This window comes from Calothrix sp. UHCC 0171, assembly GCF_034931845.1.
GTDB lineage: Bacteria > Cyanobacteriota > Cyanobacteriia > Cyanobacteriales > Nostocaceae > Brunnivagina.
Map to the genome: position 1 here is coordinate 58,996 of NZ_JAYGHN010000017.1, position 57,671 is coordinate 116,666.

Here is a 57,671-nt window from a genome sequence, read left to right on the forward strand (position 1 = left end):
CAAATTAATAATAACTGATTAACTGGACTTGATATCAGACTCTATCAATTGCCATTAGTTTAATGATTTTTACAAGAGATACAGTGAATAAAAGTTTTACGAATCCCACTGTTGTGACTACAGGGAACTTCACCACCTTCACAAGATTCTCAACTTCTTGTTATATAAATTTAGTATTAGAACACTGCTATTAATCAAGATATTCATGCTCCAGATATTTATCTTTTGGAGGCGCAATTCATGAAGTGGAATTTACTAAAACCAAAGCGAATTTTTTGGATGAGTTTATTTTTCTCTGTTATATTTCTTTCCCCCCTATCTAGCCTCGCTGTGACTGTCCAAGAAGTCCCTAATCCCCGACAGGTAAATGGTGCTTGGGTGACTGATATGGCTGATATTCTCACGGATGAGACAGAAATTCAACTCAATCGGATGATTTCGCGTTTGGAAGCAAAAAATGGCGCGGAAATAGCAGTGGTAACTGTTCCAGAAACAGCACCGGCAGCTTCACCGAAAGAATTTAAGACAAAACTTTTTAATTACTGGGGTATTGGTAAGAAAGGTAAAGATAACGGTGTACTATTTTTAGTATCAGTAAAAGACCGTCGGGTAGAAATTGAGACTGGTTACGGAGTGGAAGGAATTTTACCGGATGCTCAAGTAGGTAATATTATTAACACCGAAATTACCCCACGCTTTAAACAGAAAGACTTTGATGGTGGCATTCTTGCTGGAACAAAAGCCTTAATTATCGTCTTAGAACCATCCCTAAAAGCAGAAATAAATCAAAATACACAGATTCCTATCATAAAACCAATTTCTGCTACTGATTCCATTCAACCGACTCAAGATCACAATATTTTCTGGGGATTATTACTGGGAACTGGTGTATTTGTGTTTACTCTAGGAGGGATTACAGTCTACTTTAATAGTCAAGTTTTTCTCCCGCCAGAAGGGCGATCGCGACTGACTGATCGAAAATATTATCGCGTCTATTGTTCTACATGTAAACAGCAAATGCAAAAAGTAGATGATTCCCTAGTGGAATCAAATTTGAGTGAAGTGGAAAAAGTCGCTCAACGTATCGGTAGCATCAAATTTGAAGGCTGGAAATGTCCAAAATGCAGCCAGGAAAAGATAGATGAAGGATTTCACCTGATTGGTTGGGTATCCAAATCAGATGAATTTCAGGAATGTCCTCACTGCAAAGAGTGGACAGTGAAGCGCAGCCAAAAGACACTACTCCCACCGACAGAATACAAACATGGAACATTATTGATTACTGATATATGTGACTTTTGTTCTTATTTTCAGCAACAGGAACGGATAATTCCTCGTTTACCTCCTCCAATTATCATCAGTTCTGGGGGTAGTGGCGGTAGTGGTGGTGGTAGCAGCTTTGGCGGTGGTAATAGCGGTGGTGGTGGTGGTGGGGGTGATTGGTAATTACCTGGAAATTATGAAAATGACTAAAAATCAAAAAATCAAAAAATTAAAATCAAATTAATACTAAGTTTGTTTTCGCCATGAAAAATCAAGAAATTAGAATTCCCGAAGAAATCGCCCCAGAGGTGCTAGAGTTAGCCTCTCGCTACTATGCCAATCAAATGAGGAGCTACTCACAATCTGACTTAGTAGCCGCAGGTGAAGAAGTAGACATCCCCCCCGAAATTATTCAACAGGCAATTCGGGATATACAGAAACAACATCAGGAAAAAATACAGCGCCAACAACAAACACAAAAACAACGCCAAATTCTGCTGAAAATTACCGCAAGTATGTTTGTAGCTCTGAGTCTCTGGAGCATTTGGACTTACAATTCCCTAGCCAGTTCCAATTCCAAAGTTGAAGCAGCCTGGGCGCAAGTCGAAAATCAACTCCAGCGACGTGCAGATTTAATACCCAACCTTGTAAATGTGACACAAAATTATGCTAAACATGAGAAAGAGTTAGTATCGTTGTTGAAGCGATCGCATTCTTCTTATTTACATGCAGACACTCCAGATAAAAAAGCTGGTGCGATTGTGCAAATTAATCAAGCAATTGACAGTTTTCGTACTTATGCAGTCGCCAATCCCCTGTTGCAGTCAAACCAATTATTTATTAATCTTCAGTATGAGCTAGCTGGGACTGAAAATCGTCTATCTGTAGAGCGAAGGCGTTATAACCAAGCAGTACAAGTTTATAACCAAGAAATTCAAGTTTTTCCCAACTCGTTAGTAGCTAATACTTTTGGTTTCCAGAAAAAAGAATTCTTTCAACCTACAAATACTCGCATTCCCCAAATTCCCGGAGAATAATTCTGAATTTTCCTGTACATATTACTGTCTTCCCATCGTCGCATTGGCTTTGTTGTAGGTATTGAGGCGAATCTAAATATCTGAAAATCGACGCAGAGAAATTATCAGCCAAAATATAAATGTCTCAACTAATTTATGGGTTAAACCACAGTGACACGAACTTAAAATCTTTACCACTAAACAAACCGCGATCGCTTAATTTTAAATCAGGTATTACCAACAATGCCATAAAGGCAAGCGTCATAAATGGTGCTGACAGTGTAGTACCCAATCGTTTTGCCCAAGCATCCAAATGAGCATACTGTTTTGCAACCTCGTAGCCATCTGCTGCACTCATCAATCCTGCCACGGGTAAAGGAAGCACTTGCACAGAATTACCTTCAACGACAGCAATACCCCCTTGAACTCGAATCACCGCATTCACTGCTGCACAAATTTCTCTATCACTTGCCCCCACTGCTACAATATTGTGTGAATCGTGTGCCACACTAGATGCGATCGCACCTCGTTTGAAGCCAAAATTGTGAATTAGTGCTACGGCTGGTGGAGTATTTTGGTAACGGTTGACAACGGTAATTTTTAGCACATCATTTTCTATATCTGCGATAACCTCGCCATTTTGAATCTGGGCAGGTAAAATTTTCTCTTCTGTCATCAACTGTCCGTCAAATGCTGAAATCACTCGAACTGTTGTACCCTGTGCGGGGATGCGAAATTCTGTTGTTTGTTTTTCAGTAGCGGTAAAGTTATTTATTGGTGTGACTGGCACAGATGATATTAAGGCTTTACCTGCTTTAGCAACTAAAATTCCCTTGCAATAGGTAGATAACACCTCAAATTCTCGCAAATTGTTGACCACAATCAAATCAGCAGCATCACCAACTTGTAACAATCCCACATTCAAGTTGTAGTGCAACACCGGATTAACACAGGCGATTTGTAACACCTTCATTACATCATAACCAAGTGCGACAAGCGATCGCACCAACTCGTTAATGTGCCCCTTTACCAAATCATCAGGATGCTTGTCATCACTACCAAACATACATTGGCTGGGATGGGAATTAATCAAACTGTGCAATGCCTCAAAATTTTTTGCGGCTGAACCTTCACGAATAATAATCTTCATCCCCACAGCCAGTTTATCCAAAGCTTCCGCCAAGGTACTGCATTCATGGTCGGTAGTAATTTTAGCAGCAGCATAACTCCGTACATCCTCACCCCGGAGTCCTGGCGCGTGTCCATCAACAGGAAGCCCGAATTCTTGGGCAATACGGATTTTTGCCATCACCTCGGTTGTCCCAGCTAAAACACCAGGAACATTCATCACTTCGCTGAGGTAAGAAATCCCATCCTGCTGAAAAAGTTCCCGAATTTCTCTAGCTGTCAATTTTGCCCCTGCTGTTTCAAACTCAGTCGCAGGCACACAGGAAGGCGCACCAAAGGCTATTTTCAAGGGTGTTTGGGCAGCATTGGCAAGCATAAACCGCACACCAGCCAGTCCTAAGACATTAGCAATTTCGTGTGGGTCAGAAACTACTGCAACTGTACCATGCACCGTTGCCAGACGGGCGAATTCGGTGGGTACAAGCATGGAACTTTCGATATGAACGTGGGCATCAATGAAACCAGGAAGTAGGTACTGATGATATTGTTTACCCTCTTCTCGCACTATAGCTTGAATCTTGCCGTCTACAATGACAACTGTTCCCGGAAATATGGTTTTGTGGAGAACGTCTACAATGTTTCCAGAAACGCTAAAGTTTGCCATAACCCAACCTCCGGCATCATCAGCAGTGATGAAAAGGTTTTTACTTACCTTAAGTATAAAATAATTTACTTAAAGTCTTCTCACATATTCACTAGCCATAATTCATATAAATACAAAGAGAAAATAAGCCTAAATACTTATATATATCTACCCCATTTGTAAAGGATAGTTTATTTCTGTTGTCAAGATTACTTTTTGAGGTGGAAACTAAAGATATAAATACAGGCAATTATTCTTATGAGTACGATCTCTAGCATTGAATCTAACGTTGTATATAAACGCCCCCTTTGGCAAAATATCACAACACTGACTTTGGGTTTCTGGCTCAGTGCGAGTCTGTTTTTAGATTGGGTGATTATGCCTAGTCTCTATATATCGGGAATGATGAGCCAAGATAGTTTTGCGTCCGCAGGTTATTCGATTTTCTGGAGTTTTAACCGGATTGAGTTGTTATGCGCGGGTTTAGTATTAACTGGCGTTTTAGTTTTATCAAATAGCCGATTCAGAAATTCACCTGTGATTACTTTTCTGGCTGTTTTATTGCTTGCCATATCATTCGCCGATACATATTTCTTAACACCGCAAATGTCTGCAATTGGTGTTAATCTCAGTCTGTTTAATTCTCTATCGCCAATTCCAGTAACCATGAATGTTTTACATGGTCTTTATTGGGTTTTAGATGTTGTGAAGTTAGTTATTGGTGGTGTGATTTTAGGATGGAGTTGGCAGCAGAAGGTATAACAAATGTGGGAAAAAAGAAACAGATGAAAGGATTTTTTCAATTTTGAATCTTGATTCCGTAAATCAGTAATCTTGGAAGTCTCGTGATTAGGAGTTTAATTGGGTTTTTGAAAAACCACAAAAAGTCTGGTTGCACAAACAAACCAGGCTTTTGCTTTTGATTAAATTTTAGATACATTTCAATATTTATTTGTAACTTTAAATTACTTCTTTTTGCGAATCTAGTATCTCTTCTTCTCCATTAAAAAATAATAAACGGATCGCGAGAATTGCAAATCCCACTGCGGCAATTGTTTTTAAGATTCGTGTTGGTAGTAACTCGGAAACCATACCTCCAGCTAATGCACCCAATAAGCTGGTTAATAACAATGCCCCTGCTGTACCAAAAAAAACTGCACGAGGTGACTTTCCCTGTCCAGAAAGTGCGATCGCAGCTAGTTGACTTTTATCACCCAATTCAGATAAAAAAACTGTAATAAAGCTGAGTCCTAAAAGATGCCAGTTCATAATTTTGTGAGGATGAAAATTGGGAATTGGGTATTATAAATTACCCATTAACTATATAAATTAACCATTAATCAGCAACTATTAGCCAACAACCACATCCCAAAATAGCATTACCGAGATAAACAAAAGCATTACACCTGCTGCTTTTTCGACTGTTTTTGGAGAAAGCTTGGTTGATATCCAACTGCCTAAAAGCACACCTAATAGACTGGTTGTCACTAAAGCAGCCGCCGAACCGAAAAATACTACCCAAGGGGCGTGTGACTCTGCACTCATCAGCAGTGTTGATAGCTGGGTTTTATCACCGATTTCAGCCAAAAATATAGTTACAAATGTAGTTGCGAACGTCACCCAGATCGATTCCTTCTTCCCAAAACTGTGGGGGTGTGCAGATTGGGCGGTTTCAATTACCGACATCCTTGGTTCAGCTTCAGCCAGGGCGATTTCAGCTACTGTATTTGGTGCAGAGTCTAGTTTCACAGATAGTATTCTTTTTGAGCTAGAGGTTTTTCATATTTCTCTCATTTTCTCAATATTCTTTACAAATTGCAACCCCATTTAACAAAGCTCAATGAGGCGATCGCCATTATCCAGTAAAATTTAAATCCCTACAGCTTGATCGAACCGCAACATTTCTAAACTGCGATCGCCATATACCCCTTCGATTTGCTGACGGCAGCAGTCGATCGCAAAATCGTTGAGTTCTTCGGGTTCGATATCGTACATATCCACGAATATATCGGCTTGGACTCGGCAAAAGCGGGGACGTTTTTCATAAATACGGCATTCACGGCTTTCATGGTCAAAGTTGATACACCATCCACCTTCACCAACCATACTGAGATATTCTTCTAGTTCTTCTGGATTCAGGTATAAGTCTAAATCTGGTCGTTCTTCGGGATTGAGATTGCAGCAAGCGCCGCAGTTTTTTATACATTGCCAAGTAGCCATGATTTTTGGGGATTAGGGAGTAAAGGCAGTCGCGATGAAATTTTTTCATCGCCAAGCATGAAAGGTGGACACGGAGAGACGGAGACGCGGGGAATAACAAATGAGTAATGACTCTTTCAAATCAGAAGTAGAGGGGAGAAGAATTTGAGCTTGAAAATTAAAATGTCTTCTTGTCGTTGTATTCGTCTCTCTTCGTCATATTTCCACCAATTATGTCTTTTTTTATAGTTTTGTTAAGTAAATTAAAATCCGTTGCCTGTAGCCGGATATTATTAGATTCTAGGATTTGTAAGTGTGTTATTTAACTTTTTAAAACAAGTTCGGAGGAAATAAATGTTTGAAGCTTTAGGAAACATCAATTGGGAAGTCATTTTTCAGCTAACTTCGATCGCTCTCATCGTCTTAGCTGGTCCAATCGTGATTTTCCTGCTTGCTTTCCGCAATGGCGATTTGTAAGAGAAGAAAGTGATGAGTGCTGCGTGCTGAGTAAATACAAATATTTCATCGTGAAGTCAAAAGTAATGAGATTTTGGTAAGAACTCATTATTGCAGCTTGCGCCCTCAGTTATTAAAAGTTAAGACACAAAACTTAATTTATGTCTATAGCTTTCTACTCATCTTTCAGCATCTACAGCACTATTTAAAGCTTGGAATGCAGTTTTAATAATACTGTCGTAGGGAGGTTGAGAAATATCAACCTCTTTTGCATTTTGGCGGTTTGTCCCTAGTAATCCCACAGTCGCATTGGCGGATATTGCTAAAACTTTACCATCGGCATTTTTAATTCTCAGTTCCTGTGTGGAACCGTTGTTGTAGATACCGCAGGTGTATTGGCGATTTTGATGGGTGAAAGTGACACCTCGTTTATTGGCTGTTGATGTCAATAATAATGGTGCTGCTGGGGTTTGGCTAGGTTGTCTTGCACCAATGATTTCCAACTCGATGCTGCTTTCCCCATTAAAGGTATTTTCGCGAAGTTTGTAGGCGATATCAATGTGTGTGGGTAGGGGACAATATTCGCGCCATCGCCAGGCGATCGCTTTAATTGTATAACGGACATTATCAATGGTTTGGGCTAAAGTCATTTTAATATGACCTTTGCCAATGGTGGCTTGTTCGACGACGCGGACATTGGCAGTCCAGAATGTTGGGTCTGGGTTTTCGATGCCGCAGGGTTCTAATGTATTAAGCTGTTGGTAAAGGGTGCGATCGATTTGATTTAGGTTTGCTAAAGCATCGATTTTAATTAGGGGTTTGAGATGTTGGAGTTGCAGACATTGGTTCGCAAATTCTGATAAGCGCGTTCGCAGCAGCGACTCCCTGGAGTCTCGCACTTCTGCCAAGTTATTCGCAGGTATCGAAAAACCTCCTGCTGCTTTGTGTCCACCGTATTTACCGAGTAAATCGTGGCAATATTCTAGAGCCTCAAATACATTAAATTCGGGAATTCCCCGTGCAGAACCGCGAATATCTCCATTTTCTTCATATGTACCAATAAATACAGGCACACCGTAGCGTTCAACTAAACGCGAGGCAACAATCCCAATTACACCGTGATGCCAGTTGTTTTGAACAACTACTAATACCCTGTCATCTTTGAGGGAGGCGAGAAAATCTGCTTCGACAATTTCGATCGCTTCTTGTTCAATTTGCTGACACATCTCTTGACGCTGACGATTCACACCTTCGCATTGCATCGCGCGTTCGAGGGCAATTCCCACATCATCGGTCGTCAACAATTCTATAACAATTTGCGGGTCAGAAATTCGCCCGATCGCATTAATCCGGGGACCAAGACGAAAACCAATATCTTCAGGTTTTAATGATGCGGGATTTGGAGATTTGGTAGTAGGCAGGAGGGAGTTAACATTTTTCGTGTCCCCCTCTTTTCTTTCCTCTTTTTTTTCCTCTCCTCCTACCTTCCCCACCACACCAGACATTTGAATCAATGCCTGAATTCCAGCTAATTTTGATTTTGGCAACTGTTGTAAACCCCGCTTTACCCAACGACGGTTAACTCCCGTGAGGGGAGCTAAATCTGCGATCGTTCCTAAGGTAAATAGTTCCAGCATCGGTTTGAGGATACCAGAATTAGCTTTTCCGAGTTGCTGTGCCAGGGAAACCGCCAAAATATAGGCAACACCCACACCTGCAACACCGCGATAGGGCGAATCTTCGCGGATGAGTTTGGGGTTTAAGATGGCATTTGCTGGGGGTAATTTTTGGGGAATGTCGTGGTGGTCTGTAATAATGACATTGATACCAAGTTCACGGGCGCGAACAACAGGCTCGTATGCAGAAATCCCGTTATCTACAGTGAGAATTAGCTCAACACCTTCTTTGTGAAACTCTTCGACAATGCGTTTATTGATACCATAACCATCGTGCATGCGACTAGGAATCGCATAATCAACCTGTGCCCCCAACCACCGCAAACTACGTAATAATAAAGCGGTGCTAGTCATACCATCAGCATCATAGTCACCACAAATGGCGATTTTGGATTGAGATGCGATCGCAGTTTCTAAAAGTTCTAAGCTTGCTGTTAAGTCGGGAAAATCAACTAGTGGTGAAGGTAAATTTAAGGATTCTGGTTCTAAAAATATTTTTGCAGTTTCCGCCGACTCAATGCCACGATTGATTAATAATTGGCTAATAATCGGTGATAAATTGAAAGTTTCTGCTATTTGTTGGGCTAAAGCTGGTTTTTGCGGATATATATGCCAACGTTGCTCTGGTAAACGTCGGTTATTTATCGGTAATGGGGAGATAGATTGAGAGATAGATTTATCGAACATCAAAAATAAAATTCGGAATTAGTCGAAATTATCAGTCATAAATAAGGAGTTAGGAGTTAGAAATTGGGAATTATGAGCTATTGCCCATAACCCCTAAATATTAACAATTAACCCTTAATTATTAACTCACAACTTCAAACAATAAACCCCTAACATTGGCGATATCTTATAAAACATTAACCATGCCATCATCACGCAAATAAATCGAGCGATCGCCTGGTTGATACCAATTAGGACGCAGTTCAACCCGCAATGTCGCAAAATTCGGCTTTGAGAGATTTGCTGTTAAGGCTCGTCCTGTGTCATCCCAAAACACCAAAGACATATTTGGTTCTGTCACCTGCGTTTGCTGAAACTTCAAGGTTTGTCCCGGTTGAATTTGGATAAACCCCGAAGATTCTATTTTCTGTAATTTCAACAGTCTGGGAGTTTTATTTGTAACCTCAATACTAACTAGTTGACCAGGTACAAACTGAAGTGGGCGCTTTCCACACTTCGATGCACAGGTTTGGGCAACAACCACATTCTGATTGCTAAATGCCCCAAATATAATACTTGTGGCGATTAAAGTGGCAGATACTAACTTCAACATAAATATAGAATTAGAAAGAACAGAGTTGATCAAAAGTCTCTCAAATTTATGTGAGATTTAATACCTTAGACTAACATTCAAATTATTGATTTGGGAACCGAAAAAGCTGAAGTTCAGGACATACACACCTATCCGCATAAATACTGAAAATTAAGCAATTTATAGTAAGTTCTACAACTATCCTGTTACAGTAATTTTAATTGTGTATCGATCGCAATTGCTGGTAAGGAATTCGCTACTTGAGGAGAATTATCGCTTTCTGTAACTTCTAGCCAATTTTCTGCATCTACCGACAGTAAGTTATGTGCCGCTTCTAGCATTTTTGCAGAGATTTCTTGCAAATCTTGACGATTGTTTAAATAAGTTTTTAATGCTTCCATGGGGTCAATACTGCTACTTGCACTCAGTTCGGGGACGCGAGGACGTGCTAGCTGGCTAATTAATTCCGGATGAATAGTGTAGGTATGCGCTGTGCTTAATGCTTGGTGTAGTGTCGTACTTTCAATTAAATCTAGCTGCTCAGAACGCAACTTGTATATTAAACGAATGACAGCATCTTCAATATTATGTTTGGAAATAGCTTTGATTATCGCCGCTTGTGGGTCTTCAGCTTTGGAAACATCCAGTTCAATTGTGCGAAAAGTTCTTACTGGTAGTGGGCAAAATTCCCAATCGACATGACCCCGTTCCAACTCTACCATTACATAACCTTTATCTTCCTTTTCCTCACTAAAATCAACCCGTTCGATGCTACCAGGATAAATCACAGGTGGATTATTTTGTTTGTTGAGATTTTGATGTTTGTGGACATGCCCTAAAGCCACATAATCAAAACAATCGCGGGCAATTAAAGAAAGCGGCAGCGTAAACCCTTTGCCCACAGCTAAGTATTTTTCAGCACCAAGAGTTGCATTATCCGCCATCAGATGAGCTAATAATATAGTTGGTACATCAGGGTTAAGGCGGCGAACTTCACCTTCAATCACCACACGTAATTTCTCGGTCAACAATTGATTCACTTCTGACATGGACATCCCCTCAGTATCCTGTCGCGTCATTAGTGTTGAACGAGTTAACCAAGGCAATGTCACTATTTGCACAGAACCATTACGAGTTTGGATGAAGTGCGTAGTCAAACTATCACCAACGATAAAACCGGGCACTCCCAGAGTACGGTAAATACAGAGACTCGCCCCCCCTTGCCCTTGTGAATGTTGATCGTGGTTTCCCACTAATAAAACCGTCGGGATATCGGCATCAACCAGACGACGAAATTGCGATGCAAATGCTTCTTGAACGTATGGCGGAGGAGTGGCATCGGGAAAAGCGTCACCACCAAATATGACTAAGTCTACAGGTTCTGCGATCGCGCGATCGATACATCGCGATAGGGTGCGGACAAAATCCTCTAAACGGGTATTTAATCCTGTTTCCGGGTTGATGCGTCCATGGGTGAACCCACTGCCCATGTGGATATCGGAGAGATGGAGGATTTTAATCATAGTGTGTCGAAGTGTTGAGTAAATAGTTAAGTGGCAAACTTGTGTAAACTCTGATTTCAGTATTTAAGGTTATTCTAATTATCCTAGTCACAGTGATAAATTAAAAAATGCAGAGCGATCGCACAGTTAATGAATTTTGCTTGTTTAAGGAGATTTCCAGGAAATAATGTACCGAAAATTGTTGTAGTGCATCTATACGCTATTGATTCTAAAAGCTAAAAGCTAAAAGCCATTTTTGCTCAACCGAACCGTATTGGAAGATGGGAGAAAGAGGCTGAGTTTGTATTGATTACATCTTTTCCCTCTTTCCCCTTCCCCTTCCCCTAAGCTTGTGCTAGCATTTCCGACAATTCAACATGCATTAAGGCAATTTCTGGATCGCGTTGGATAGCGTGGAAGTAACGCTGTCCTAAGGTTGTACCTTCGTTGTCGGGTTGAAGTAAGTTTTTTGTTTGTTCTAACAGTTGATTGGGTTGTTCCATTGCTACAGGTTTTTTGGCAAACAACACTTCATCAATGCGAACAATTAGCTGTGAAATTTGATGTAGCCAGTTGAACCATTCATGTCCAATGACTAAGCTTAAAAACTCACCGTTAGATTTGATTTGTCCGTATACTTGTTCGTATACTATTTTTTCGGAGTCAAGCAACGCTTTATGGAGTCGTAGCAGTAAACGCCTTACTTCCCGCAAGCGTTGGAGTGGAGAATCTGGTGATTGATTACTTAAAGACATCGAGCCTGGATGAAGTTAAACACTTTTCTGATTGTGTCACATCCTCACTATAGTATAAATGTATCTTCAATACTGAATATTTAAAATTACTCAAACTTACTGAAACTTAAATTCCTAGCTTAGTGTGGATTTCTCCCTCTTTAAATCCAACCATTACTGCGATTCCATTTTTGACGAACAACGGACGTTTCAGCAACATTGCATCTTTCACAAATGCCTCTACCCACTGTTGATTATTCCATGCCTTTTTTTCTGCACCTAATGCTCGGTAAGATTGACCAGAGGTATTTCGCATGGGTTGGGAGCCTAATGTTGTCACCCAATTTTGAATCATTTCCAGCGATGGTGGCTTTTCTTTAGTATTGATAAATACATGTTCAATATTATTTGTTTGCAACCATTGCAAAGCTTTTTTGCAGGTTCCACAGTTGGGAATTCCGTAAACTTCGAGAGACATTTTGGGTATTGGAGTTAGAGATTGGTGACAAGTTAAAGTAAATTCAAAGTAACATAGCAGCCCGTTCAGCTAAATGCGATCGCTCACCTTTACTGAGGGTAATATGGGCAGCTAAGGATTCGTTTTTAAATTGTTCCACTACATATGTTAAGCCGTTACTGGCAGCATCAACATAAGGATTATCGATTTGATCGGGGTCGCCCGTCAATACTACCTTTGTCCCTTCTCCTGCTCTCGTCAAAATCGTTTTGACTTCATGGGGTGTTAAGTTTTGAGCTTCATCTACAATTAAAAATTGTTTGGGAATTGTACGACCGCGAATATATGTTAAAGGTTCAATTTGTAACATTCCTCGTTCGATTAATTCTTCATGTCCCCTTCGCCAATGTGCAGGTTTTCCAGATACATCTTGTGTACCAAAAATCAAGTCAAAATTATCATATAATGGCTGCATCCAAGGAGTTAGTTTTTCTTTAATATCTCCTGGTAAAAAACCAATATCTTTTCCCATGGGAATCACAGGGCGAGATATCAACAGTCGAGTATAAGTTCGTTCGTCAGCAACTTTTTGTAATCCGGCGGCGATCGCTAATAATGTTTTTCCAGTTCCAGCTTTCCCAACCAGAGTAACTAACGATATTGAGTCATTTAATAATAAACTTAGGGCAAATTTTTGTTCGAGATTGCGAGGTTGAATTCGAGAAACACCAGTGGTAGGAATATTTTCTAGAGGTACAATTCTTCCGTAATTGACTACTCCTAATGCTGTATGGGAATTATTTAATTCATCAATAAGGTTAATCCCTTCATTGGGGAAAAATTCACCATTTAGCAGTAAAACACCATCTTTAGATAATTGCTGAATTTCATCGCCGGAAACAATTATTTCTTTGATACCTGTATAAAGTTCATCGATATCAACCTTATCTGTTTCGTAATCTTCGGCTTCGAGTCCAACCGCATCAGCTTTGATGCGTAAATTCGTGTCTTTACTAACTAAAACTACGTGACATTGACAAACTTGTTTCATTTCCAAAGCAACTGCTAAAATCGCATTATCACCATTACCATGTTCAAGTTCAACGGGTAAAGAATGTAAGGTTTTACGACTGCATAATGCGACTTTAAGCATACCGCCATTATTTAGTGATACACCTTCGATTAAGTGCCCTTGTTTACGTAATAAATCTAACGTGCGCGAGACTTGGCGGGCATTTCTTCCGGTCATTTCCGGCTGTTTTTTGAAGCGGTCTAATTCTTCTATTACAGTAATTGGTAAGACTACGTCATTGTCCTTGAACCGTAAAATTGCAGAGGGATCATGCAGCAAAACATTGGTATCGAGGACAAAGGTTCTTTTCATCGTAATCAAAAATTAAATTAAAATTCAAGATGCATCTATACAATATAGTGCTAATTTACACTGTTTTACTGATTTCAGTATATTTTATTGCGAAAAAGATACTTTTGGCAGTGATATTTACATCCTTGCGAGTCACAATTGCCACAAAATGATGAAGTTAGATTAAGTCAAAAAGAATTAAAAATCTTTTAAAATAGAATTTAAAGAGTAACATTACCTAAAGATTTTAAAGCGATTAAATTAATTCCATCAAAGAAGGTGTAATATGCCGCAGCCAAAAGAAAAAAATACCATCGACATCGATCCGGCAACTTTACTGCTGATTATCAGCTTACTCATTTTGCTTCCGCTTTTAGTGACGGGCTTTTTAGGACAATAAAAGCTGAGAGAAATGGAATGGTAATCAAAAAAATTATTTTGAGAAGATTGTTAACATAATTGCACCTAATAAATATTGATGTTTGACGCAATTCAATCCGGCTTGTTGTCCTAGTTTTTCGCGGACTGCTGGACTATAAATGCGAAGACTACCACTAGACATTCCTATAACTTTTGGTTCATCAGCCCAACGAATTGTGTAGTCAACTAGGTAAAATTTGCCTCCAGGACGTAATATGCGATGAACTTCGGATAATACAGTGATTGGATTGGGATAATGTAGGAAACTAATTGTATTAAAAATAGCATCGAATTCATTATCTGCAAATGGTGTTGCTTCTGCATTACCTTCCACAAATCTCAGGCGAGATTGATGTTTATTGTTAACATTTGCTTGTTTGAGCATTTCTTGGGAAAGGTCTAATCCTGTTCCTTGAAGTGTGGGATTTTGTTGAGCAATTCGATTGAGCAAGCGTCCAGTTCCGCAGCCTAAATCTAATATATTTGCCTTTTCCGGTAGCTCAACATACTCTAGTAAGCGTTTGTGGATTGCTTGATAGAAAACAGTAGTAAAGAAGATATCGTAGAAAGGTGCCCAACGATCAAAAATCCACTGTTTTTTAGAAAAGAATTGTGAAGACATTTGATTTTAGATTTGAAAAGTATAATTTTAGAGACATATCTATGTTAAGCAATTTTTGCAGTAGTAGAAACTACTATTTATAAGTATTCATGAAAAATCTAGCAAATAGTTTTATTTTACATCAGAGAACATCAAATCAAAATAATAAGTAATTTTACTCATTTTTATTGAGACGGTATGATTTGAAGGGGGTGTAAAGATTACTAGTGACAATGGATTCAGGCAAATTCAATCAATTTAAAATCGGCATCGTATAGACGAGATAATTACTAAATAAGGAGATTTAAAGATGTCTAATGTAGTCAATCTTAATCTTGAGTCTGAGTATTTAGAAGAAGTATTTAACTACTTTAGATAGCGGTGCGTTACGGTTTATGCCTAACACACCCTAATTTTGTTTTTTGTACTTTATTTAATCCACATTCCTTAATGTACAACTGTACCGCGAGTAACACCTAATTGATTCTGTAATTTTAATTCTCTCCACAACTGGGAACCCTTAATTTTTCCACACAATAATTGTTGATACATTTGGATAGTTTGCTTGACATCATCTGGTGTTTCATTAACAAACTCAATTCTAAAATTTTTCAAACCAGAATTAAGTAACTTTTGCACATACTCAGCACCAGTTTGAGCAGTGGCATTAAATACTGTATTTCGGCAACCTAAATCAGCTTGTAAAATATGCTCACTACCAACGCGATCGCGTAATTTAACTTCATATTTTTCACAAGGTCTACCGCAATTGGTAAAATCAGTTCCAGTTGATAAAAAAGCACAAAAAACACAATGTTCCATGTGAAACATGGGCATATGTTGGTGGATTGTCACCTCATACCACTCCGGAGGAGAACTAGTAATTAAGTCTTCCAATTGATTAATATTTAAATCGTAAGAAGCCGTAACCCGTTCCAAACCAAACTTATTATATAAATAATCAGCAGTTAAAGGATTTGCCACATTTAACGAAAAATCCCCCACACATCTATCATTTGCAAAGAATTGAAGCTGGTCATAATTTCTAATTAAATAACCATCAGCATTGTGCGATCGCACTTGTTGTAAAATCCAATTTTCACCCGGTTTTGTAATTCGAGGAGGAGCAAGAAATATTTCGGGATTGGGTGAATATGCTCCTGAGAGTGGTAAAGATGGGGAGAAAGAAATACTATCTTCTTCCTGTGTCAATGTTTCCCTATCTCTCTTTTTTCCCTTCACCATTTCCACAGCTTCGCGATACTTCCGAGTATCTTCAAATTCACAATAAACTGTCTCAATCCCGGCTTCCAGTGCGGCTGCAAGTTGTTGTAAATTACGTACCAATACAATCAGATTTGGATGACTATTTTTATCTTTATCTTTACCTTTATCTTTACCTTTATCTTTGTGTTCCTGTATCGGGACATTTCCTAGTTTGGGAAGTAAATCTTTTAAAGATGCATTTTGATTTAATTGCCAACGTCTTGATTTTGCCCGTTGTTCTGCCAACTTGCTAACAATTTCTCGTCGTATTTTATTCAATTCACTCACAGGTAAAATCACATTACCCTGAAGATAATTATTTAAATTACCTAACTTAAAAGGAGTATTACCCAATCTGCCCAATTGCTCCTGCAACTTCTCCGTTGTTAGGGGTTTTGTATGTGCTTCCTGTAATAAAATCTCCGACTCAACCAAAACCACATAACCAAGCTCATCACGAGTCACAGTAACCAACTTATTGTCAACTTCCCCATGTACCTCGATATCAATGGGACGTTGGAACTGCGGTGTATCTCCAGCATAACTTTGTCGCAACTGTTTATCTAATTCCGGATCGCTCGTCTTCCACAATTTATCTCCAACATGCACCCGTCGCCAATTCAGATTATCTTTACCAAAAGTAATTATTGCCTCTTTACCCCTCTGCTGTACCCCATAAACTCGTCCTCCTTCCTCCTTTGTCTCCGGATGACCACAGTCAAATACAACACCATCACCAGGCTTTAAGGGTGCCTCTAATGTAACAATTACCTCTTCATGACGAATCTGCTTGACTTTACCCAGGTATACCCCGCGCTTCTTCCCAAATCGAGCATGAACTAATTCTTGATTGTTGATTCCCCGGAACCAACCAGTATAAATTCCTCGAGAGAAAGCCATTTCCAGGTTGTAAAGTTCTTCTGGGGAAGGAGATATGGAGGATTTTTTGGGAAAATCAGCCTTAACCTCTGTTTCTGTTATCTCCTCGTCTTTCACCGTATCCTCTGGCAGCATCATCAGGCGATCGAGTGCTTCCCGATAAACCCGCGTCACATTCGCTACATATTCAGGAGATTTCAACCGACCTTCAATTTTCAAACAACTGACACCTGCTTGTACTAACTCCGGCAAAACACTTAACCCAGCCAAATCTTGGGGACTAAGAAGATACTTTTTATCCCCCAAATCCACACTTTCCCCGTCTACAACTAACTCATAAGGCATCCGACAAGCTTGAGCGCATTCCCCCCGATTTGCCGATCGCCCCCCCAAAGCCTCGCTGGTTAAACATTGCCCCGAATAAGCAACACATAAAGCACCGTGAACAAACACTTCCAATGGCAAGGTGGCACCACGATACTGCATCCGATTTTGAATTTTGTTAATTTCCGGCAGCGAACATTCCCGTGCCAAAACAACTAAATTACACCCTAGAGTCTCCGCAAATTCCACACCTACATCGCTTGTAATTGTCATCTGTGTGGAAGCATGGATAGGGAAATCAGGAGAAAGGTGACGAATGAGACGACAAATACCAATATCTTGGACAATTACCGCATCAACACCAGCAGCAATAATTGAACGCAGATATCTTTCCGCCTCACGCAATTCTTGGGGAAATACCAAAGTATTGAGGGTGACATAACCTTTAACACCTCTACGGTGGAGAAACTCCATTAATTCCGGTAAGTCTGCCTCAGTGAAATTTTCAGCCCGCATCCGTGCATTGAACTTATCCAAGCCGAAATAAATTGCATCTGCACCATTTTCGACAGCAGCTGTCGCACATTCCCAGTTACCGGCGGGTGCGAGGAGTTGAGGAAGGGCGTTGGAGCGGCTTGTGGATTGGCTGTGGTTGGTTTGGATAAGTTCGGCTTGCATGACTACTAAGGAGAGAGATGATACCTTAGTAATGATATCGTTTAGCATCAATTGCGATCGCAGCTAACAGAATTATTTTGCTCAACCAAATAAGTCTTCTATCAATTCTCCGTGACTTGTAGGATAAGTTAGGACGAACAGGATTATAAAAAAAATTAATGTACTAATTGTTAAGTATGATGCTTTTCAAACGTGTTGATAATTATCTTGATATAGTGTTTCAATAGTTTTAGCAATTGAATCTTCACCTCAATCGCCTGAAAAATTTTATCAGCTATTTGAATTCTGGAAGCTATCTTGAATTAGGATACTTTATAGATGTAGTTATTTGTAGTTTCTTAGCAAAAGGCTTAGAAATTTTAATCGTACCATGCTCGCGAGTAGTTAATAACTTCTGATTACCATTCAAACCTTTGAAGCCTTGAGCATGATTTATGTATCTATTTTTCATTTCTGGCGGCATCGGCTGATTTAACTTGTTAGAAATAATTATTAACTCAGGTTGACAATAATCAAACACTTCCTGGCAATAACCACTTGCTTGTCCGTGGTTAGATACTACGAAAAAATTAACTCGTTGTAAATTCTCTCGAAATGATGGATTTTCTAAGAGAGAATACCAACCTTTTTGTGTCAAATTACCGGGAAATATTATGCCAATACCAAAGTAGTAAATAAAAGTCACCAAACTTAAATTATTGTAATCTAAAAAATTGGGATAATGATTAGAAAAAAAAGCGAAACTGATGTTGCCAAATCTATGATTAACAATTTTTGCTCTATAGGAGTTGCTGATGAAACTTAAAAAATTTATTTTTCCGCTTCTCGCATGATTACGAATACCTATTTCTGGCAAGTTATTTGCATTTATTGAAGGATTTTTAATCAAAAAATTAGTAGGGAATTGACTTTGAAAACTATGGTTCATCAGGTAAGGTAAATCAGCTAAATTTTCGTCGCCCAAATAAGAAATAATTAAATTTTCCAGACCGATTAAACTACTATTTATAATATAGTTGCTTGGGCGAAACCCTGTTCGTTCATTGTAGCCACAGTCAATAAGTGTTGCACGATTATTATCAGAAATAATTAATGCACAAAAACCATATTCTACATCAAAAATTTTAATTTCCATTTTGCGAAATCACCTCTGTTTTTACTGCTTGAGTCTTTTTGTAAAGACAAAAAATCATACCAATTTGAAACAAGCAGGCGACAAATAAATTTTGTAGAGATACGATATAGCCTTCTGCGGAAAAGCTAACGCATCTCAGATTCTGGATGTGTTGCCAACATTCTTGGAATTGGTATCAGTTTTTCAAAGGATTATGTAATTAAATGTATAAAAATAATTTGCAGTCTAGTCCAGAAAAGCCATCAGACTTTCAGAATCATTGATGGTATTTGCAGCAACTGGACGAATCCCACACTGGTTAATGCTATCAACAATATCTATTGTATGAGCGCCAATGGGACGGATACCCATAACATTCATTGTTTTTACAACTTTGAGGTTACTAGCAGTAATGGGACGTATTCCTGCACTGGAGAATGTTTTGACGATTTCTATGCCCCTGCTAATTGGACTAACTTCAGAAATAGCTGATGTTTGCAGAACTTCTAGCTTGTTGGAGGATTTTACCGATATTGGCATAATACCGATATTTGCGCGATCGCTCTTGTCGTCTTTGATTTCCACTGCTGTTTCCTGCGGGAGTAACCCGAAAAGGTGAGGTTTAGAGTTATATCTCTAACTTGCTGAACCATAGCATAAGTGTTAAGCTATCTGCAAGACTTTGAAGATAGAGATATACTAAAATAAAATGCCCTTTGAACCTAGTTACTTCAAGGCAGACTTTTTCAAGGTTCTGTCCAACCCTGTGAGGATTCAAATCTTGGATACTTTGCGACAGGGCGAACAAAATGTGAATTACATTGCCCAGTGGCTAGAGGTAGATGCTTCATCAATATCTCAGCAGTTGGGAGTCCTACGTCGGCTGAATCTGGTAACGATTCGCAAACAAGGCAACTACGTCTTTTACTCGATTCGTGATCCAGCTATTTTCAAGGTGCTGGATGCAGCACTGGAGGTGTTTAATAACCATCTAGTAAATGTGCGTGAAGCATTGGAAAAGATGGAATAACACTATTGGGTGCATCAACAAAAAATTCTGTATGAGAGTTAAAAATGACAATATGGCAATCTCTGATATCCTCGAAGAACCACAGTTTTTGCGTTTGAGTCGCTGGTTTAGTGGACTGCGCGGCGATTTGACAGGGGGACTCACCGCAGCAGTAGTCGCCTTACCTTTGGCTTTAGCCTTTGCGGTAGCCAGTGGTGTAGAACCCAAGGCGGGACTTTACACCGCTATTGTGGCAGGAATTGTGGCAGCAATTTTTGGTGGTTCACCAGTACAGATTACAGGACCGACAGGTGCAATGGCTGTGGTTTTGGTGGGTATTGTCGCCAAGTATGGTATTGAGAAAGTTTGGATTGCGGGGGTGATGGCTGGCATTATCCAGGTAGCCTTGGGGGTTGCCAAACTGGGGCGGCTGGTGAAGTTTATTCCCTATCCAGTCACAGCGGGCTTTACCAATGGTATTGCCGTGATTATTTTTTGTGGTCAATTAAATAATTTCTTTGGTTTACAACTACCGCGTAGCGAACATTTTCTCCCCGGACTTGGGCAAACTTTAACTCACGTGGAAGCTTTAAACTGGGCGGCTGTGGGGTTAGCAACGGTAGTAATTGCTGCCAAGGTTTTGTGGCCTAAGATTAATTCGACAATACCGGGTTCTTTGGTGGGGTTGGTGTTGGCAACAGGTATAGCTACTTATTTTCATCTAGATGTCCCCACAATTGGCACTATTCCCCAATCTTTACCGATACCCCAAGGTATTCCCCACTGGGATAATTTCAGTCTAATTCGAGAACTAATTAATCCAGCTTTGGCTTTAGCAGCATTGGGAAGTATTGAATCGTTGCTATCGGCGGTAGTGGCTGATGGGATGACGGTCAGCGAGAAACATAATAGCGATCGCGAGTTAATTGGTCAAGGCTTGGCAAACATAATTGTGCCATTTTTTGGTGGCATTCCTGCCACAGGTGCGATCGCACGGACTGCTGTGAATGTCCGTTCTGGCGGTAAAACCCGATTATCTGGAGTAATTCATGGTGTTGCTTTAGCCATGATTGTCCTAACTTTAGCACCCTTAGCGGCACAGATTCCTCTAGCGGCACTTGCTGGCATTTTGATGGTAGTTAGTGTGCGAATGATTGAGTGGGAAGCTATTGGCTTATTGGTACGTGCTACCTACTCCGACTTTGCGGTGATGATTCTTACCTGGTTGGTGACAATCTTGTTTGACTTAGTTCTCGCTGTTGAAGTGGGATTGATTGCAGCCGGAGTCTTGTTTATTAAGCGGATGAGCGATTTAAGCTTAGTTAAAATACCTGAAACTGAAGTGTTTCCCCCAGGGACTCCTCTGGAATTAGGTAAAGAAATTGCAGTGTATCGGGTAGATGGTCCTGTATTTTTTGGTGCTGCGGAGAGGTTTGTCACCTTCCTGCGAGATGAACCAGAAGTGAAATATTTAATTTTGCGGTTACGTTTTGTACCAAATATGGATACGACTGGATTAGTAGCGCTGGAGGATATTTATCATGACTTGAAACGGCATAATTGTCGCTTAATTCTCACGGGTTTGCAACCTGAAGTCAAACAAATCCTAGAGCGTTCAGGGTTGTTAAAAATAATTGGATTGTCAAATTGTTTTGAAACAACCACAGATGCGATTTGCGCTATCAGTCCTCATATTATCGCCTGTTCTCAGCCTGTTGCCACTGATTTTCAAGCAAAAGAATTGATGGAATTAAATGATTGATACTATTGTGCCATCAAGAGAGCAAAATAGATATCTGTAATTACCAGTAAAGCCTCGCATTTCTGATTATTGTTAATTAGGGTGTGTGATTGAATTACAAAATAAATTTAAACAAGTTTAATCACTAACACCCTTTGATTACCATCAGAATTAATTAAATGATCTGAGAATTAAAATAACTCAAACATAACAGTCAAAAATCATGAAGAATATTTTAGTAGTGGAAAACGACCAAATTTTTCGTCACCTATTATGTGAATTTATCAGAAACAATAACTTTCATGTAATTGAAGCAAATAATATTTTTATGGGTTCATATTTAGCCAAGGAACAATACCCAGATTTAATTATTTATTCTTTGGAGATAGTTGAGGAAATGGGCTATCAAATATTTTACAAAATGCATGAGAGTTTAATAAGTGTGAAAATTCCTTTAATATTCGTCACTAATAAAACAGATATTTCCTATCCCCTCAAAAAAATTAGTCAAATGGGAACAGGTATTTTACTAAAAAAAATAGTAGGCTTTAGTCGAATTTTGGAAATCATTCAGATTGAGGTGGATAAAGGTAGTGAGGACTTTCACCTTTATTGAAAAACTATTTAATTGCTAGAATTAAATCACTAGATTTAGTCAAAATATGGGTATAGATTATAAAAAATAAAATAAAAGTAAAATAAAAGTAAAATATTCAATTACATCTGTTAAATAATCTTAATACAAACTTTGGCAACAGAGTCTTGAACTAGTTTACAATCTATGCTGCCAGCATAAAATCTAATTATAAAAAATGAAAAATATAATCAATCAATCACATACTGGTCAATGTCTTTGTTGTCATTCCTTGGCTAGTCGTCGTCATTTTCTGAAATCTTTGCTGCCCGGAGCCGTAGCTTTGACTATGTTGCAATCAGCAGCACCTGCTCAAGCTGAAGTTCATCGAGCCAAAGCTTTAGTATTAAGTTGTATTGACTTTCGGTTTCTCACAGCAGAACGTTTCTTTTTAGGGAAGAAAAATTTAGGTGGCGAATATGATTGGACAGCATTAGCAGGGGCATCCCTGGCTGTAACCGGATTTCCCCATCCATCAGATGCTGAAGCATTTTGGGATCAGCTAGATATATCTTCTCGATTACATCAGATTAACAAGGTAATTATAATTGACCATCAAGACTGTGGAGCTTATGCAACTATGATTGACCCGAATTTAAGTCAAGATCCAAAGCGAGAGTTAGAAATGCATACAGATTATTTAAATCGGGCTTATAAATCAATTCGCGATCGCTATCCTCATCTTGAGGTGGAACTTTACTTTGCGACTCTCAATAAACCTGAATTCCAAACCATTGTACCCACAATTTAAAATTTTAAAATCACAATTGCCTCAATAATAGCCAGAAAAATGAAGCGAAGATGGGGAGACAAGGGCACGCGGGGACGCGGAGATAGGGAGATTTATTTTATGTGTTGCCAGATTTTGAAGAAACGATATAAATTACTGAAAATCTTGCTGGCATATCATTAATCCAGAGATAAGCTTAATCGTCCCACTAATTTCCAGTGGCATTCTACATTTTCCAAAAAGATGCCTAAAAGAAAGATGCTAAAAATGATGTAAGATAATTCCTTAGGCGATGGAGCTCGCCGTAACCGCCTTTAATAAATGCAAGGCTGATAGCTCCTACTTTCCTCTACTTGTAGCAGGATTGTAGGGCTGTATGCACATCATAACCTGACTCTCTTGTTTACAAGTATCTCTACAACAACGATTTTGAGAGTCAAGTAATGCTAGAAAGCGTAATTTGGATTTTGCTAACGGGGTTTTTCATCGGTCAACTGGCACGGCGATTGAGCGCTCCACCCCTAATTGGAATGATTCTTAGTGGTATTTTGCTTGGTCCTCAAGTAGCTAATGTCATCCATGCCGATGTTCTCACCTCTGCCGACCGTTTGCGAACCGTGGCTGTGATGATTATTTTGATGAAAGCTGGGCTGGGATTAGACCGGGAAAAACTCTCTCAGCAGGGTACAGTAGCGCTAAGGTTAGGATTTTTACCAGCGACTTTGGAAGCGATCGCGATCGCGCTTGTGGCAATACCGCTATTTCATTTTAATTTTCCCACAGGTTTACTACTGGGCTGCATTATTGGGGCGGAATCTCCAGCAGTGATTGTCCCAGCAATGTTACGACTCAAAAGTCTGGGATGGGGAGTTACTAAAGGTATTCCCGATGCCATTTTAACTGGAAGTGCCCTTTCTGATGTATTGTTGCTGTTAGTTTTTGGCTTGTTAGTGGATTTTCTCACACAAGGAAATACCGAGAAAATTACCCTTTTGGGAGGATTGACATTAACAGCATGGCAGTTTTTACCCATCCAAGTATTACGAGAGATTATTTTCGGGCTTTTAGTTGGATACGTTGCCGCTCGTTTACTGGTGTGGTTTCTCGTACAACAAAAATGGACACAAAATACTGTCCAAGATATTTTGATTACTGCTTGTACGGCTTTATTTTTAGTAATTTTACCCCAGTATTGGGCTTATTATTCTGGATATTTAGCAGTCATGGCAATGGGGTTTTTCCTAATTGAATTAGATGCTCCGTTGGCGCGAAGATTGCGAATTGGATTTGACAATTTATGGATGATTGCGGAAATCTTTTTATTTGTCTTGTTAGGGGCGAGTATTCAATTAAATGTATTAGGTAATATTCTCTTGCCGGGGCTTGTAATTTTGGCAGTAGGTACATTAATTGGTCGGATGTTGGGTTGGTATGTTTCCACCTTAGGAAGTAATTGGAATTGGCGGGAACGGTTGTTTTTGTTGCCAGGAAACTCAGCCAAAGCCACAGTCCAAGCAGCCATTGGTGCAATTCCTTTAGCTCGTGGTATTGAGGGAGGGGATACCATTTTAGCGATCGCCGCCCTGTCAATTTTAGTCACTGCTCCTTTAGGGGCTTGGGCAATACCTATCTCTGCGCCAAAGTTATTACAACGTGGTGAAGTCGATCCCACCAAGGTGACAGTATCTACCCGTGTCGTATTATTAGCTGCGGTTGATACTTCTGCCATATCTACCCAAGTGTTAACAAAAACCGCCGCCCTCGCTCGTCGTAGTGATGCTGAGGTCATTGTTTTACATGTGATTAATGTTGCTTCTCCTGATGCTGTTCAAGAATTACAAAAGAGAACTGAGCGATTACTTGCAGATATTCGCTATAAATTTGTGACGCTCACGGGTTCTGTTCCCGAACAAATTGTGCAAGCCGCAATTGATTATCAAGTATCAGAAATTATCATGGGAAAACGGGGAGCAAAATCTTGGGAACAAGTGTTGATTGGCTCAGTTTCTCAAACCGTGATTGAATCCAGTTCTATTCCTGTACTGGTAGTTGAAGATTCTCTACTCAATCATAATTAATCCAAATTACTACGTGTATATCCTGGCAGAATTTTGGTAGAAAATAGCAACAAATCTTAATCTATTATTTGTGAACAAATAATTAATCTACATAGGTTTTGTCAGAAAATATCAGCAGCAGTTAATAGAGGTAAATATCATGCACAAAGAATATATGGAGCTTTTAGAAGGATTAATTGATAAATTAACATTATCTGCAATCTTAGAAATGTTAGAGCGAATATGTCACAAAAAAGCAGAAAATCTGAGAACTCACTGGCAAGATGAGACTTTAGCAAAGCTGTGGGATAAAGCAGCTAGACAGATAGAACAAATAAATATTGATGTTTGAGCCAACAAAAAAGCTCATTCTTTATAGAAGGGATGGGGTACAGGGAATATTCGTAGTATTCACAACACGCGAATTGTCTACCTAATCTTTAATTTTTAGAGGATGAAACCCCACCCTTTATTGGTATATAACTAGCAATGGAGTCATACAAGTGCATAGAGACAGACGACACAGCAGATAAATATTTTCTGATTTTCCTAGAGCTTTGAAGTAATTTTGCCCAAAATCCCTTGTTCAATTCCTTGCAGGCAATCTAGCGTTACTTCAACAATTGCTGTACCGCAGACATACCTGAATATTTGCTAAATCATGGTATTGAGCCTGATAATTTACTTAGTAATTAGTCAAGTTAAATAAAATGGCGATCGCAGTAGATTATCGTTTTCCACATGGTATTGATGCTGAAAAGCAAGCCAAAACTATCGCAATTGGGCAAACAGTCGGTACTTGGGATGCTAGATTTAGCCACCGTGAAGCTAGTTTGCAGGCACATTTGGCTGAAGTAGTATCAATTACTCATGCAGATGAAGGATATAGTATTGCGACAATTCACTTTCCCGAAACAAACGTCGAAAATGATATCCCTAGTCTATTGACAATGATATTTGGTAAATACTCAATGGCTGGTGCTGCAAAAGTAGTAGATGTACGACTACCAGAAAACTACGGTTTGCGTCCTCAATTCGGTATTACTGGTATCCGCAAATTACTTGGTGTATTTAACCGTCCCCTAATTATGGCAATTTTTAAGCCTGCTTTAGGACTTTCAGCCAGAGATCATGCGGAAATATTCCAAGAAGTCGCAACAGCAGGATTAGATATTATTAAAGACGATGAAATTTTAGGAAATCTGGATTCTGCGCCCACATTAGAACGTTTGCAAGCTTGCCGTGTCATTATCGATCAAGTCAAACAAGAAACTGGACGTACCATCCTTTATGCTGTGAATGTAACGGGAAATGCCAGAGAATTAATCCATAATGCCCGCGAATTAGTACGTAATGGTGCCAATGCCTTGTTATTGAATGTTTTCTCCTATGGCTTTTCTGTACTTGAGGCACTAGCAACAGACTCGGAAATCAATGTACCCATATTTACCCATCCTGCTGGTGCTGGTGCAATTTCCGCAGCACCTGATTATGGCATGGATTACTCAATTACCCTTGGTACTTTCATGGCTCATGCTGGTGCAGATGCTGTGTTGTATCCTGCACACTACGGAAATTTACCATTTGCAGCCGAAGTCGAAGCAAAAATTCGCGATAACTTAAGAATGCGCGGTGTCATGCCAGTACCTTCTGCGGGGATACATCCCGGTGTAGTTCCGAAAGCTTTAGCTGACTACGGACAAGATGTGATTCTCAATGCTGGTACTGGTATTATGGATCATCCCGATGGTGCAGCAGCAGGAGTAAAAGCATTTTTTGAAGCTTGGAAATATGTGGAAAAAGGTGAATCTTTTAGTTTAGATGCTTTACCCAGTGGCGCACTTCGTCGTGCTATTCAAAAATGGGGAATATATAATTCTTAATTCGTAATTCTTAATAGTACAAATGCAAACAACAGCCGAGTTTTATTGTGCCTATTGTGGTGAAGAAAACACTACTTTTATTGATATTAGCCAAGGAAGTCAGCAAAAATATGTTGAAGATTGTCAAGTTTGCTGTCGCCCCAATATTTTATATGTCCGCATTGATGAAGAGACTTTAGATGTTGAGATAGATACTGAGTATGAGGAGTAATATCATATTGCCTCAATAATGGCGATAAAATAGACGCGGAGATGGGGAGATGGGGAGACGCGGAGATGGGGAGATGGGGAGATGGGGAGATGGGGAGATGGGGAGATGGGGAGACGCGGAGATGGGGAGATGGGGAGATGGGGAAATGTGGAGGACAATTAATGATCAATAAATTAGCTGAAAAATTTAAACCGGATTGCTACATATGCATCAAGATAATAAAAACTTCTATTTTTTAGTTATTGATTTAGAAGCAACTTGCTCGGATGACAAAAGTATTCCTCGTCATCAGACAGAAATAATTGAAATTGGTGCAGTCATGTTAAATCGTAGCACCTGGGAAGTTGATGCAGAATATCAGCAATTTATCCAACCAATTCGTCATCCGCTATTGACTGATTTCTGTACACAATTAACTACAATTCAGCAAGCCGATATCGAAAAAGCTCCGAAATTCCCAGAAGCAATTATGCACTTACAAAAATGGATGTCACAATTCCCAAAATATACTTTTTGCTCCTGGGGAGATTATGATAAAAGACAATTTATTCAGGATTGCAAATTTCATAAAATTCCCTATCCTTTGACACCAGAACATATCAATATTAAAAAGCAATTTTCCGAATATCTAGGTGTTTCTCAAGCTTTTGGAATGGCAGATGCGTTGGCAAAATTAGGATTTGAATTAATCGGGACGCATCACCGGGGAATTGATGATGCTCGTAATATTGCGAAGATTTTACGACATATGGAAACAGTCAAGTGAATGCTTGATTTTTATTTGTTACTATTAAAATAGTGATATCTCAAATCTCAAAACCAAAAGTTCTGGAGATATAAAATTTTATGCAACTACCAAATCCGATCGCAACTCCTGCTTTTTTACAAAGAATCCAGTGGGTGGCGAATCCTGTGGGATATATGGAAAACGCAGTGCGCGATTATCCTGACATCTTTAGCTGTAAAATTATGGGTTCTGGGAAAGGAATTATTTTTGTTAATCAACCCCAAGCTATTCAGGAAATTTTAACCAACGATCGCAAGAAATACATCGCTCCCGGTGAGTACAATAGTATATTGTCTCCAATCATTGGTAACTATTCGGTAATTACTATTGATGGGGAAAGTCACCGCAAACGTAGACAATTGATAATGCCATCATTTCATGGCGATCGCATGAAATCCTATGGTGAACTCATTATTACTATAACTGAAAAAGTTATAAATGAATTGCCATTCAATCAGCCTTTTTTGGCACGTGCGGCAATGCAAGAAATCTCCATGCAAGTCATTTTACAATCAGTTTTTGGTTTATATCAAGGGGAGCGCTGTCAGCAACTTAGATATCTAATGGGGAGAATGTCAAATATTTTCCGCAATCCCTTTGCTTCGAGTTTTTTATTCTTTCCCTTCCTGCAAAAAGACTTAGGTAAATGGAGTCCTTGGGGAAAATTTTTACGCGATCGCGAACAAATCGATAAGCTAATATACACCGAAATCTCGGAGCGTCGTCAATATCCTAATCCCGATAGGATTGATATTCTTTCGCTATTAATGTCAGCCAAAGACGAAGATGGAGAAGGATTAAGCGATCAAGAATTACGTGATGAATTAATGGCATTATTATTTGCGGGACATGAAACCACCGCAACTGCAATGGCATGGGGTTTATACTGGAGCCATTTCTTACCTGAAACCGGAACAAAATTACGGCAAGAACTCGATAATTTAGGCAATTCAAGTGATGTCATGGATTTGTTTAAATTGCCATATTTAACTGCATTTTGCAACGAAACCTTACGCATCAACCCCGTGGCAATGGTGACATTTCCGCGATTAACTCAAGAAACGGTAGAGATTTTAGGATATCAAATTCCAGCAGAAACAATAGTATATGGTTGCATGTATCTCGTACATCAACGCGAAGATTTATACCCCCAACCCAGACAATTTAACCCCAATCGCTTTTTAGAACGTCAATTTTCCCCCTATGAATTTATGCCATTTGGAGGCGGTTCACGTCGCTGTATTGGTGAAGCTTTAGCAATGTTTGAGATGAAATTAGTGCTAGGAAAAATTTTGGCAAACTATGAGTTAAAACTCTTTAATTCCCAACCAGAAATTCCCCGTCGTCGCGGTGTCACCCTCGCGCCAGCAAAAGGTGTAGAAATGCTATTACTCGGCAAAAGATCGCGTCAACAAGCCCAACTAGCAGCAGTGAATTCATAAATAGGAGAACAGGCGATCGCAAAAATTATATAACTACTGAGTCATAAGCAAATGCCAAATCTAATTTCCCGCATGGAGTCGGTGCAATCTCCAATTATCCCCGTGATTGGGGAACTGATTCGTAATACTCCTGGGACTATTTCCTTAGGACAAGGTGTAGTTTCTTACTCTCCACCTCCAGAAGCGATCGCTTGTTTATCTCAATTTTTTTCCGAAGATTCTAATAATTTATACAAGCAGGTAGAGGGAATCCCGCAATTATTAACAGCAATTCAAGCAAAATTAAGTAGCTTCAATGCGATCGAAATTAATGAAGATAGCTGTATTGTTGTCACTGCCGGCAGTAATATGGCATTTATGAATGCTGTTCTGGCAATTACATCTCCTGGTGATGAAATTATTTTAAATACGCCATATTATTTCAATCATGAAATGGCAATTAGAATGGCAGGTTGCCATCCAGTATTAGTAGAAACCGATGAAAATTATCAGTTAAATTTAAATGCGATCGCCTCGGCAATTACTGCGAAAACTCGCGCAGTTGTAACGATTTCCCCAAACAATCCTACGGGTGCAGTTTATTCTCAAACAGCACTACAGGGAGTGAATCAAATTTGTCGAGACAAAAATATTTATCATATTAATGATGAAGCGTATGAATATTTTACCTATGACAATGTCAAACATATTTCTCCGGCTTCATTTACTGGTAGTAGCAACCATACTATTTCTTTATTTAGCCTTTCTAAAGCCTATGGTTTTGCAAGCTGGCGTATTGGTTATATGGTTATTCCCGCAACTTTATTAGTATCAATTAAAAAGGTTCAAGACACAATTTTAATTTGTCCTCCAATTATTTGTCAGTATGCTGCATTAGGGGCATTACAAGCCAAACCGGACTATCTCAAACATCATCTTCATGCAATATCCCAAGTTCGCAAATCTGTATTAGAATCACTTCAGGAATTAGAAGATATCTGTAGAATTACTCCTGCCGATGGTGCATTTTATTTCTTTTTGAAAGTAGATACAGACATTGATACTTTTACTGTAGTCGAAAGGTTAATTAAGGAATATCAAGTGGCTGTAATCCCCGGTACTACTTTTGGAATGCATCAGGGATGTTATTTGCGCGTTGCTTATGGTGCTTTGCAACAGGATACGGCAAAAGTAGGAATTACCAGATTAATCAAAGGCTTGAAAAGTATTATTTAATCAATTAAACAAAAAATTAAATAAAATTTGAATTCCTAACTAGTCACTAGATTAATTTTATTTCTCAATTCTCTTTTCTAACAACTGATAAAAATGACCAACTGGTCCCTGTCCAGCACCAATATCTAAACTATATTTCAACGCTGAACTAACATAATTCTTGGCTTTTTCTACAGCTATAAATAAATCTTTACTAAGAGCTAAATTAGCAGTAATGGCAGCTGATAAAGTGCAACCTGTACCATGGGTATTTTTAGTATTTACTGGCTGCGTCGTCAAGATTTCTAGTCTATCACCATCAAACCAAATATCAACCCCACGTAAATCTCCCTGCATTCCCCCACCTTTAACTAAAACAGCGACACCAAAATCACGATAAATGCTTTCTGCTGCCAATTTCATCCCATCTAAAGAATTAATTTCTAAACCCGTCAAAATTTGAGCTTCATAACGATTGGGTGTCACTAAAACCGCCAGGGGGATTAAATTATGGCGAAGTGCTTTCACCGCATCATTATCAATTAATTGTGCCCCTGTACGTGATACCATCACTGGGTCTACAACTAAATTATTAATTTGATTGTTAACCTGTAATTGCTCTAATTTTTCGGCAACTGCCACAATAATTTCCTGGTTGAGCAGCATTCCTGTTTTCGCCGCATTCACGCCAATATCAGTAATCACAGCTTCCATCTGTGCCACAACAGCAGACTGTGGCATCGCATCAACTCGTGTAACACCTAAAGTATTCTGTGCAGTCACACAAGTAATGGCACTCGTACCATGTACACAGTGGAACGCAAAAGTCCGTAAATCTGCTTGTATTCCGGCTCCACCTCCACTGTCAGAACCAGCTATAGTTAAAGCGACAGGAAGCTGATATATTGTGTTTACATTCATTACTCAATAAGAATTAATACAGTACAAATTACCTTTACTTTTTCTTTTTCTTTCTCTCAATGATTGTATGGGGCAGAATCCCTTTTTTCTTAGAACCGATTACCCCTTCTCCATTAGCCTGAGTAAATATTTACCCCATTCTGCCGCCAGGGGAATTTCCGTAAATGGAACTCGTACTGATTTGCCAGATTCCGAAAAAATAAATTCTAATTCAATTACACGACCTTTTTCAGGTGGTTTGTCTATTTCTACTTGTTTTTGATCAACAACTAGCTGGATATTAACAACATTATCTAGTGAAAAAGTCTCCAGTTGAATTGGTCCAGTTGTTGTTGGCTTTCCCCAAGTAATATTATTGTCTTTTTGACCTAAAACTGCATAAATATCATATTTTGCTTGATCAAATTGCTCTGCCCAACTGCGGTAAGCCTCAACTTTTTTAAACTCCCTCGAACCTTGCCAAGCTAACCAAAAAAAAGCGAATAGCAAAGGCAACCACAAAAGACCGCGTTCCATAAAATATTATCTCTAGTTATGCTGATTCTGCGTAAAAAATCGTTTTACTCTTGATGTTTAAGTAAATGTGTATATCTGAACAGATATTACTTGTGACTTACAGGCTGAATTTGTCGAGTGGGAACAGTTAACTTTGTAACTAATCCTGCAAAAATGCGTCAAACAATCTGTGTGTAAGTTATCTTAGTGAGCAACCGCCTTTCATTCAAAAATAGCCATCGGTAATAGTTTATATGAGAAGGCTCTTAATACTGTGTTTGTTTGTTGTTGGACTGAGTGCAGCCCTGTTCAACTTTTTGAACTTCCAAGGACTAGCTGCTCAAGGACAGTTTGAGACGATTGTAGTTAATTTTCGGGAAGATATTCCCCAGGATAAATTAAAACAGGATTTGGATGCGATCGCCAAACAATTCCAAGCTACGCCAAAACTCGATAATAAATTTTCTGCCAAAGATAACGTTTATATTATCAAAGGCGATAAAGCTCGACTTTCGGAGTTACGGCGTTCTCTCTTTGCTAAAGATACAGAATTTGTCGAACCTAACTATATTTACAAAATTCCCAAGCTGGGGGAAGTAGCTAGAGAAGCAGAATTTTTGCAATCTCCAGATAGTAAAGACTCTACATCCAGAACCGCTAATACTCCCAATGATCCACTGTACGTGAAACAGTGGCACATGCATAATATCAACGTTGAAGGTGCTTGGGCACAAACTAAAGGTAGCGGTATCACTGTCGCAGTTATAGATACCGGGGTGAGCAAAGTTCGCGATTTAGTTGAAACCAAATTCGTTAAGGGTTACGATTTTGTTAATGATCGTGAAGAAGCGATCGACGATAACGGACACGGTACTCACGTTGCTGGAACCATCGCCCAAGCCACAAATAACGGCTATGGTGTTGCTGGTATTGCTTACGAAGCCAATCTCATGCCCCTCAAAGTTCTCAGCGATTACGGTGGTGGAACCATCGCTGATATTGCCGAAGCTATCCGTTTTGCCGCCGACAACGGCGCAGATGTGATTAATATGAGCTTAGGTGGTGGTGGTGAAAGTCAATTGATGAAAGATGCGATTGAATATGCCTACAATAAAGGCGTAGTCATTGTTGCGGCTGCCGGAAACGAAAGCGAAAATGGTGCAGCTTATCCAGCCCGCTACCCCCACGTAATTGGTGTTTCCGCACTTGGTCCCGATGGGATTAAAGCCCCATATTCTAATTATGGTGCAGGCATCGATATTTCTGCCCCTGGTGGTAGCGACGCAGGTAAAGTCCTCCAAGAAACCATTGACCTCGATAATAAAGGTGAAGAAACCTTTTTGGGATTGCAAGGTACTAGCATGGCATCCCCCCACGTCGCCGGTGTTGCCGCCTTGATTAAAGCATCGGGAGTGAAAAATCCTGACGAAGTTCTGGGAGTTCTCCAAAATTCCGCCAGAAAAATTCAAGAAGACAGCCTCAACTACTACGGTGCTGGGCAACTCAATGCTGAAGCCGCAGTCACCCAAGCCAACCAAGGACAAATCAGTTTCCAAGACTTCTTCCGTTGGTTACGTGATAATGGCTATCTCAATCCCCGTTTCTGGATTGATGGTGGTGCTTATGCCCTAGTTCCCAAAATCTTAATGGTGGTTGGTTCCTACTTACTGGCTTGGTTCCTACGGGTTTATTTCCCCTTCACCTGGACTTGGACTTTAGCAACAGGTTTAATTTTTGGTAGTTCGGGTTTATTCCCCCTGAAAGGATTCTACATTTTTGATTTACCACAATGGCCCTTCCGAGTTCTAGGTAGTTCCATACCCGAACTGGGCAACACTATTCAAGGAACCGACGCATTTAATCCACTTTTTGCCAGTGTACTTATTCCTTTGGGCTTAGTTGCTTTGCTGCTTGGTCATCCACAATGGAAGTGGTTCGCCATTGGTTCATCGATTGGCATGGCAGCTTGTTTGGGAGTAAGTTCTATTACTGATCCTGCTGTGTGGGGTTTAGGAACTAGTATACTTGCACGTTTGTTCTTAGTAGTTAACGCCTTCCTCTGCTTTGGACTTGCCCACTTTATTGTCAGTAACGAAGGAAAAACAGCATAAATTGGGCATTGGGCATTGGATATTGAATAATTGAATTATTGAATATTCGTGACTGAGTATCAGTAATTTTCTCTATTTCCTTTGCCTCTTGCCCTATTATCCTAATTACCCGATTAACTAATAATCAGCTATGAGCATCACAGTCACAGGTACAATTCAGCGCCGCGATATTGGTATGGGTGCTTGGGCACTCGTAAGTGATGAGGGTACTACTTACGAAATCCCTCGCAGTGCCGATAAAAAATTACTCCAGTCAGGACAAAAAGCCAAAGTCACCGGAAAAATACGCGATGATGTCATGACTACGGCAATGATTGGTCCGGTTCTGGAGGTAAATTCTTTTGAGTTGGTTAATTAATCAACTTCAGAGCCTACGTTGGCGGAGTCCAAAACAGCTTGTAAGCGGTTCCTAAACTCACCCTTGGGGTGTCCCCCCTTCACTTCACCCACAATCTTAAATTCACCTTCGGGTGATTCACAAATAATATAGGTGGGCCAGCCCATTTGCGATTTATCGGGATATTGTGCTAGTAATATTTGCCGATATTTTCTGTATGTCGCTGTATCCTGCATTTTTACGTCAACAAATTCCAAACCCAATTCTGCCGCCACTTTTTGGTCGTAAAAAGCCATTTTGTGACAAATACCACAGTCTTCGCTAGAAAACTTAATTACGGATAGAGGCATGTGGTTGAGTATTTTTTACTATCGACAGAAATATATTATATAAAATCTCTGAACTATTCGGGAAATATTGCCCATTGATTTGTTTTTCATCCAAATTAGTTAGGCAATATCTGCCGATCGCCGATGAAAAGTGATAGGATATATTGACTCATAGAATAGATATGACTGGGTGCGCGATCGCGGATTTACATCCACAAAATGCATTTACCAAAGCTTCTACCGAAACCTATATCCAGAAACATGCGATCGTAATTATATCGATTGAGCAAATCAGCAAGTTATCTACCAATCATCTACCAATTGTCATGAAAGTTGATTAATTTCAACCTTCATCGATACTACTCTTTTTTCAGTACAATCATACTATCCAGATTCTATGCAAAAGCAAATAATCCTACCACCTGGGGAGTTGGGTTATTAGGGTTGGACTATCATTTTAACTATTCTGCAATTTGGGAATACTTTCCGGACAAATTGCAGAATTTAATCAAAAACTATCCCAAAACAAAATTTGCTGCTAAGATGGTGATAAATATCACATTAGAGAAAGCCCCTAGTTGATGGCAGTCTACCAGGGGAGTTAAGTTATCAGGTGCATCTACCATCTATTTATTCATTCCTGGATGTTGTGATTCCGGATATTTTCACTGAAATAGCAAGTCTCCTTTTTGACTCAGTTTCTTATGTTTTTTCAGTTAACAATCAGTTAATTGATGGGTCAAGTGTGAGGAAATTGCAAAAAAAATTCCCCTGCACAGCAATTGCCATTTAGGGGAGTGAATTATTAGGGTGCATCTACCAATTAATAGTTCTTCCTTTTGCGGGTACTTCCCGGACATTTTCCGAAATATTTTCAGAAATCAGCTTTTTTGTTTGCCTGTCTCAAACTCAAAAAAAAATCCCCCTGTGGAAAGCTTCCAAAAGGGGAGTGGGTTATCAGGGTGCATCTACCAATTAATAGTTCGTCAAATAAATCACCTACTCCGGAAAAATTGCTGAGATTGACAAAATTTATTTTGATATCAATCTTTGTCATGTATGTAACGTCTCGTATGTCAAAAAAATCCCCAACTGGAACAATACCAGTCAGGGAAGTAAATTATCAGGGTGCATCTACCAATTAATAGTTCGTCAAATAAATTACTTACTCCGGAAAAAATTGCTGAGATTGGCAAAATTATTTGGACATCAGGCTTTGTCATATACGTAACCTGCACCTACATCAAAAAAAATCCCCAACTGGAACAATACCAGCTAGGGGAATGAGTTATCAGGGTGCATCTACCAATTACTTGTTCGAGATAAAATCAGTGTATTCCGGACAAATAGGCAAAATTATCCTCAAAAAAAATCCCCAACTGGAACAATACCAGCTAGGGGAGTAAATTATCAGGGTGCATCTACCAATTACTTGTTCTCAATCGAACAGTACCTTTCCGGATAAAATTGAAATAAAAGAAATAAAAGATTAACAAAGCCTGGGGGTTTAATTCCCTTGTCTCTACAGATAGCTTGTTTTGTGTCGGGGTAAAATCCCCGTCACAAAACGCAATTGCGAATTGCGTAGCTTTAGCTTCTCGCTCTGCGAGTATTGCGAATTGCGAATTGCGAATTGTTTTAATTAGTCCCCAACGCCCCACACTTATTTAGATTTGCAGGTAGACTAGGAAGCGTGGGAAATAACTCTGACTAAGGGAAAGCAATTCTCTGTATCAAACTCAACCACATTTGTGTCTTTCCCCAATGAGCTATTTTCCCTGCTCAATGTCTCATACCCGTTTACCATATCAATAATTCTTTTTCCGTATTCCTGACTTTTTCCGTGGAAAACTATTATTATTTGGATACATTATTTACAAAATCTCGGTGATTTGTGTTACAAACCCTATGTGGGTGACAATCAAATTAGCCTAAAGTCTAAATTTTTGGATATGTTTACCAAAATTTAAGAAAATTTAAAGATTCTGAGATTGCACACCACCCTCTTGGTCGGCTTGTTTCGTATTAAGGTGTTGTTTGCTAAACAAGAAAAATCCCCAGGAAGCATTAGCTCACTGAGGGAATTTGAAGATTAAGGTGCATCTACCAATTAGGTAGTTCTAGGCGGAATAGATGTCATCCGGATAAAGTCATAAAAGCAGCAAACCGACAGAATGCGAAACATTCGGAGACCGGATGCATCTAAGGTATTAGAGGAAGCGAACATTAATTTGAGGATGAATCGCGTTTCGGAACAGATTTTTAGGAGGCGAACAGGAGAAGTTGTGACCCAGGAATTTCATATTTCCGTAACTCTAGTAGGACAAGATTACTACTTGGTGCGGACAGAAGAAGTCGCGCCTGGGGTGCCATTGGCAGAAGAACTGGTAAATTGGCCTGTCGCTGAATGGTTGGCTGCTGCTGGGCATCTAATGAATGACCCGTTAAAGTCGGTGTTGCAGGGAGATGCAATGGTGCGGAATTCAGTCAATTTAGCGGCTTTGGGTCAACAATTATATAACGAACTGTTTCAAGGCACCCTCAGGGATAGTTGGATTACAGCACAGGGCATTGCTCAGAACCACCAAGAAGTGCTGCGTCTGCGTTTAGGTATTAAAGATAATCAATTAGCGCGTCTGCCTTGGGAAGTGATGCACGCAGGCGATCGCCCCATTGCCACAGGACCATATATTGCCTTTTCGCGCTTTCAAAATGGGCTTGTCGATACTTCACGATTGCCGTCGAATAATATGCCCATACCGCCTGATGAGGGTGGTATTCGGGTGTTGATGGTCATTTCTTCACCCACAGATTTAGTTCGTTTAGATTTACTTAAGGAAGAAGTAATCAAACTACAAGCCGAACTTCGCCGTCAGCAACCCAGCAATACTGAGGGTGGCTTTTTGCCAGAAATACAATTAACATTACTCGAACAGCCAGGACGAGAAGAGCTAACCCAAGCTTTAGAGCAAGGACGCTACCATATTTTGCACTATTCGGGGCATAGTAACTTGGGTGCAAGTGGTGGCGAAATTTACCTGGTAAGCAGGCGAACTGGTTTAACAGAAACTTTGACAGGCGATGACTTGGCTGGTTTGCTATTTAATAATAATATCCAGATGGTGGTGTTTAATTCCTGTTTGGGTGCTTATGGGGCAACATCCGATGGCAACTTAGAAACTGGCGAACGTAGTCTCACGGAAACGTTAGTCAAACGAGGCATTCGCAGTGTCCTCGCCATGTCGGAACGCATTCCCGATGAGGTTGCCTTGACGTTAACACAGTTATTTTATCGGAATTTAAGTCAGGGATATTCGGTTGATTTATGCGTTAGTCGAGTGCGTCAGGGGCTAATTTCTGCCTATGGTTCGCATCAAATGTATTGGGCATTGCCGATTTTATACCAACACCCCAAATTTAAAGGTAATCTCAGTCCCGGATTATATTTACCTGTGGGTAGTGAACTCTTGTCTGAGTATGAACCACCCAGCATGAGGGCAACCCCATCGCTATATTCGGATGTTGTCGATGATGGCGAGATGACATTACCACTGGATGAGATGATTCCATCGTCCCTAACAGACGATAATTCCGAACTCGATTGGTTAGGAGAAGAGACTTGGGGGGATTTAGTTGATGAAATCGAAGATTTCGATGATCCCAGTTATGCTGAAGATTCGGCGATCGTTTCCGATTTATTTCGTCAATTAGACCGCCAAAAATCCTTAGAAGATGAATTAGACGAATCAACTTCGATGACTGCGGAATTAGTCAATAATACTGATATTGACGACGAGGAAAGTATACCTGGAATTGAGGTTTCTGGTGATTTATCTTCACTCGATCGCGAAGTAGAAAGGTGGCGTGAAGCTAGAAATAGAAGGGAAAATCAGCCAGGAAGTCTCATCCCTCAACATCAATATGCTTCCGCAGGAAGTAATTTAAAAAACAACCAAGATAACTCTGGTGTTGCAGTATCAACTCAAGACCATATTAGTGTTGTTGAACCTGGAGTTACTCGACATCAAAATAAATTATTACCACTAATTGGGATTGTGGGAGCAGGTGCGATCGCACTTGCAGTTGGGATTAATTGGTGGCAAAATCAACAAAATCCGCCAATTCTCTCCAATCTTCCCCAAGTTTCATCACCAATTAATAATCAAATTAATCTTGAGAAAGAAAAAACTGAAATTGTTACTGCTTACGCGACCGAAAAACTCGCCCAAGGTGATTTAGAAACTGGTTTAAGAGCCGTAGAAGCCTTACTCAATCGTAATGCATTACCTGAAGCTAAAACATCACTGGCTGTAATCTCCCAAGAACACATCAACAACCCATCTGTCAATTTTTACAGAGGACGATTAGCATGGCAATCGTTACAAATTGGTGATAAGAGCTTTAGTATTGATGATGCCCGTCGCTATTGGGAAACAGCAGTTAAAGCCAAACCAGACTCGATAATTTATGCGAATGCTCTGGGCTTTGCTTTTTATTCTGAAGGTAATATTGATCGTGCCACAGACTCTTGGTTTAAAGCATTAGATTTAGCAGCAACCAAAGAACAACAACTATCGGCGACACCAATGAGTGCCAAAGCGACGGTGAAAGCTACACAACATGATAATTTAACAGCCTCCGCCGGATTAGCTCTCATCTTGTATAAAAATGCCCAGAAAGAGTCGGGAGCGAAGCGAGAGCAATATCTTAACGAAGCAGTCAAATTACGCCAAAAAGTAATCGCAGATGATCCGCAAAATTTCCAAATGGATAAACTTGCTCAAAATTGGTTGTGGGATGAAAAAGCTCTGAAAGACTGGAAATTACTCTTGGAGATACCAAGTCAGCGTCGATAAAATACCTATACTTACCCGTTGGGTAAGTGTAGGCTTGATGACAGCCGTAAATGAAGACGTGGGGACGCGGAGATGGAGAGACACGGAGATTTATGTTTTGCCAGATTTTGGAAATATGGTGTAAATAACGTGGTTTTCCAACCTACATACTTGACTTTGTTTACTGGCATAGTGTTCTAAATACCTCTAAACTTATTCAAAAAGTCGAATGATATAGGATATGATATTTGTAATATAAATAAATAATTAATCATAAATCTTTTCTTTATGTCTGTGCCAGATATTCAAGCCGATCAAAGTGGTGAAATAAATAAAAAATCTTGGAAAATCAAATTACTCTACGATGGTGAATGCCCCTTGTGCGTGCGTGAAGTAAATTTCTTAAAAAGACGTGATGCAGGTAGAGGTTTAGTTGCTTTTGTAGATATTGCTGATATTAATTACAACCCGGAAGATAATTCTGGAATTGATTTTGAAACAGCAATGGGGAGAATTCATGCCATACTTCCCGACGGTTCTATTATTACAAACGTGGAAGTTTTTCGCCGCATATATGAAACTTTAGGGATGGGATGGGTTTACGCAATCACCAAGTTACCAATTATTGGTTTTATCGCTGAAAAAATATACGCTATTTGGGCAGATTTTCGACTTGCTCTGACAGGAAGAGAAAATTTGTCAACTATCATTGCTCAACGTCAACAATTAAAAAATCAAGCAGAATGCCCGATTGATGGAGAAAATCAAAGTCGCTGTCGGATTTGAAACCGGGATGTAGGTAGTAACCTTTGGGAAATAGCAAGCGAGACGCTTGCACTACTTATTTTTACATGATTCCTAATTTAAATCTTTAATTGATATTTTCAATTAAATTTTAATAAACCAACGTTGGCGGTACATGATCCAAGCAACACCTAACCATAATAACAAGGTGACAAAGGCAAATAAAAATGAGCCATTAACCCCGCCAGCCCAAGATGCAAAGAAATCTTTATAGATTACAGTATAAGCATTTGGTGCTTCCTTACCTGTGCCAATAATAGTTTTCGCCATGACTTTAATCAGTAACACCGAAGCAACGAAAATTGCGATCGCATTCATCCCCATGACTTCAAATGGTTTTCCCCACTTTTTAATTAATCGCACTTCAATCAATTCATAAAATGCTGCTAAGAATATTAAAGCCCAGCCTGTTGTGAATATGACATAGGAACTCGTCCACAATTTCTTATTAATTGGGAATATCCAATCCCAAGCAAAACCAACTATTAAGCAGCCAACACCCGCCAAAACTAAACCAATACTTGTCCTTGTTTTCACAGGTTGACTGAGTAGCCATTGTCCAGCAAAATAACCAAACATCGTGCTAACTATAGCTGGAATTGTACTAAACAATCCTTCTGGATCACCCAAATTTTTGAAGCTGGCGTGTAAATGTGCCGATGGAATGATGGAGCGGTCAATGAAAGCTGCTAAATTGGCATCAGGATTATTTACATCCAATATTCCTGCACCAAAACCAGGTACAGGGATATACATCATCGCCAGCCAATAACCTACCAATAAGACACCTGCAAGTATCCACTGTCCTTGACGCGGCAAGGTTAGAGCAGCCAGGGATGCAAACAAATAACTTAAACTAATCCTCTGTAAAACCCCCATGTAGCGGAGATTTTCTAAATTGAAAGTCCAGGTTCCTTGATTCCAGAAACCATTTAAAAATAAACCTAAGGCAAATAAAATCAATGCTCGGCGAAAAATCTTACCATAGGGAGGAGTAGGCACGGAAGGACGAGAAGTTTCATTATCGCTTTTTTCATTCTCTGTTACTTGAGTTTGCTTATATTTAGTTTGATCATATTTAGCAAATGAAAAAGCGATCGCAACCCCCACAATAAACAAAAAGAAGGGAAATACCAAATCTGCAAAAGTACAACCATTCCAATTTGCGTGTAGCAACTGCGGGTAAACATCCGGCGCTGCCAGACTTACCATATTAACGAGAATCATACCTGCGATCGTGAAACCGCGAAACACGTCAAGTGAAGTTAATCGCATAAGTATCAAATCTAAATGTATGGAGATTTATATCAAAGCAAAACATCTATATCAAGTAGATTGATTGCTAGAGAATATACCCTACATCGATTGACGCTAATGTACAAGTTAAGTTTTGTAGAATCCCATTCAAAGGTAAAATTTTGTAAAGAAGAAGTTAGGAGTGGGAATTTTAAATTCTGAATCCAGAACCGAAAATCTAAAACAGAAAACCTAGAACCAAAAATCTACACAAAATTATGACAATCAAAATCGGAGATACAGCACCAGATTTCACCCTTCCCAGCCAAGATGGGACATCAGTGAGCCTCAAAGATTATCAAGGTAAATCAGTTGTCCTTTATTTTTACCCCAAGGATGACACACCTGGATGCACTGCTGAATCTTGTGCTTTTCGCGACCAGTATGAAGTCTTTAAATCCGCAGGTGCAGAGGTAATCGGTGTTAGTGGTGACTCTCCCGAATCACATCAAAAATTTGCCACGAAATACCAGTTACCTTTTACACTTTTGAGTGATAAAGGCGATAAAGTACGTAACCTTTACGGAGCAAAGACAATGATGGGTTTAGTCCCCAGTAGAATTACGTATGTTATTGGCAGTGATGGAAAAATTCAATACATCTTTGATTCAATGTTTAATTTCAAAGGACATGTTGAAGAAGCGTTGAAGGTATTACAAGGAATGCAATCAGTGTAAAGATAAAATCTAGATAATATTTCTTGTATTCGGCTGAATTGTATTGGACGAGATAGATATTGCAATGAGTGATATTGGATTGACTCACATCGCCCTCCCTGTCTCAGATATTGAGCGGAGTATCGATTTTTATTCCACCTATGCCGGAATGCAGGTGGTTCATCGCCGCATTGATGCAGAAACGGGTGTCGCTGTTGTGTGGCTGTGCGATCGCACTCGTCCTTTTGTGATTGTTCTGATTCAAACGGACTCTGTCCATCCTGTGCTATCTCCCGTTGCACATCTAGGGGTGGGTTGTCAAAGTCGCGAATACATGGATGCTCTTTGTGAAAGAGCGCAACAGGAAGCTGTACTAGTTCAGGAACCGCAAGATTCGGGATATCCGATTGGGTATTGGGCTTTTTTGCGCGACCCAGATGGGCATACACTGGAACTATCCTGTGGGCAGGAGATAGGATTGGCAGTGGAAAACAGTCCTAAAAAATAGGTTGTTGTGTGAGGTAATTGCGATCGCTAATCAATTCAATTTGACTACACAACAAATCTACATAACAAATCTTGCCCGCCTATCGGCTAAAGGAATCTGTAAAGACGTGAGCTAGCCTTGCTTCTAAGGACTGGCATCGCGCCTTTACATTAAATATTACTTATGATTAACCTTCTCTGGCATCACAACATTGGTGTGATTTGCCTTGGTATTTTTGCTATTCCCGTGAGAATTTCCGTTACCATTGTTATTCTTGCGGGGTTGAATTACGCCATAACCACCGTGGTTGCGTTCGTAAATAACGTTGATTTCTCCAGTGTCAATATTATGGAACATATAGAAATCATGTCCAACCATTTGCAACTGCTCTAAAGCATCGCTCATAGTCATTGGCGGCATGGCAAAATATTTAGTCCGAACGACTTCTTCCGGTAATTCGGGAGTGCGATCGCCGATTAAGTCGGGTACCACTTCTGCTGCGGTTTCGACTGCGGCTTCCTCTACAACAGGAAGATTACTTTTCTTATTTTGCAGTCTTTCTTTATATTTCCGTAATTGACGTGAAATCTTATCTGCAACCAAATCTATACTTGCGTATAGGTTCTCGCTACTCTCCTCAGCCCGAATGACATTTTTGTTGGCATAAATTGTCACTTCCGCAGCTTGCTTAGGGTTAATTCGGGGATTGCGAGCTACGCTTAAATGGACATCCACTTCGTTTGTTATGTTCTGAAAGTGACTTACCGCCTTCTCGATTTTATGTTGCACGTATTCTCTAATTGCATCGGTAATCTCTATATTTTTGCCGTGGATGACAAGCTTCATGTAAACTCTCCCGCTCAGTTTTTACTTGAGTTGAATAATACAAAGTCGCGGTGAGGATGATACTACCGCCAAAATAAATCAAAATCGATTGTCAGTACTGTTTTTAGCCAGAATTTAAGCACTTGAATTTAAATTCCTAAATTTAAGCACTTTAAGTTTCACCACATGAATCCAACTTCTATTTATCTTCTGTTCTAGCCTGCTTCGCTATCAAAACTCTGCGGTATTCCCAAATACATGCAGGGTAAATCTTTGACCTAATGTTGAGAAAAATCTGAATAAATAAAGCTTTTCTAATCCTCCTTTGAAGTAACTGGCTTTTTGATTCAGTTTGGACGCAAAATCAGAAAACTGGAAAATTTGACAAGTTTTTGTTAGAAGTTTTATTCAATATGGTTTACGAACAATTGATTCGGCATCACCAGCCAGTACATTCGTTCTTTTTCTTGGCGTGATGTATGTGGCAGAGAAATCCTCCCAACACCGTTACCATTGAGGTTATATATTCAAACTAGCATTTTGTATTTTACAAAACCCTAACTCTTGACTTTCCTTTACAATCTTTTGCACAGCTTGACATTTATTGAATGAAAGTCAGTATTTAGAAACACTTCGTTTTGATTGAAAATAGTTGAAATTAGCGATGATTCCCGATAATTTAATCAACACTTACTCTTGTTCGTTATATAACCAGAAAATAATGCTATATTTAGAGGCTCTAAATTGGCAACGGAGGCTTTTGCAAGAACGGATTACTAATCCCGATTTAGAAGATATATTAATATTAGTTGAGCATCCGCCCGTATATACTTTAGGGCAAGGAGCTAACAGGGAATTTTTGAAATACGACCCTGAAAATGCGGAATTTGAAACATATCGTATCGAACGAGGTGGTGAAGTTACGTATCATTGTCCTGGGCAAATTGTTGGGTATCCAATTTTAAATCTGCATCGTTATCATCAGGATTTACACTGGTATTTACGCCAATTAGAAGAGGTGTTAATTAGGGTACTTAAAACTTACGGAATTGTCGGAAATCGTGTGGCTGGGTTTACAGGTGTTTGGGTAGAAGGAAGAAAAGTGGCAGCAATTGGGATTAAAGTGAAGCGATGGATTACTATGCATGGCTTTGCTTTGAATGTATGCCCCGATATGAGTGGATTCGCAAGAATTGTTCCCTGCGGGATTGCAGACAAACCCGTCGCTAGTTTAGCTGAATGGATACCGGATATAAATTGTGAAGAAGTGCGATCGCGCATCGCCGAATGTTTTGCTGAAGTCTTTAATGTTAAGTTAATCGATGCGGTGTATGGGCAAAACTCCTAAAAAACTCTTTACAAAAGATTAAATATATATAAATAAATTTTCCGAAATTATCTCATTGTATTTAATCTCAGAAGTCATGTATAAAGTAAACCTTAAGACCAAAGAAACCCGGTTTCTTGGATTTAAGTATCGAGCATCATCTGACTTTTGGATGAGAAACTGGGTTTCTCCCGGCGCGACTATCCTTAACATTTACTTTATAAAGGTCTCTAAAAGGTGAAAAAATATTGACAGCAATCATCAAAAAAATAGCCTGTATGGAGCAAATAATCAGGTTCGCATGGATGTTGTAAAACTACTTGCTGCGTCTAGATTTAGTCAGGAATATACAAGTGCGCGTATCGCGGGAATCAGGATAATAAAAAAGTACATAATTGAGCGATTAATTTAAATTATGGAGTTTTTAGCAACAGTAGAATTACTGATTTGTTTATGTAAACTCTGAGGCTTTTGGAGAGTTACTCAAAAAAATAAATTTCCGGTTTGAGACTCATAAATCAGGAATTGTTAAATAAGTAAAGCTAAATAATTATGAAAAAACCTAGATAATTTATAGATAAATTTAGACACAATGGTAAGTAAAATTCCACGTCAGTTAGCAAATAAGTGGAGTAATAATTATGAATGTAAATAAGCAAGCAAACCATGCGCCACCAATTGCACCTCTAAAAGAACGGGATTGGAAGGAACTGATATTATTGTTCGATAGACAAGACAGTGATGCAATTGAAGCGGATGTTGTGAATAAATTAAAGATGTTGTACCCTGAGCCATCATGGGATGAAGAGCTATTTTTTGAGCAGGAAATATATGAGTTTTTAGAGGAATATTTATAGAAATCAGGGAAAGGGGAAAGGGGAATGGAGAAAAGTTACAGCAACTCAAATCAAATCTTAATTGAAAAACTCAAACAAGCGTGCGATCGCTTATTATTTATAAGTGAGTCTGAATACCCTTGGGAAGTATTTCTCTGGGAATTTGCAGAAGAGAAGCCGGAGATAAGCTCAGATTTAATTTTCCAACAAATTGATAAATCAGCCGATAATAAAATTGAATTTATAGATATTGATTCTTTATTTGCAATCGCTACTCTAGAACAAAGTTGGCATGGAGAAGCAGAAAAAGCAACAGTGAAGAAATATCAACATTTAGTTAAATCCCTCCAAGAAAATCTTCGCGATATCAAAGTTGCCCGTATTGGTGAAATCGAAATAGATATTTACATTTTAGGAAAAACCTCATCAAATGATATTGCCGGACTTTTTACAAAAGTAATTGAAACTTGAAAAACAACAGATATTCTTAACTGCTTACCGTTTCTTCAAATTGGCGCTACTATCAAATTTTGCTTCAATTACCTTTTGAATTGAAGTGTTTACATAATTGAGAAAATCATAACCTGTCTTTTTCTCTAACTCATCGATAGTAGTTAAATACTGACTCCAATGACTTTCTTTGTTCCCATTATAATTAGGAGTATCAACTGCAATCACTCTTGTAGACTCATTAATAGCATCTACAGTTTTACCAGGCTCACTGACAACAATTATCTTAAAAATTCGCTCTGGAACCGCAACTTTTCCTTTGCCAATCGTTCCTTGCTGTCCATATCCACCGGCTATTATATATATTTCTTTACCTGTATTTGCTAGTGTTCTTGTGTAACTTTCTAACTCAGCCCAATAGCCTTGATTATTATCAGGTGCTTGAGGAATAATATTTGTCATTAAAAAAGTTGCAGCATTATCTTCGGGATTATTACTTCTATCGGCGGAGGGTGTCATGTGTCCTTTGTCATAGCCGCTACGAGTATAGTCATTAGGTACTACACGATACCATTCTGAAGGTAAAGTATCATCAGGTCTAAAATTATTTGATCTTGGAGCATTGCCCAACCAAGACTTATTTAATTGCCAACTTACCCAATTAGGAATTCCTTTGTGGCGATTGTAAGAAAGGGCGTACTGTTTTTTGATAATTAGATAATTATTATCATCAGATGTATTTGCATTGCTGGGATTACCTAATATTAAATGTATGCTGTCAGATTTTTGAGATGCAGTTAACGAGCATCCAGATGTGAATATCAGTAATATTGCAATACTTAAAATACAAGCTTGTCTGAAGTTAAACATAAGCAATCATATATCTGTCGGTTGCGTCAGCATATTCCTCCGGGGTAGATAGGCAGTGGTTTCTCATAGAGTCGCAAGCTACTGTATAGCAGCATCTCCCTACCCTACAGAAATAGCTTCACCCCAGAGGTATATCGCCCTGCTGAATCGCAAATTTTTAACGCCCTAACCAAATCTTAATGTAATCAAGGAGACTAGAGCCGCCCCAAACCACTGCAATTATAATCGAAGTAGACATAATCGCTCCGAGTATACAAAGCACTAAACCACCCAGAGTAATTGCGCCATCATCTTCCAATAGACCAAAACTAGTTACAAAAATACCCATTGCTGGTAGAGTATTCGTTCCCGGAATGGGAATCATCATGGAAATAGCCATCAAAGCGATGGCACTACCAATAAAGATTCTACCTGGTAAAGTAACACAAATATAGACGAGACGTGGACGAGCGATCGCTTCAATTCTTTGCAACCACGGAATCCCTTTTTTTAAAATTCCTTGAACTGTTGCCAATTTAATGGGGTGATTTACCATTTTTTCTGGTAGCCACGGAGTTTTGGAGCCGGTAATAAGTTGTACAGCGAGTACAAAAATGAGGATACCAAAAGGAACAGAGTAACCTGGTGCTGGTACTGGCAAAGCTGAAGGTAAAGATAGAATTACGAGTAAAAACCCAAACATTCGTTCCTTTGCCAGCAGTAAGATATCTGCCAACTTCACTTCATGTTGGGAAGTTTGTTCTGCTCCAAAAAAAAAGCGTTCTAACTCGCTGGAAAGTTTAGCCATACAATCTCGAAAATTATGAAAGTTACTTAAAATACCCTACAGCCTAAACCAACTTAAACCAGCTAAATTCTGAGTATTTGTAGTGATTATATTCCGAAGCTCTTATGTATGGCAGTGCTTCTGCTTCAGGTAAAGCCACTTTTTCGGTTCTTCGCTTCCCCCAATCTTTGCCTTCGATGTACTCCACACCACGCAACCTAAATTCGCCTCCGACAATATTGATTTGTGTTTTCTTAACTACTGATTATCCTGACTTGATTGGCAGCTTTGATTGCTTTGGCTCGCGCTTCTTGGGTAGTATTTGCCTTTGCTAAGGCTACACCCATACGACGGAAGGGATGAGATGTTGGTTTGCCAAATAATTTAATATCTACATCTTTTTCTGAAAGAGCCTCTGCAACTCCTACAAAACTAATTGCCTCTGATTTTGCCGATGCTAAAATTACCGCACTTGCTGATGGGGCAAAGAGTTCGATATTGGGAATTGGTAATCCGAGAATGGCACGTAAATGTAACTCAAATTCGTTCAGATTTTGCGAGATTAATGTCACCATTCCCGTATCATGGGGACGGGGAGAAAGTTCGGAGAAAATTACTTCATCTTTGGTGATGAAAAACTCAACTCCAAAGATTCCCGCACCACCCAATGCATCAGTAACTTTTTTGGCAATTTCCTCTGCTGCTAAAATTTTCTCTGGTGATATTTCGGCGGGTTGCCAAGATTCTTGATAATCTCCACGCTCCTGTCTATGTCCAATTGGCGGACAATATATAGTTGGGGCATGCCACTGTTTGATTGTCAGGAGAGTAATCTCAATTTCAAAATCAATAAACTCTTCAATAATTACCTTTTGCGTATCACCACGAGAACCTTCAATAGCATAATTCCATGCTTTTTCAATATCACCTTTTTCGGAAACTACAGATTGTCCTTTTCCAGAGGATGACATCACTGGTTTAACAACATTGGGAAACCCAATTTCCTCAGCAGCAGTAATTAATTCTCCTAAAGTTGATGCATAGGCATATTTAGCAGTTCTCACACCTAACTGTGTGTGGGCTAATTCGCGGATGCGATCGCGATTCATTGTATAATTAGTAGCGGCAGCAGTGGGAATCACAGTAATTCCTCGCTGTTCAAATTCCACAAGTTTCTCAGTTCTAATTGCTTCAATTTCCGGAATGATTAAATCTGGTTGATGCTTACTGACAACTGCTTCCAAATCATCTGCACTCAACATGGAAATTACTTCCGCACAATCGGCAACTTGCATCGCTGGAGCATTTTCGTATCTATCGACAGCAATCACATAATTACCCAGTCTTTGAGCGGCAATGACAAACTCTTTACCCAATTCCCCGGCACCCAATAACATCAGCTTTTTGGGTAACTTTATCGAACTACTCATCCCAGTACCAAAATTAATCTCGATAGTTCACACATATCATCAAATGGATCGCACTTTCACGGTTGTAACAGAATAATTTTACATTCATCATGAAGTTAATGAAGTTCAATTAAAAAACTGTTAAGAACACTTTGCTAAACCAAGCAAAATTAATAGAATAGGCAATAATATCAGATTCGCAGCAATTTAAGTAGCAATTAAATAATGGACTGGATTACCATACTGCGATCGCTTCAATCAGACTTTGTCAATAGGATATCATCTGGTTCGCTGCTTCACTGCCAAACTGAGGGACAACATAGCGAGTTAACAATAATCTCTGGCGAGAGATTAAGATTTTTGCGAAACTTCTGTTGGCAAATGGCTGAAAAGTATAAACGAGTTTCTCCTGTACGGGATGTTTTCACTAGTTTTTTAAAAGGAAAATTAGGGGAAGAAGTCGTCAAGGAAAGACTGGCAAATTTTATTACTGAAGTTGACTACGAAAAAAGAATTGGTGGTGATGGAAATGTCGATTTTACGCTGTCTAATAATCCCTTAGTTGGGATTGAAGTGAAGTCGCGTTGCGGTAATATTGATACAGTAAAATGGTCAGTTACAGCCGAAGAGGTGGCAAAAAATACGGTTATAGTTTGTATTTTAATTCAAGAGAAAGTTAACGAAGCTCAGGCTGAATATCACTTAATTTTAGCGGGTTTTCTCCCCACAGAGATGATAAAACTCAAAACGGGGAAAATCACATTTGGAATCGATCAATTATTGTATGGTGGAGGCTTATTCACTTATTTACAGCAATTTAATTCTGGTTCTCAGAATTATTTGCAACGTGAAAAGCTCGCTATTTATCAGCATAGCTCTCATCTCACTTCTCACTCCCATAATTCTCATACGTACGAACATGAAGAAGAATTAACTTACAGCCCTGAACAATTAATTCAGCTATATATTCAGACGGGTGATGATAACTTTGCCCGTGGTAACTACGAAGCTGCGATTATTTCCTATTATGGGGCATTAAAACTCAATAATCAACTCAATTATTACAATACAGAAATTTACTATAAAATTGCGATCGCCAAATATCAATTTGGTGATTATGAAGGTGCAATTAGCGATTGCTTACAAGTTTTAAAGCTAAATCCAAACTATATAAAAGCTTATCAAACAATTGGTTTATCCCGATATCAAATTGGAGATTGTCAAGGTGCGATCGCTGATTTTTCTCAGGCAATTAGGATTAATCCAAATTACCCTTTTGCTTATATGAATCGTGCCTACGCCTATTTAAAATTGGGAGAAAATCAAGCTGCAATAGAAGATTGTACAGAAGCAATTAAACTCAATCCTAATTCTTATTTATTGAACCATAATAGTTTGAATAATACTGCTTTCATAGACACTATCAAAAATAATCTTACTAATCATCAAGACTTCTTACAAGTATTTCAAAAAATGTTAGAAATAGCTCCTGATAATTCAGTAGCTTCTAAAGAACGTGCAAATTATCGCTACGATATTGAAGATTATGAAGGAGCAATCTCAGATTATACAGAAGTTATCAAATCTGATATTGATGATATTGATGCTTACTTGAAACGAGCTAAAGCTTGTTGGACAATCGGTGATAAAAAATCAGCATTAGAAGATTATACTCAAGCTCTCAAAATCAATTCCTCTGATGCAGACATTTATTTTCATCGTGGTAATTTGCGATGGGAATTCGGTGATATGCAAGGAGCTATAGAAGATTTAAAAAAAGCTACAGACTTATATAATACAGAAGGAAAATTTGTTGAGTATCGCCAAACACGTGAACTGATTTTAGATTTAGAAATAGAAGCATCTTTAGATATTTTAAACTTTTAACGTACCTTAATTTTGCATGATTCAGAGGTAATTTATCAGCCAATATATTTCAGTTAAATTTGTTAGTCAGTCTAGGGTATTATCCCCCCAGGGAGACAGAATGTTTAGTGAAGCTATTAAATTTTGTAAATTTTGCTATATTCAGTTAGATAAAAGCATTTAATACATGAGACAATTCATCATTTAAACAATGTTTTAGAAGTATTTCGTCCGCAGAGCGACAAATGTAATTTTTGTTTCTGTAGTTTAAAATATAAGTCCAAAAAACTTAATAATATTGCTACCACAAATTAAATATAATCACATTTTTTTTACATAATTTCATTAAAATGATTTACTGTTGGATTTTTTGGTAATATTTATCGCCATTTTTGTGATTTTTGTTCACTGAAATTAGTAAATATAGATAATAGTTAATAATTGATCTAATAATTGTTAAGTCTAAGAGTAGAAAAATATAGAGTATACTCAAAATTGAGCAAATAGGCAGAGTAAAATAAAGATAAATAACAGCTTCTAGTTATTACTTTGTTTAAAGTTATTTCTCTAGCTGTAATTCCTACAAGCCTATTTACTAAATACTCAAAACAAAATACTAGTATTTTTGTGTAAACTAAGTCATCAATAATTTTACATAATTAAACATTCAGATTTAGTTTGATTAGTTTGATGTCTAGTTGCACAAATCTACCGAATACAAATTACTTGGTAAACAACAAAATGAAAAACAATTTAGTTGTTGCCAGTAAATAAAAGCGATTACCACCCAAAACTGACTGAACGCGAAAACGTAAATATGATACAGAAAATATTGTTGGCTGTCTCCGGATTGGGACATGCTGAAGAAATGCTCAAAATTTTCTCCGATTTACCCTCAGTTCAACGGGCAAAAGTAACTGTTTTACACGTTGTACCTGGACAACGTAGTGCAGATACCATGACTGAAAAGTGGGAAGAAGGAGGTAAAATCCTGGCAAACGCCATCAAATATTTGAATTTAGATCCCAGTCTTGTTTCTTCCATTTTGCGGCAGGGAGAACCGAAAGATGTGGTTTGTCAAGTTGCTGACGAAATAGAAGCCGACTTGATTATTATGGGTTCCCGTGGGCTAAAGCGATTGCAGTCAATTTTGGGAAACTCAGTTAGTCAATATGTTTTTCAATTGTCATCACGCCCAATGCTGCTGGTTAAAGATGATATCTACATCAAAAAAATTAAACGGGTGATGGTAGCAATGGACGGTTCCGAAACTGCCAAGCATTGTTTAAAATTAGCTTTATTCCTGCTGCAAGATTTGAAGGGAGCAGAATTACTTTTGGCGAATGTCAATACCGATTGGCTGAGTAAATCTGGCAAACCAGAATTACCTCCCGAACAAAGTCCTATTTTAGCAGGAGCGATCGCAGAAGCGAAAAAATATGGTGTGGCAACTCGTTGTGTTGTCAGTGGTGGAAGCGTCGGACAAGATGGAATTGTTACCAGTAGTGGTAGGGCTGGACAAGAAATTTGTCGTTTAGCGGATCAATCTAATGTAGACTTATTAGTGGTTGGTTCGCCTGATCGTCGTCCATCAATTGCCAAAAGCTTTGTTGATTTGGACAGATTATTGGGTTCTTCGCTATCCGATTATGTCCGTGTCAACGCCACATGTCCGGTTCTTTTAGCCCGTAAAGATGTAGCTTAGGGTAATTTAGCAACATAGCCCAATCTAAAAATTCAAATTCTTTCCATACACAAAAGCTCCGCACTATTATTAATAGTAAGTGCGGAGTTTGTTTATTTTATACAAAAATCTTAAACAACTTAACTATCTTTTCCACTTTCGCGGCTAGCAGTAATAGTGTAAAGAATGATTAAAAAAACCGCAGGAACCAACACGAACAAAATGCTCGCTATGAATCCCAATTCATTAGTTTGCATAGCAAGGAAACCCTCTCTTCTAATTTCCAGTCAACAACTTTAGGATACCATTAAGCAGCTGGACGAGAGTAAACAATTATTTCTGCTGGTTGGGCATTCATTGAGTATTATACTGATTCGGAATTGTAGTTTTGAATCCTGACAACTTTAACTAAGGCTTTGTGACTACACTTACCCCACCATGAACTAAAGTTTGGCAAGCGAGACGGTAATTTCCAGGTTTTTTCTTGAGGATACGGTTTTCAGCATCAGTACGTGGTGAGAGATTTTCCATGCCTTCGGCAATTTCGACAATGCAAGTGCCACATTGCCCGTAACCGCCACAGTTCATCATTTTTCCCCAAACCTTATAGATATCAATCCCATTCTGCATCGCCAGAAGTCGAAGATTTCCTCCATTTGCGGCGATAACTTCTTTATTTTCTTTGACAAAGTTAATATTACCCATAAAATATCCCTCCTGGCGATCGCTTTTAGAAAAATACTTAAATAGTTTTCTTTAAACTATTATATTGATTCATTAACTATTTTTAAGAAAAATTACTAATGTTGTAGTATTCAGCTTTTTCCAACCCAAGTATGTATTGCAATAAAACTTAGTCTACAAAGTCAGCAAAAAAATAAGACAGGCTGAATTACCTGTCTGGGAAAAGTTACAAATATCTAGATTCTCAATTTCAGCTTCAAAAATTCACAAAATCTTAAATTCTTAGATTTATCTAAAACCCACAGCTGCTTGCCATACAAAAGCTAACAGCAGGAAAAATACGGGAATTACAGGTAGAACATCTACCAAGGGGTCGAAGATTTGATAAGCTTCGGGCAGTTTTGCTAACAACAATGCAGCTTCCATATTCCTAAAATCCACCTATCCAACACAGCTTTAATATTTGACAAGTATCTTAACATGCAACGAGTCCATTGGTAATTTGTAATTCGCAATTTGTAATTTCCACTTAATCTTCATCGCTCGATTCTGTACTTGGTTCTAACCAGTGGGCAAAATCCTGGGCAAAAGTGCCTTTGATGATGGCATGACGAATTTTTTGGGTAAAGCGAATCAGTTCGGTGATGTTATGGATAGATAATAATGTATAGGCGAGAATTTCTTGCGATCGCACTAAATGGGAAATATAAGCACGACTAAAATGCTGACAGGTGTAACATGGGCAAGTTTCATCTAATGGCGCAAAATCTTCACGAAACTTCGCATTCTTTAAATTCCAACGCTCTCCCTGTACCATTGCCGTACCGTGACGTGCCCACCTCGTGGGAATCACGCAATCGAATAAATCCACACCCGATGCTATAGCAACAGCCATCTCTCGATAAGTCCCCACACCCATTAAGTAACGGGGTTTGTCAAAGGGTAAAAGTGGTGCGGTAGTGGCGACAATTTGAGCAATTAATTCGGGCGGTTCCCCGACACTCACGCCACCAATTGCATAGCCAGGTAAATTAAGCTGCTTTAAATCCTCCGCAGCTTTGGCACGCAAATCTAAATAGACTCCACCTTGAACGATACCAAATAATGCTTGGTCTGGGCGTTGATGTGCAGCAATACACCTTTCTAACCAACGATAGGTTCGCGATGTCGCCGCTTCGACTTCTTGACGAGTGGCTGGGTAAGGGGGACATTCATCAAATGCCATAATCACATCAGCCCCTAAGGTATTCTGAATTGCGATCGAACGTTCCGGTGTTAAATTAATAATTTGTCCATCATGGGGCGAGCGAAATGTTACACCTTCCTCTGTAATTTTTCGCATTTCACTGAGACTAAATACCTGAAATCCACCAGAATCAGTGAGCATTGGACCATGCCAACCCATGAATTTATGTAAGCCTCCACCACCTGCGACAATTTCTTCCCCAGGTTGCAAGTGCAAATGATAAGTGTTGGATAATACCATTTGCGCTCCAGTGTCCTGAAGTTGGGCTGGGGTTATTGTCTTCACATTCGCCAATGTCCCCACTGGCATAAATCTGGGTGTTTCCACAATCCCATGGGGTGTTTGAAAAACGCCAGCTCGCGCTTTTGTTTCCTGGCAGGAAGCTATACACTCAAAAGAAAAGTTTGCAGTCAAAATACAAGTAACCTAAGGAATTATAAAGTATCACAAATATTTAGCTGTCAACTATCCTAACTTAGCAAGGGACACAACAAAAAATTGCGATCGCCACAAACATTGCTAAAAAGTCTGGATGTTGATACTTTGAGGGATTTTCCGCTTACTTTATATCTTCCCGTGTGGAGTTATTTGATTTTTATTTAAATTCTGACTCCTGTCCCCTGAATCCTGTATTTTCGCCTTTAAAACATATCAGAAGAATCATCATCAAACTCAGCATCCCAACGTGCAGATAAGACTTGCTCCATCATCGCTTCAATCGCCGTTACATTCATATTGCGATCGCGCCTTTCTTGTAAAGGTGTCGAAAGGGGAATTAAGCGTAAACGCCATCCTTCCTGAACCAAGTCAAAATGAGTTTCATTTTCTGGGGTTTGCTGTAATTCGAGATAGTCAAAACTACAGACATTTAAGTATAATGTATGGTTTGCTACCAATGTAGAGCGTTGTGGATTGGCAAAAACTTCCATAACATCGCCTTTTCCTTCACTCTGGACATTGCCATCAAAGGTATAAATGTAGTGAACACGACCTAAATCTGTTAGTAACCGCCGCATGTCCAATTTACTTACTATTACACCTGTGTTAATAATGCAGGGAGCTGGTATTTTTGTTTCCGGTAGATGGTGGCTCATAGTTAAATAATAAATGCGCGAAGATAATTTGCAATACCGCTAAATATGAATGTTACAGCTTTGTTGACCTTTAAATTTTAATTATTATCAATATGATTTTTAGAAACATGGAGTTTTTACCTAACATCTTGTATCTAAATTATTAATCTAAAATCAAAAATGCAAACATTAAATTAAATTAATCAAGCTATAAGCGTGTTCATTGATACAATAACTGATGTTTTAGTTATGGCATAAGCATAACAAAATTTTCTACATGAGTTCCCTAGACAAGTTAATCTTTTTAAAAGCTTTAAGAATATTGTCTGTAAAAATCCGTAAATCACGAATGTCAAAGTCTTGATTGGGATACTGTGGATAACTCCAAAGGATTTAACATCTAGAATCTATCTTTAGATACTTACGTAATCTGTTTTTGTAGGATATTGGCTTCTTGAAGAGTATATTTCTCCTTGCCGGAGAGAAGCTGGAGATGTGCGGTTTTTAGTAATTACAAAGGACTGTTTTTAGACAGTTGTTGTCTCAAGAATTATTATTCAAATACCATGTTCCCAAAATGACAAGTATTCGCCAGTGGTGCAAAGAATTGCTATTAAGTTTTTTAGCCAGCATTTTATTTTATACTGCTATCCCTTTGCCCTATTTAGGGAAATTGAATCAGGAATTAGATTTTCAAAAAGTGGCACAGTTTGCTCCAGGAATCGGATTAGTAATTGGGGGAATATTAGCACTGTTGGATTTACTACTGGCTTGGTTAGGTATACCGATTTTGACACGTAGTGTATCTCTGGTATGTATTTGGCTGGCTTTAACTGGAGGATTACATTTAGATGGGGCAATGGATACGGCTGATGGTTTAGCGGTTGGCAATCCAGAGCGGAGATTGGCAGTCATGGCGGATAGTACCACAGGAGCTTTTGGGGCAATGGTTGCAGTGGCAATTTTCCTGCTCAAAGCCGCAGGATTAACTGATATTGAAGATTACCGTTGGTTTGTGTTAATTGCTGCTGGCGGTTGGGGGCGTTGGGGACAAGTTTTAGCCATCGCCAAATATCCATACCTGAAGCCCACGGGTAAGGGTGCATTCCACAAACAGGCAATACGTTCTTACAAAGATGTATTACCGGGATTACTATTGATGATTGGCTGGAGCTTGTTGCCACTCATAATTAACCCCAATACCTTAGTCTTGAGTATAGTGACATTAATTGGGGGAATAGCGATCGCATTTGTGACAGGTTTTTGGTTCCACCGCAAACTGGGAGGACATACAGGGGATACCTATGGTGCGGTTGTCGAGTGGACAGAAGCTTTATTATTGTGCGTAATCACTGCTGTTTTGTGATGTGGGGATGGGAAAAAATTATCCTAACCAACCCCGTCTGCCGAGATTTTCTACTTCATCGGTTGCAGTCGTGTCACCTTGAGTTTAAATGCACCGACTCCGGTTTCACCAAAAGAACGCACGCGCACCACATAACTGCCTGTCTCATTAATGCGCGTAAAAAGTAAGGAATTGCTGCTACCATCAGGACCATCATCATTTTCGGCGATCGTTGAGCCATTTGGTCCCAGTAAGGTAATAATACTATCAAAGCTGTCTGAGGAAAGGTCTATAGCTAAGTTTTCGCCTTTATTTAACTTCACCATATAATCGCGAGCAAAGCCACCTTGTCCT

The 57,671-nt window shown here is 39.1% G+C and carries 57 protein-coding genes and 1 riboswitch (1 of these 58 running past the window's edge); of the genes, 29 read left to right on the forward strand and 28 right to left on the reverse strand.

The annotated features are described in order from the left end of the window. The first annotated feature begins 240 nt into the window (after window positions 1-240). Window positions 241-1,446: a TPM domain-containing protein gene (locus VB733_RS14600; RefSeq protein ID WP_323340788.1), complete on the forward strand. Its 1,206-nt coding sequence runs from the start codon at window positions 241-243 to the stop codon at window positions 1,444-1,446. 80 nt (window positions 1,447-1,526) lie between these two features. Then, window positions 1,527-2,300, forward strand: a complete 774-nt coding sequence (locus VB733_RS14605; RefSeq protein WP_323340789.1) for a LemA family protein — start codon at window positions 1,527-1,529, stop codon at window positions 2,298-2,300. Between the two features lie 133 nt (window positions 2,301-2,433). Here VB733_RS14605 and ade read toward each other — a convergent pair whose 3' ends face one another. Next, window positions 2,434-4,071: an adenine deaminase gene (gene ade / locus VB733_RS14610; protein ID WP_323340790.1), complete on the reverse strand. Its 1,638-nt coding sequence runs from the start codon at window positions 4,069-4,071 to the stop codon at window positions 2,434-2,436. A 237-nt stretch (window positions 4,072-4,308) separates the two neighbouring features. Between ade and VB733_RS14615 the strand changes: the two genes are divergently transcribed. Further along, window positions 4,309-4,812 (forward strand): hypothetical protein, encoded by a 504-nt coding sequence (locus VB733_RS14615; protein WP_323340791.1) that lies wholly within the window; start codon window positions 4,309-4,311, stop codon window positions 4,810-4,812. A 198-nt stretch (window positions 4,813-5,010) separates the two neighbouring features. Here the strand turns inward: VB733_RS14615 and VB733_RS14620 are convergent, their stop codons facing one another. The 3 genes from VB733_RS14620 to VB733_RS14630 form a co-directional block, all read right to left on the reverse strand. Beyond that, window positions 5,011-5,319 carry a TMEM165/GDT1 family protein gene (locus VB733_RS14620; protein ID WP_323340792.1) on the reverse strand — a complete coding sequence of 103 codons (309 nt, stop codon included), beginning with the start codon at window positions 5,317-5,319 and terminating at the stop codon, window positions 5,011-5,013. 81 nt (window positions 5,320-5,400) lie between these two features. Continuing rightward, window positions 5,401-5,799 (reverse strand): TMEM165/GDT1 family protein, encoded by a 399-nt coding sequence (locus tag VB733_RS14625; RefSeq protein WP_323340793.1) that lies wholly within the window; start codon window positions 5,797-5,799, stop codon window positions 5,401-5,403. A 120-nt stretch (window positions 5,800-5,919) separates the two neighbouring features. Continuing rightward, complete coding sequence (locus VB733_RS14630) at window positions 5,920-6,270, reverse strand: YkgJ family cysteine cluster protein (protein WP_096610920.1); 351 nt, start codon at window positions 6,268-6,270, stop codon at window positions 5,920-5,922. Window positions 6,271-6,603: 333 nt separating this feature from the next. Here VB733_RS14630 and psb30 point away from each other — a divergent pair, with 333 nt between their 5' ends. Next, window positions 6,604-6,726: a photosystem II reaction center protein Ycf12/Psb30 gene (gene psb30, locus VB733_RS14635; protein ID WP_096610922.1), complete on the forward strand. Its 123-nt coding sequence runs from the start codon at window positions 6,604-6,606 to the stop codon at window positions 6,724-6,726. A gap of 158 nt (window positions 6,727-6,884) precedes the next feature. On the opposite strand, the gene VB733_RS14640 is transcribed toward psb30, so the two are convergent. The 10 genes from VB733_RS14640 to VB733_RS14685 form a co-directional block, all read right to left on the reverse strand. Further along, the gene (locus VB733_RS14640; protein ID WP_323340794.1) at window positions 6,885-9,068 is read right to left on the reverse strand and encodes a single-stranded-DNA-specific exonuclease RecJ; all 2,184 of its coding nucleotides are present in this window, start codon (window positions 9,066-9,068) and stop codon (window positions 6,885-6,887) included. 166 nt (window positions 9,069-9,234) lie between these two features. After that, window positions 9,235-9,660 (reverse strand): hypothetical protein, encoded by a 426-nt coding sequence (locus VB733_RS14645; RefSeq protein WP_323340795.1) that lies wholly within the window; start codon window positions 9,658-9,660, stop codon window positions 9,235-9,237. 185 nt (window positions 9,661-9,845) lie between these two features. Then, window positions 9,846-11,162 (reverse strand): exonuclease SbcCD subunit D, encoded by a 1,317-nt coding sequence (locus VB733_RS14650; protein ID WP_323340796.1) that lies wholly within the window; start codon window positions 11,160-11,162, stop codon window positions 9,846-9,848. A gap of 323 nt (window positions 11,163-11,485) precedes the next feature. After that, window positions 11,486-11,896 carry a hypothetical protein gene (locus VB733_RS14655; protein WP_323340797.1) on the reverse strand — a complete coding sequence of 137 codons (411 nt, stop codon included), beginning with the start codon at window positions 11,894-11,896 and terminating at the stop codon, window positions 11,486-11,488. 106 nt (window positions 11,897-12,002) lie between these two features. After that, on the reverse strand, window positions 12,003-12,353 hold the full coding sequence (locus VB733_RS14660) for a Spx/MgsR family RNA polymerase-binding regulatory protein (RefSeq protein ID WP_323340798.1): 351 nt from the start codon (window positions 12,351-12,353) through the stop codon (window positions 12,003-12,005). Window positions 12,354-12,396: 43 nt separating this feature from the next. After that, entirely contained in the window at window positions 12,397-13,716 is a 1,320-nt protein-coding gene (locus VB733_RS14665; RefSeq protein ID WP_323340799.1) for a PhoH family protein, read from the reverse strand. 412 nt (window positions 13,717-14,128) lie between these two features. Next, entirely contained in the window at window positions 14,129-14,737 is a 609-nt protein-coding gene (locus VB733_RS14670; RefSeq protein WP_323340800.1) for a class I SAM-dependent methyltransferase, read from the reverse strand. Window positions 14,738-15,163: 426 nt separating this feature from the next. Next, the gene (locus VB733_RS14675; RefSeq protein ID WP_323340848.1) at window positions 15,164-17,863 is read right to left on the reverse strand and encodes a U32 family peptidase; all 2,700 of its coding nucleotides are present in this window, start codon (window positions 17,861-17,863) and stop codon (window positions 15,164-15,166) included. Window positions 17,864-18,155: 292 nt separating this feature from the next. Then, a complete protein-coding gene (locus VB733_RS14680; protein ID WP_323340801.1) occupies window positions 18,156-18,998 on the reverse strand; it encodes a hypothetical protein in 843 nt (280 codons plus the stop codon). A gap of 225 nt (window positions 18,999-19,223) precedes the next feature. Beyond that, complete coding sequence (locus VB733_RS14685; RefSeq protein ID WP_323340802.1) at window positions 19,224-19,562, reverse strand: hypothetical protein; 339 nt, start codon at window positions 19,560-19,562, stop codon at window positions 19,224-19,226. Window positions 19,563-19,686: 124 nt separating this feature from the next. On the opposite strand from VB733_RS14685, the gene VB733_RS14690 reads away from it, so the two are divergent. The 12 genes from VB733_RS14690 to VB733_RS14745 all read left to right on the forward strand — a co-directional run bounded on the left by VB733_RS14690 (window position 19,687) and on the right by VB733_RS14745 (window position 30,686). Beyond that, complete coding sequence (locus VB733_RS14690; RefSeq protein ID WP_323340803.1) at window positions 19,687-20,007, forward strand: metalloregulator ArsR/SmtB family transcription factor; 321 nt, start codon at window positions 19,687-19,689, stop codon at window positions 20,005-20,007. A 52-nt stretch (window positions 20,008-20,059) separates the two neighbouring features. Continuing rightward, complete coding sequence (locus tag VB733_RS14695) at window positions 20,060-21,748, forward strand: SulP family inorganic anion transporter (RefSeq protein ID WP_323340849.1); 1,689 nt, start codon at window positions 20,060-20,062, stop codon at window positions 21,746-21,748. Between the two features lie 202 nt (window positions 21,749-21,950). Beyond that, window positions 21,951-22,343 carry a response regulator gene (locus tag VB733_RS14700; RefSeq protein WP_323340804.1) on the forward strand — a complete coding sequence of 131 codons (393 nt, stop codon included), beginning with the start codon at window positions 21,951-21,953 and terminating at the stop codon, window positions 22,341-22,343. 196 nt (window positions 22,344-22,539) lie between these two features. Further along, window positions 22,540-23,112 carry a carbonic anhydrase gene (locus VB733_RS14705; protein ID WP_323340805.1) on the forward strand — a complete coding sequence of 191 codons (573 nt, stop codon included), beginning with the start codon at window positions 22,540-22,542 and terminating at the stop codon, window positions 23,110-23,112. A gap of 258 nt (window positions 23,113-23,370) precedes the next feature. After that, window positions 23,371-23,440, forward strand: a riboswitch (Fluoride riboswitch). 94 nt (window positions 23,441-23,534) lie between these two features. Next, entirely contained in the window at window positions 23,535-25,169 is a 1,635-nt protein-coding gene (locus tag VB733_RS14710) for a cation:proton antiporter (protein WP_323340806.1), read from the forward strand. Window positions 25,170-25,308: 139 nt separating this feature from the next. Then, the gene (locus tag VB733_RS14715) at window positions 25,309-25,500 is read left to right on the forward strand and encodes a hypothetical protein (RefSeq protein ID WP_035150595.1); all 192 of its coding nucleotides are present in this window, start codon (window positions 25,309-25,311) and stop codon (window positions 25,498-25,500) included. A gap of 358 nt (window positions 25,501-25,858) precedes the next feature. Next, window positions 25,859-27,031, forward strand: coding sequence for a RuBisCO large subunit C-terminal-like domain-containing protein (locus VB733_RS14720; RefSeq protein WP_323340807.1), 1,173 nt, complete (start codon window positions 25,859-25,861; stop codon window positions 27,029-27,031). A gap of 22 nt (window positions 27,032-27,053) precedes the next feature. Next, a complete protein-coding gene (locus VB733_RS14725; protein WP_323340808.1) occupies window positions 27,054-27,242 on the forward strand; it encodes a CPXCG motif-containing cysteine-rich protein in 189 nt (62 codons plus the stop codon). 49 nt (window positions 27,243-27,291) lie between these two features. Continuing rightward, window positions 27,292-27,414 carry a hypothetical protein gene (locus VB733_RS14730; RefSeq protein WP_323340809.1) on the forward strand — a complete coding sequence of 41 codons (123 nt, stop codon included), beginning with the start codon at window positions 27,292-27,294 and terminating at the stop codon, window positions 27,412-27,414. Window positions 27,415-27,447: 33 nt separating this feature from the next. After that, window positions 27,448-28,008: a 3'-5' exonuclease gene (locus tag VB733_RS14735; protein ID WP_323340810.1), complete on the forward strand. Its 561-nt coding sequence runs from the start codon at window positions 27,448-27,450 to the stop codon at window positions 28,006-28,008. A gap of 80 nt (window positions 28,009-28,088) precedes the next feature. After that, entirely contained in the window at window positions 28,089-29,471 is a 1,383-nt protein-coding gene (locus VB733_RS14740) for a cytochrome P450 (RefSeq protein WP_323340811.1), read from the forward strand. A 51-nt stretch (window positions 29,472-29,522) separates the two neighbouring features. Beyond that, on the forward strand, window positions 29,523-30,686 hold the full coding sequence (locus tag VB733_RS14745) for a pyridoxal phosphate-dependent aminotransferase (RefSeq protein WP_323340812.1): 1,164 nt from the start codon (window positions 29,523-29,525) through the stop codon (window positions 30,684-30,686). Window positions 30,687-30,743: 57 nt separating this feature from the next. Here VB733_RS14745 and thiD read toward each other — a convergent pair whose 3' ends face one another. Next, window positions 30,744-31,586: a bifunctional hydroxymethylpyrimidine kinase/phosphomethylpyrimidine kinase gene (gene thiD / locus VB733_RS14750; RefSeq protein ID WP_323340813.1), complete on the reverse strand. Its 843-nt coding sequence runs from the start codon at window positions 31,584-31,586 to the stop codon at window positions 30,744-30,746. A 99-nt stretch (window positions 31,587-31,685) separates the two neighbouring features. Then, the gene (locus VB733_RS14755; RefSeq protein ID WP_323340814.1) at window positions 31,686-32,102 is read right to left on the reverse strand and encodes a hypothetical protein; all 417 of its coding nucleotides are present in this window, start codon (window positions 32,100-32,102) and stop codon (window positions 31,686-31,688) included. Window positions 32,103-32,335: 233 nt separating this feature from the next. On the opposite strand from VB733_RS14755, the gene VB733_RS14760 reads away from it, so the two are divergent. Both VB733_RS14760 and VB733_RS14765 read left to right on the forward strand, forming a co-directional pair. Further along, the gene (locus VB733_RS14760) at window positions 32,336-34,192 is read left to right on the forward strand and encodes a DUF5942 domain-containing protein (protein WP_323340815.1); all 1,857 of its coding nucleotides are present in this window, start codon (window positions 32,336-32,338) and stop codon (window positions 34,190-34,192) included. A 130-nt stretch (window positions 34,193-34,322) separates the two neighbouring features. Continuing rightward, on the forward strand, window positions 34,323-34,550 hold the full coding sequence (locus VB733_RS14765) for a hypothetical protein (protein WP_323340816.1): 228 nt from the start codon (window positions 34,323-34,325) through the stop codon (window positions 34,548-34,550). Here VB733_RS14765 and VB733_RS14770 read toward each other — a convergent pair. After that, window positions 34,547-34,879 (reverse strand): thioredoxin family protein, encoded by a 333-nt coding sequence (locus VB733_RS14770; protein WP_323340817.1) that lies wholly within the window; start codon window positions 34,877-34,879, stop codon window positions 34,547-34,549. The genes VB733_RS14765 and VB733_RS14770 overlap by 4 nt on opposite strands. 161 nt (window positions 34,880-35,040) lie before the next feature. Between VB733_RS14770 and VB733_RS14775 the strand changes: the two genes are divergently transcribed. From VB733_RS14775 to VB733_RS14785, 3 genes are all read left to right on the forward strand, one after another. Beyond that, complete coding sequence (locus VB733_RS14775) at window positions 35,041-35,199, forward strand: hypothetical protein (RefSeq protein WP_323340818.1); 159 nt, start codon at window positions 35,041-35,043, stop codon at window positions 35,197-35,199. Window positions 35,200-37,143: 1,944 nt separating this feature from the next. After that, window positions 37,144-39,714 (forward strand): cell division protein HetF, encoded by a 2,571-nt coding sequence (gene hetF / locus VB733_RS14780; RefSeq protein ID WP_323340850.1) that lies wholly within the window; start codon window positions 37,144-37,146, stop codon window positions 39,712-39,714. A 267-nt stretch (window positions 39,715-39,981) separates the two neighbouring features. Then, complete coding sequence (locus tag VB733_RS14785) at window positions 39,982-40,479, forward strand: DUF393 domain-containing protein (RefSeq protein ID WP_323340819.1); 498 nt, start codon at window positions 39,982-39,984, stop codon at window positions 40,477-40,479. A 102-nt stretch (window positions 40,480-40,581) separates the two neighbouring features. On the opposite strand, the gene VB733_RS14790 is transcribed toward VB733_RS14785, so the two are convergent. Further along, window positions 40,582-41,772, reverse strand: a complete 1,191-nt coding sequence (locus VB733_RS14790) for an acyltransferase family protein (RefSeq protein ID WP_323340820.1) — start codon at window positions 41,770-41,772, stop codon at window positions 40,582-40,584. 239 nt (window positions 41,773-42,011) lie between these two features. Here VB733_RS14790 and VB733_RS14795 point away from each other — a divergent pair, with 239 nt between their 5' ends. Next, window positions 42,012-42,470, forward strand: coding sequence for a peroxiredoxin (locus tag VB733_RS14795; RefSeq protein ID WP_323340821.1), 459 nt, complete (start codon window positions 42,012-42,014; stop codon window positions 42,468-42,470). A gap of 64 nt (window positions 42,471-42,534) precedes the next feature. Continuing rightward, on the forward strand, window positions 42,535-42,957 hold the full coding sequence (locus tag VB733_RS14800) for a VOC family protein (protein WP_323340822.1): 423 nt from the start codon (window positions 42,535-42,537) through the stop codon (window positions 42,955-42,957). A 156-nt stretch (window positions 42,958-43,113) separates the two neighbouring features. Here the strand turns inward: VB733_RS14800 and hpf are convergent, their stop codons facing one another. Beyond that, complete coding sequence (hpf, locus tag VB733_RS14805; protein ID WP_323340823.1) at window positions 43,114-43,782, reverse strand: ribosome hibernation-promoting factor, HPF/YfiA family; 669 nt, start codon at window positions 43,780-43,782, stop codon at window positions 43,114-43,116. 700 nt (window positions 43,783-44,482) lie between these two features. Between hpf and lipB the strand changes: the two genes are divergently transcribed. From lipB to VB733_RS14820, 3 genes are all read left to right on the forward strand, one after another. Continuing rightward, window positions 44,483-45,109 (forward strand): lipoyl(octanoyl) transferase LipB, encoded by a 627-nt coding sequence (gene lipB, locus VB733_RS14810; protein WP_416336319.1) that lies wholly within the window; start codon window positions 44,483-44,485, stop codon window positions 45,107-45,109. Between the two features lie 620 nt (window positions 45,110-45,729). Beyond that, window positions 45,730-45,945: a hypothetical protein gene (locus VB733_RS14815; protein ID WP_323340825.1), complete on the forward strand. Its 216-nt coding sequence runs from the start codon at window positions 45,730-45,732 to the stop codon at window positions 45,943-45,945. A 24-nt stretch (window positions 45,946-45,969) separates the two neighbouring features. Further along, the gene (locus tag VB733_RS14820) at window positions 45,970-46,395 is read left to right on the forward strand and encodes a nuclease A inhibitor family protein (RefSeq protein WP_323340826.1); all 426 of its coding nucleotides are present in this window, start codon (window positions 45,970-45,972) and stop codon (window positions 46,393-46,395) included. A 24-nt stretch (window positions 46,396-46,419) separates the two neighbouring features. Here VB733_RS14820 and VB733_RS14825 read toward each other — a convergent pair whose 3' ends face one another. The 3 genes from VB733_RS14825 to purT all read right to left on the reverse strand — a co-directional run bounded on the left by VB733_RS14825 (window position 46,420) and on the right by purT (window position 49,440). Next, window positions 46,420-47,244: a DNA/RNA non-specific endonuclease gene (locus tag VB733_RS14825; RefSeq protein WP_323340827.1), complete on the reverse strand. Its 825-nt coding sequence runs from the start codon at window positions 47,242-47,244 to the stop codon at window positions 46,420-46,422. Between the two features lie 157 nt (window positions 47,245-47,401). Continuing rightward, window positions 47,402-48,031 (reverse strand): exopolysaccharide biosynthesis protein, encoded by a 630-nt coding sequence (locus VB733_RS14830; RefSeq protein WP_323340828.1) that lies wholly within the window; start codon window positions 48,029-48,031, stop codon window positions 47,402-47,404. Window positions 48,032-48,264: 233 nt separating this feature from the next. Further along, window positions 48,265-49,440, reverse strand: coding sequence for a formate-dependent phosphoribosylglycinamide formyltransferase (gene purT, locus VB733_RS14835; RefSeq protein WP_323340829.1), 1,176 nt, complete (start codon window positions 49,438-49,440; stop codon window positions 48,265-48,267). Between the two features lie 204 nt (window positions 49,441-49,644). Between purT and VB733_RS14840 the strand changes: the two genes are divergently transcribed. Together VB733_RS14840 and VB733_RS14845 are read left to right on the forward strand one after the other, a co-directional pair. After that, window positions 49,645-51,306 (forward strand): tetratricopeptide repeat protein, encoded by a 1,662-nt coding sequence (locus tag VB733_RS14840; RefSeq protein ID WP_323340830.1) that lies wholly within the window; start codon window positions 49,645-49,647, stop codon window positions 51,304-51,306. Window positions 51,307-52,102: 796 nt separating this feature from the next. After that, a complete protein-coding gene (locus VB733_RS14845) occupies window positions 52,103-52,990 on the forward strand; it encodes a universal stress protein (RefSeq protein WP_323340831.1) in 888 nt (295 codons plus the stop codon). Between the two features lie 119 nt (window positions 52,991-53,109). Here VB733_RS14845 and psbM read toward each other — a convergent pair whose 3' ends face one another. From psbM to VB733_RS14870, 5 genes are all read right to left on the reverse strand, one after another. Then, the gene (gene psbM / locus VB733_RS14850) at window positions 53,110-53,226 is read right to left on the reverse strand and encodes a photosystem II reaction center protein PsbM (RefSeq protein WP_096610864.1); all 117 of its coding nucleotides are present in this window, start codon (window positions 53,224-53,226) and stop codon (window positions 53,110-53,112) included. 151 nt (window positions 53,227-53,377) lie between these two features. Further along, window positions 53,378-53,674, reverse strand: coding sequence for a 2Fe-2S iron-sulfur cluster-binding protein (locus VB733_RS14855; RefSeq protein WP_323340832.1), 297 nt, complete (start codon window positions 53,672-53,674; stop codon window positions 53,378-53,380). Window positions 53,675-53,941: 267 nt separating this feature from the next. Beyond that, window positions 53,942-54,079, reverse strand: coding sequence for a photosystem II reaction center protein K (locus tag VB733_RS14860; protein WP_006195022.1), 138 nt, complete (start codon window positions 54,077-54,079; stop codon window positions 53,942-53,944). Window positions 54,080-54,182: 103 nt separating this feature from the next. Further along, a complete protein-coding gene (gene tgt / locus VB733_RS14865) occupies window positions 54,183-55,313 on the reverse strand; it encodes a tRNA guanosine(34) transglycosylase Tgt (protein ID WP_323340833.1) in 1,131 nt (376 codons plus the stop codon). A gap of 227 nt (window positions 55,314-55,540) precedes the next feature. After that, a complete protein-coding gene (locus tag VB733_RS14870; RefSeq protein WP_323340834.1) occupies window positions 55,541-55,993 on the reverse strand; it encodes a hypothetical protein in 453 nt (150 codons plus the stop codon). A gap of 556 nt (window positions 55,994-56,549) precedes the next feature. On the opposite strand from VB733_RS14870, the gene cobS reads away from it, so the two are divergent. Continuing rightward, window positions 56,550-57,338, forward strand: a complete 789-nt coding sequence (gene cobS, locus VB733_RS14875; RefSeq protein ID WP_323340835.1) for an adenosylcobinamide-GDP ribazoletransferase — start codon at window positions 56,550-56,552, stop codon at window positions 57,336-57,338. Window positions 57,339-57,388: 50 nt separating this feature from the next. Here the strand turns inward: cobS and VB733_RS14880 are convergent, their stop codons facing one another. Further along, window positions 57,389-57,671: the 3' portion of a PPC domain-containing protein gene (locus tag VB733_RS14880; RefSeq protein ID WP_323340836.1), read on the reverse strand. Its footprint extends 191 nt past the window's final position; only the last 283 of its 474 coding nucleotides appear in the window; its start codon lies off the right edge, out of view; the stop codon is at window positions 57,389-57,391.

What these genes read in the sequence shown, in the direction of transcription:
- VB733_RS14600 (WP_323340788.1), top strand. Translation starts at nt 241, where the DNA reads ATGAAGTGGAATTTACTAAAACCAAAGCGAATTTTTTGGATGAGTTTA.
- VB733_RS14605 (WP_323340789.1), top strand. Translation starts at nt 1,527, where the DNA reads ATGAAAAATCAAGAAATTAGAATTCCCGAAGAAATCGCCCCAGAGGTG.
- ade (WP_323340790.1), bottom strand. Translation starts at nt 4,071, where the DNA reads ATGGCAAACTTTAGCGTTTCTGGAAACATTGTAGACGTTCTCCACAAA.
- VB733_RS14615 (WP_323340791.1), top strand. Translation starts at nt 4,309, where the DNA reads ATGAGTACGATCTCTAGCATTGAATCTAACGTTGTATATAAACGCCCC.
- VB733_RS14620 (WP_323340792.1), bottom strand. Translation starts at nt 5,319, where the DNA reads ATGAACTGGCATCTTTTAGGACTCAGCTTTATTACAGTTTTTTTATCT.
- VB733_RS14630 (WP_096610920.1), bottom strand. Translation starts at nt 6,270, where the DNA reads ATGGCTACTTGGCAATGTATAAAAAACTGCGGCGCTTGCTGCAATCTC.
- psb30 (WP_096610922.1), top strand. Translation starts at nt 6,604, where the DNA reads ATGTTTGAAGCTTTAGGAAACATCAATTGGGAAGTCATTTTTCAGCTA.
- VB733_RS14640 (WP_323340794.1), bottom strand. Translation starts at nt 9,068, where the DNA reads ATGTTCGATAAATCTATCTCTCAATCTATCTCCCCATTACCGATAAAT.
- VB733_RS14645 (WP_323340795.1), bottom strand. Translation starts at nt 9,660, where the DNA reads ATGTTGAAGTTAGTATCTGCCACTTTAATCGCCACAAGTATTATATTT.
- VB733_RS14650 (WP_323340796.1), bottom strand. Translation starts at nt 11,162, where the DNA reads ATGATTAAAATCCTCCATCTCTCCGATATCCACATGGGCAGTGGGTTC.
- VB733_RS14655 (WP_323340797.1), bottom strand. Translation starts at nt 11,896, where the DNA reads ATGTCTTTAAGTAATCAATCACCAGATTCTCCACTCCAACGCTTGCGG.
- VB733_RS14660 (WP_323340798.1), bottom strand. Translation starts at nt 12,353, where the DNA reads ATGTCTCTCGAAGTTTACGGAATTCCCAACTGTGGAACCTGCAAAAAA.
- VB733_RS14665 (WP_323340799.1), bottom strand. Translation starts at nt 13,716, where the DNA reads ATGAAAAGAACCTTTGTCCTCGATACCAATGTTTTGCTGCATGATCCC.
- VB733_RS14670 (WP_323340800.1), bottom strand. Translation starts at nt 14,737, where the DNA reads ATGTCTTCACAATTCTTTTCTAAAAAACAGTGGATTTTTGATCGTTGG.
- VB733_RS14675 (WP_323340848.1), bottom strand. Translation starts at nt 17,863, where the DNA reads ATGCAAGCCGAACTTATCCAAACCAACCACAGCCAATCCACAAGCCGC.
- VB733_RS14680 (WP_323340801.1), bottom strand. Translation starts at nt 18,998, where the DNA reads ATGGAAATTAAAATTTTTGATGTAGAATATGGTTTTTGTGCATTAATT.
- VB733_RS14690 (WP_323340803.1), top strand. Translation starts at nt 19,687, where the DNA reads ATGCCCTTTGAACCTAGTTACTTCAAGGCAGACTTTTTCAAGGTTCTG.
- VB733_RS14695 (WP_323340849.1), top strand. Translation starts at nt 20,060, where the DNA reads ATGGCAATCTCTGATATCCTCGAAGAACCACAGTTTTTGCGTTTGAGT.
- VB733_RS14700 (WP_323340804.1), top strand. Translation starts at nt 21,951, where the DNA reads ATGAAGAATATTTTAGTAGTGGAAAACGACCAAATTTTTCGTCACCTA.
- VB733_RS14705 (WP_323340805.1), top strand. Translation starts at nt 22,540, where the DNA reads ATGAAAAATATAATCAATCAATCACATACTGGTCAATGTCTTTGTTGT.
- VB733_RS14710 (WP_323340806.1), top strand. Translation starts at nt 23,535, where the DNA reads ATGCTAGAAAGCGTAATTTGGATTTTGCTAACGGGGTTTTTCATCGGT.
- VB733_RS14715 (WP_035150595.1), top strand. Translation starts at nt 25,309, where the DNA reads ATGCACAAAGAATATATGGAGCTTTTAGAAGGATTAATTGATAAATTA.
- VB733_RS14720 (WP_323340807.1), top strand. Translation starts at nt 25,859, where the DNA reads ATGGCGATCGCAGTAGATTATCGTTTTCCACATGGTATTGATGCTGAA.
- VB733_RS14725 (WP_323340808.1), top strand. Translation starts at nt 27,054, where the DNA reads ATGCAAACAACAGCCGAGTTTTATTGTGCCTATTGTGGTGAAGAAAAC.
- VB733_RS14730 (WP_323340809.1), top strand. Translation starts at nt 27,292, where the DNA reads ATGGGGAGACGCGGAGATGGGGAGATGGGGAGATGGGGAGATGGGGAG.
- VB733_RS14735 (WP_323340810.1), top strand. Translation starts at nt 27,448, where the DNA reads ATGCATCAAGATAATAAAAACTTCTATTTTTTAGTTATTGATTTAGAA.
- VB733_RS14740 (WP_323340811.1), top strand. Translation starts at nt 28,089, where the DNA reads ATGCAACTACCAAATCCGATCGCAACTCCTGCTTTTTTACAAAGAATC.
- VB733_RS14745 (WP_323340812.1), top strand. Translation starts at nt 29,523, where the DNA reads ATGCCAAATCTAATTTCCCGCATGGAGTCGGTGCAATCTCCAATTATC.
- thiD (WP_323340813.1), bottom strand. Translation starts at nt 31,586, where the DNA reads ATGAATGTAAACACAATATATCAGCTTCCTGTCGCTTTAACTATAGCT.
- VB733_RS14755 (WP_323340814.1), bottom strand. Translation starts at nt 32,102, where the DNA reads ATGGAACGCGGTCTTTTGTGGTTGCCTTTGCTATTCGCTTTTTTTTGG.
- VB733_RS14760 (WP_323340815.1), top strand. Translation starts at nt 32,336, where the DNA reads ATGAGAAGGCTCTTAATACTGTGTTTGTTTGTTGTTGGACTGAGTGCA.
- VB733_RS14765 (WP_323340816.1), top strand. Translation starts at nt 34,323, where the DNA reads ATGAGCATCACAGTCACAGGTACAATTCAGCGCCGCGATATTGGTATG.
- VB733_RS14770 (WP_323340817.1), bottom strand. Translation starts at nt 34,879, where the DNA reads ATGCCTCTATCCGTAATTAAGTTTTCTAGCGAAGACTGTGGTATTTGT.
- VB733_RS14775 (WP_323340818.1), top strand. Translation starts at nt 35,041, where the DNA reads ATGACTGGGTGCGCGATCGCGGATTTACATCCACAAAATGCATTTACC.
- VB733_RS14785 (WP_323340819.1), top strand. Translation starts at nt 39,982, where the DNA reads ATGTCTGTGCCAGATATTCAAGCCGATCAAAGTGGTGAAATAAATAAA.
- VB733_RS14790 (WP_323340820.1), bottom strand. Translation starts at nt 41,772, where the DNA reads ATGCGATTAACTTCACTTGACGTGTTTCGCGGTTTCACGATCGCAGGT.
- VB733_RS14795 (WP_323340821.1), top strand. Translation starts at nt 42,012, where the DNA reads ATGACAATCAAAATCGGAGATACAGCACCAGATTTCACCCTTCCCAGC.
- VB733_RS14800 (WP_323340822.1), top strand. Translation starts at nt 42,535, where the DNA reads ATGAGTGATATTGGATTGACTCACATCGCCCTCCCTGTCTCAGATATT.
- hpf (WP_323340823.1), bottom strand. Translation starts at nt 43,782, where the DNA reads ATGAAGCTTGTCATCCACGGCAAAAATATAGAGATTACCGATGCAATT.
- lipB (WP_416336319.1), top strand. Translation starts at nt 44,483, where the DNA reads ATGCTATATTTAGAGGCTCTAAATTGGCAACGGAGGCTTTTGCAAGAA.
- VB733_RS14815 (WP_323340825.1), top strand. Translation starts at nt 45,730, where the DNA reads ATGAATGTAAATAAGCAAGCAAACCATGCGCCACCAATTGCACCTCTA.
- VB733_RS14820 (WP_323340826.1), top strand. Translation starts at nt 45,970, where the DNA reads ATGGAGAAAAGTTACAGCAACTCAAATCAAATCTTAATTGAAAAACTC.
- VB733_RS14825 (WP_323340827.1), bottom strand. Translation starts at nt 47,244, where the DNA reads ATGTTTAACTTCAGACAAGCTTGTATTTTAAGTATTGCAATATTACTG.
- VB733_RS14830 (WP_323340828.1), bottom strand. Translation starts at nt 48,031, where the DNA reads ATGGCTAAACTTTCCAGCGAGTTAGAACGCTTTTTTTTTGGAGCAGAA.
- purT (WP_323340829.1), bottom strand. Translation starts at nt 49,440, where the DNA reads ATGAGTAGTTCGATAAAGTTACCCAAAAAGCTGATGTTATTGGGTGCC.
- VB733_RS14840 (WP_323340830.1), top strand. Translation starts at nt 49,645, where the DNA reads ATGGACTGGATTACCATACTGCGATCGCTTCAATCAGACTTTGTCAAT.
- VB733_RS14845 (WP_323340831.1), top strand. Translation starts at nt 52,103, where the DNA reads ATGATACAGAAAATATTGTTGGCTGTCTCCGGATTGGGACATGCTGAA.
- psbM (WP_096610864.1), bottom strand. Translation starts at nt 53,226, where the DNA reads ATGCAAACTAATGAATTGGGATTCATAGCGAGCATTTTGTTCGTGTTG.
- VB733_RS14855 (WP_323340832.1), bottom strand. Translation starts at nt 53,674, where the DNA reads ATGGGTAATATTAACTTTGTCAAAGAAAATAAAGAAGTTATCGCCGCA.
- VB733_RS14860 (WP_006195022.1), bottom strand. Translation starts at nt 54,079, where the DNA reads ATGGAAGCTGCATTGTTGTTAGCAAAACTGCCCGAAGCTTATCAAATC.
- VB733_RS14870 (WP_323340834.1), bottom strand. Translation starts at nt 55,993, where the DNA reads ATGAGCCACCATCTACCGGAAACAAAAATACCAGCTCCCTGCATTATT.
- cobS (WP_323340835.1), top strand. Translation starts at nt 56,550, where the DNA reads ATGACAAGTATTCGCCAGTGGTGCAAAGAATTGCTATTAAGTTTTTTA.